The organism is Paenibacillus sp. SYP-B3998 (assembly GCF_010820665.1).
Lineage (GTDB): Bacteria > Bacillota > Bacilli > Paenibacillales > NBRC-103111 > Paenibacillus_E.
On the sequence record NZ_JAAIKC010000001.1, the window covers coordinates 1,573,516 to 1,631,186 of the forward strand.

Here is a 57,671-nt window from a genome sequence, read left to right on the forward strand (position 1 = left end):
AATACGGGCACATGCCTCCTTGGCTCGCGAACCATGTTGTGGAAATTCAAACGATGTCTACGATAATACCAGAAAAGCCTACGGACACTGTCAAGCGACTGCTTGGTAGAGAGCCCCGCACGCTAGATGTTTTTCTGAATGAGAATGCCGAAAATTTCCGGTAGAAGCGGATTCCACCTTTTTATAAATATGTATTGTTAGACAGCAGTGTAAATGGGGAGTATTACCTTGTAAATTTCTTGGAACGCATTGAGTTAACGTAGAAGCAAGGAATCTCAGCACTTACGGACGAACTTGGCTAATCCATGAAAACATCAGTAAGGAGTAAAACGGGGCTAGTGATGCTAGCCCACTTTCACTCTCATATAGTTAGGTAGCTAATTATATTCGCTGAAATATTAAAAAAGAAGAAAGGAGTAACTAAATGAACAAGATGAATTACCCGAATCAGACAGACGGTACTTACGGGATCAAGTCTGCTGTTTCCAAGGCAAATGAATTTGCATTGTGGCGTGTAGTTGTAATGGCCTATGCAGCCCCTGCGATTATGGCAGGTATCGGGGGATTGGTCACTGCCGACAAAGGCCTTCAATTAGGTGCATTGACCACAATTGGTGGAACATCGGGCTTGATAGCTTTGATGCTTGGCCATTGGTTGCAAAGCCGAGAAGGCCGTAATCGGTGGCTCATCGACACACCTCACTTAGTTGTGGTAGCAATGTTCGCATTGGCAGGGGCTTTGTTCGGCCTATTCGCCGCATGGGTGACATCTGATTTACTCGGAGATATGATTCCGGTTAATTATTTGGACTTGGTCGGTGGTGTCTGGATCGATTTCCCGTTATCTGGATTTATAGCAAGCACGATAGTGACATGGCGGTGGCGACTTGCCGTTACAACAAAGTTTCCATTCAAAGGAGACGGTAAAAGATGATAGTTATTATTGGAGCAACAGGTACAATCGGTAGTGCGCTTTTGAAACGTTTGGTGGATCTTGGAGTCCCAGCCCGGGCACTGAGCAGAGAGCCTGAGAAGTTGCGTAATCAGATTGGGGATAAAGGTCGGTCTACGATTGAGGTCGCATCGGCTGATGCTTCCGATCCTGAATCGCTGCGTCGTGCATTTGCAGGAGCTAGCCAACTTTTCCTTGCAATGTCCAACAGCCCAAGACAAATCGAGTTGGAAACTTCAATCATTCACATTGCCATCGAAGCTGGCATCAAGCACATTGTAAAAATATCCAGTCCTGCCTTTGAGAAGATTGCTCCCGTCGCAGTGGCAGGCTGGCATCACGAAATTGAGAAAACCTTAAGCGAGTCTGGAATCACACACACTGTTCTGCGTCCTTATGCGTTTATGCAAAACTTACTGCGTCTTGCACCAACGGTCACTACACAAGATGTTTTCTTCGGCTCCATGGGCGATTCACCATGTAACTTCATTGATTGTCGCGATATCGCGGATGTTGCCGCAGAAGTTCTGACTAACCGAGAGGCATCAGGCCACATCTATACGCTTACCGGTTCGGAGATTTTCAGCTATCCTCAAATTGCGAGTAAACTATCCAGTCTACTTGCTCGGCCGATACGCTACATCAACATGGAGCCCCAAGTACTGTTACATAATCTAATCGAATACGGGCACATGCCTCCTTGGCTCGCGAACCATGTTGTGGAAATTCAAACGATGTCTACGATAATACCAGAAAAGCCTACGGACACTGTCAAGCGACTGCTTGGTAGAGAGCCCCGCACGCTAGACGTTTTTCTGAATGAGAATGCCGAAAATTTCCGATAGAAGCAAATTCCACCTATTTAGAAATTGTGTGTATCTAACAGAATAGTATGTCACCAAAAAAGAAAAACGCTTGATCCTTATATACTCAGGGATTAAGCGTTTTTTATTGGAATTTAGATGAATATCCACTAAAGCAGTTTATGAGGCTGCATGTATCAGCTCTTTGTTGCTACGCTAACGAGAATTAAATATAAAAACGTTTATATAATATTAACCTAATTAAGAGCTATTTAAGGTATAATTAACCATATATAACAATTAGATATGCATATGCATTTACCAATGACTCTTACACTTGGCGAACAGGTAGAATGGAGGAAGATAGGGATGGCATTTGAGAAGGAGTCCATGTTTTGGAACGAAAAATTTGATGGTGAAGAAACACTTACGATACTTCCATATAGCAAAGCTCTAAATCATGTTGAGGTTAGGGTTAAAGCTATTTCCAGTGAGTTAACTCCCGATGTGTCTGAGAGAATTCTTCAGATGTCTGGAAGATCTCACCTCGCTGCATACATGATTTTATTAGCAGGTGTACAATGCTTACTTTATAAATACACGGGTGAAGAGAACATCTTGGTTGGGATGCCAGCTGTCAAAAATCCAGATCATTGTTGGCTGCCTATCGATGATGTTATTGTTCTTAAAGAGCAGATCAGTAAGGAGAGTACCTTTAAATCTTTACTGAACGTATTGAAGGGTTCACTCCTTGAAGTGCTGAATCATCAAAGCATACCATTTCGCAGAATGATAGAACATTTGCAACTACAGGATATTCAAGGTATTCCGGTTGTGCATACACTTGTTTCTTTGAAAGAGCTGCATATCATTGATACGAGCCAAAGTGTTGTTTACGATGTGTTTTTTCAATTTGAAATCAATAATAATCGGATCCATTTAAATATGTTATACAATGAGCATTTGTACAGTCCAGCATTTATTACGCAGGTAGCAGATCACTTAAATCAATTGTTTACTATTGTGCTGTTTCAGTTGGAGCTTAGGATAGAAGACGCGGTGTTTTTAACGGAAGACGAGCAGTATCAACTGCTGCACACGTTTAATGATACGGCAGCAGCGTATCCGCGTGAGCAGACGATTCATCATCAATTTGAGAGGCAAGCGGAGCGAAACCCGGATGCGGTGGCGGTAGTGTTTGGCGACAATCGGTTAACGTATGCGGAATTGAATGTTGCAGCGGGTAAGGTCGCTTGCCGTTTGGAGGATCTAGGTGTAAGTGCAGGTACGGTCGTCGGTTTATTTGTAGAAAGGTCCTTGGAGATGATGATCGGACTCTTAGGAATACTTAAAGCTGGAGGCGTTTATGTTCCTATTGATCCGTCCTATCCACAGGTGCGGATAACAGCGATGCTCGAAGATACGGGGATCCAGGTCGTATTAACCCAAGCCCATCTTCAGGGAAGCTTGCCTGATAAGCTTGAATCTGTCGTGTTAGATACGGTGGCAGCGTGGCCGGAGGTCCATGCAAGCAGGCTGATTTCGTCTAATCAGGCTGCAGCGGACGATTTGGCATATATCATCTATACTTCTGGCTCAACCGGAATTCCGAAAGGGGTATGTGTGACGCATCGCGGGGTAGTGCGACTTGTCTCCTCCGCGAACTATGTAAACATTAGGCAGAGCGATGTATTTTTACAGGGCTCGACGGTGTCCTTCGATGCAGCTACGTTTGAAATTTGGGGAAGCTTGCTGAATGGGGCTACGCTCGTTATTTTGCCACCTGGCAATCTATCGCTTACGGATTGGGCACAAGCCATTGAGCAGCATCAGGTGACGATTTTGTGGTTAACGGCGGGACTGTTTCATGTGATGGTGGAGAACCAGCTCCAAGCGCTGCAAGGCGTCCAGCAATTGTTGGTCGGTGGAGATGTTGTGTCCAAGTCCCACGCGAAAAAAGTGCTGGAGCAGTATCGTGAACTGCGGCTGATTAACGGTTACGGTCCGACGGAAAATACAACGTTCACTTGCTGCCGCGAGATCCAATTAGCAGATGTAGAACGTACGTCGATTCCAATTGGCCGTCCGATTAGCAACACGCGTGTGTATGTGCTAGATAAATCTAGGAAGATTTTGCCGATCGGTGTGGTTGGGGAGCTGTTCACAGGAGGAGACGGGCTGGCACGCGGCTATTTCAACCGCCCAGAGCTAACGGCTGAAAAGTTCGTGGACAATCCGTTTGTTCCGGGGGAACAGCTGTACCGGACAGGGGACTTAGCAAGATGGCTGCCGGATGGAGCCATAGAGTATATAGGTCGTAATGATGAGCAGGTCAAGATTCGCGGATTTCGAATCGAGTTGGGTGAAGTCGAAGCGCAGTTGTTGAAAGTGACATCGCTCAGGGAAGCAACCGTCATCGCTAGAGAAGACGGAAGCGGTCAAAAGATAATGTGTGCGTATTTTGTAGCCGAAAAAGAACTTGTTGGGAGCGAATTAAGGAGCGTATTGTCACAAGATTTGCCAGCATTTATGATGCCATCGTATTTTGTGCAGTTGGATCGCTTACCACTGACGCCGAATGGGAAGATTGATCGTAATGCGCTGCCAGCGCCGGAAGGTGAACTGCAAACTGGGGTAGCGTATGTGGCGCCTCGTACACGGCAGGAAGAGCAGCTTGCGCAAATTTGGCAAGAGGTGCTGGGGCTTGAGAAGATTGGCATCAAAGACAGCTTCTTTGACCTTGGCGGTCACTCGCTAAAAGCGCTGCTCTTAATGTCGAGCATGGGAAAAGCGGGGTTTCATGTGACATTGACGGATATCTACCACTATAAGTCTATTCATGCGATTGCAGATTATCTTCAAGCTGCTGGTGAGAAACCGGATCTTATTACAATGAAGGATGAAATGATTTCAAATTTGCATCGTGAAACGGGAGCTGTATACGACTGGGCTTCGTATCGAGTCAAGAGCTTCGAGCAAAAAATGGTGTATATCCATGTGCTGTACACCGATAAGATTGATCAGCATCATATTGAGAAAATCGTGCAGGTTTTACGCGGTAAAGTTGCCAAGAGCCTTGCTCCTCATTATATCGTACCTTTACATCAAAAAATCGAGATTGATTGTCACAAGGAAATGGATGAAGAGGAGTTTCGCAGATGCTTAGGATTAGAAAAAATGGAAGCAGCTGAGGTTGCCATCGTTCGCGAGCGAATCCAGAGCGACTACGAGAAAAGAGATCATTGGGTTCAAATGGGGCAGCTGACGCTAGAGTATCCGTTAGGACCGATACAGCAAATGCAAATTTCATTTCAGACACCGTCCACCATGTATGTTATCAGGTTGGACGAATATGTGGACTACACACATATGGATCAGGCATATATCCAACTCGTGAAAGATCAAGGCTTGCTGAGAAGTGTTCCTATTAATAAGGAAGGATCAACTTTCTGGAAAGAGCATGCCTTTCATTTGGTTCAACCACCCTCACTGCTTGTAGTTGACGTGTCGAATAGCAATCCGTCAGGCGCTTTTATGGAAATGGTAGAAATGTTTATCACAAACACGATATTCAGCGGAGAACATATTTTGTATCAAATGATCCTTGTCAAATGGAACCTGCGAGAGCACTACGTCCTCACACTATTCAACCATACGATATGTGACCGGGTTACAATGGAAACGTTTGAGAGACAGCTGATGACACACTATAGAAGCTTATGCGATGGCAAAACGTCACCATCCAGCGAAGTTAAGCCTTATGCTGCGTATGTAAGGCAAATACAAAACGGTTTGCAAGGAATCACTGAGTGTGAATTGATCTCAGCGTTTGAACTCGAAGTTTTTCATCAAGGCAAGAAGGACATTTTGCAGAGGCTAGACGATAGAAAGAGTAAAGAATCGTATTTGTTTCACATCTATGTACCGACGAAGGATCATTCGTTGGAGTCGGCTCTTTCTTTATATACCAAGGGATTACAAAAATATTTGGGGCTGGACAAGCTGCCGATCCTATTCGTTTATGAGGGAAGAACGTATGAATCCATAACTTACTACGACACTATTGGGGAGTTTATTGATATGGTGCCGCTTGTCATTGACGCAGCTTTGCAGCCTGAAGAAATGCTGCGATCGGTAAAAGCGAGACTGGATATCCTTAGGCAGCGAAACGTTAATTTTATGCATTTGCTTCATGATCCATCCACGGATAACCCCAAGTTCAAGATAAGGGAGCACATGTATGGTGGAGATCAGTACGAATATCTCGATATGTTCATGTTCAATTATTTGGGCAACAGCAGTGAGGGGAGGTTGGCGAAGGACGATTATGACGTCTCTTTCATTAAGCAACCCAACCTACTACCGATTTATTCGCTTTTCAATTGTATTGCTAAATCGTATGCGGATGGACTTATCTTTACGATGCGCTGCAGTTATCGAATCGATGTTCACGAAGTTAGAGATGCTTTTGCAGAGGCTGCATTCGCGGTAAGTACAGGGAGGTAAATGAAGGCTATGGATACGTTAACCTATCATGTCTATGACAATTTGAAAGTAAGCAGACATTATCTGCCGTTGCCTTCTCTTAAAGAGAGTAGGAGTAGCAAAGAGATGAACAGCGCTTTTGTGCAAGTTTCTTTTGAGCCCAGCCATTACAGGTCAATGCTTGATTTTACAGATCAAGTATGTATACCTTCTTTGCTCACAGTTGCATGGTCGGTATTGCTATCCCACTACGCCAACCAGTACAAAGTGCCTGTCTTGTATACCGTGCTGCCTCCAATCAAGCAACAGGATCTACCCATTACGCGCTTCCCACTCGAAATGGATATTCACTCTGAAGACGATCTTATCACTGTTACTAATAAGATCAAGATACTTTTGGATGAAGGTAAACAGGACGGCGACAACAGGGATAACGTATGGTCAAGTCGTGACCAAGGTTACAGGCTAGAGATAGAGATAGAGAAAGAGAAAGCTGATTTCTTCAATATTGGCGTTTTTGAAGCGCATGACAAGGAATGGCTGCTGACTGTGGATGCTTCGTGCGAGTACGTGAACAGCACAGATTTCTATCAGCCAGATATCGCATTCTGGTTTCATTACGACGTGAATACGTTGGAAGGCATTGTACAATATGACAGCAATCACTTCGAGGAATCATGGATTAACCAACTCGTGGGGCATTTCCGTGTCGTATTGGCTAACGTTCTGAAGTATCCGCAAAAACCTGTGCTGATGCATCCACTTGTTACCGAAGCGGAATTGGAGCCAACCACGATGAGATGGCAGGATACCGAAGAACCATACTCAGCGATTAAACCCTTCTATCAAATGGTAGAAGAACAGGCAGAGCGAACGCCGGCTGCGATTGCTTTGGAGTTTCAGCAGCAAAAGATAACTTATTGTGAATTAAACCATCGAGCGAACCTCGTAGGTCGTAACGTTCTTGAGACTTATCGGTCAACCGAGGATGTTGATGTAAAACCGAACACAATCATTGCGATTGTTATGGAAAGAAGCGCTGATGTATTGCCGTCCATATTAGGGGTTATGAAAGCAGGAGCGGCCTACCTCCCGGTTGATCCCCGTTATCCAGATGAACGAATCCGGTTTATTCTGGAAGATGCGCAAGCTGGACTTATTATTACACAAAGTAAACTACTCGAGAAATTGTATCGTATTGCTCCTCACATTCCTAGACAGTCAATCCTTTGTGTCGATGACATGTTTGCACAACCAAGTGGTATGATTGAGAATTTGGGTATTTACGCAAAACCAAACGATTTGGCTTATGTGATCTATACATCAGGCTCTACGGGGAAACCGAAGGGAGTCCTCATTGAACATGTCGGAGTTACAGCTTTGATTCCTTATTTGGTCAAGAAATTCAGGATTACTGCGGAATCAAGGGTCATGCAGTTTGCTTCAATCAGTTTCGATGCTTCCGTTTTAGAATGGATTGCTACCTTGGCGGTGGGTGGTATTGTCGTCGTACTTTCAGATGAGGAACATCCCCCTCATATGGATGTTTCGGATGTGATTTTGGAGAAAAATATTCATATTGCTGTACTGCTCCCGTCGATTCTTCGGACAATGAATAAACAAAAGCTTCCTAGTTTGCAAACGATTATTTGCTGCGGGGAGGCTTGCACCTCGGATATTGTCAGTCGTTGGGGAGCGGATTATCGTTTGCTGAACGCATATGGTCCGACTGAAGTGACAATCATTTGTTCTGTGGGTCACTGCCAACCTGGAAAGAGGGTTACAATCGGAAGTCCTGTCGATTATAAACAGTTATTTGTATTAAATCCATTTGGCAATCCCGCTCCTATTGGTGTTCCGGGCGAATTGTGGGTGGGAGGTATAGGCCTTGCCAGAGGATATCTGAATCGTGGGGAGCTGACGAAGGAACGATTCGTGGATCGTGACATCGTCATGAAAGAAGGCCATCCACCACAGACGATCCGGCTTTATAGGACGGGGGATATAGTGAAGTGGACGCCGAGTAAGGAATTAGCGTTTATTGGCCGAAACGACGATCAGATCAAGATCAGGGGCTTCCGCATCGAATATGGTGAAATCGAACACTGTCTCCATCAATATCCGGGTATTGTACAGTGCATGGTGAGGGCATGGCAGGATGGAGCCTTTCAGAAATTGGTCGCTTATTATACCGCCAGAGAGGAATTGGCATCTGCCAATCTAGCGCATCACTTGTCGTCCGTTCTGCCTGATTATATGATTCCGTCCTTCTATATCCAGATGGATATTCTTCCTTTAAATACAAACGGCAAAGTGGATCGGCACGCCCTACCGCTGCCCAATCAAATAGGCTCTGACAAAATCACCTTCGTGAGCAAGCGCGAGCAAGGTGAGGGTACAGAGGAACATGATGCTGAAAGTAAGCTGCTTCGTATTTGGCGCGATATGTTAAAGCAGGAGCATATAGGGGTCAACGACCACTTCTTTGCAGCTGGAGGCGATTCGATCCTCGCTATTCAGATGGTATCTTTGGCTCGGGAGCAGGGACTGGCTGTGACACCAAGATTGGTTGCGGAATACCCAACTGTAAAAAAACTATCCGCAGTGGTCATTTGGGAAGAACGGAAAGATAAGCATGAGGAAGCCATCGACATGGTGGGCGAGTTCGGACTAACGCCGATTCAGCACTGGTTTTTTGAACAGCGTTTCCAAGCATCAAACTATTTTAACCAATCTCAATTGATCTCGCTTCACCCTTGTGATATCGACAGACTGGAGGTTGCTTTTGAGCGGTTGCTACAGCTCCATCCTGAACTGACCATGGAAGTGATACCGCGCGATATGTCCTATGTCCAAAGGTATCGTATGAATGTTGTGGAAGCCCGTATTGCAACTTACACGCTCCATGGGGTGGAGGAACCCGAACAGGAGATACGTAAGATATGTGGAAAGTGGCATAGCGCGTTAAACTATGAAGCCGGGGAAATGCTATATGCGGGTGTAATCAAAGGACATCCCGACGGCAAAGACCGTCTGTTTGTCGCCATTCACCATTTGGTCATAGACGGGGTCTCATGGCGAATTTTACTTAAAGATTTATATCAGTTGTATTGCGGAGTTGAACCTCCCCCTGTATCAAGTTCCTACAAGAAGTGGCAAGCCGCTCTGATGATCTATGCACAGCAGGAGAGAGCATTAGAACATAGGGACTACTGGATCGAAAAGCAAACTAAATCCACCTCATTCGTTCTGCCAGTAGATGCTTACTTGAACAAGCTTAGCGACAATGCCTATGAACAGCATGTCGCTAAGCTTTCCCGGAACGACACACAACGGCTCTTAAAGCAGTGTGCCCGCGCTTATCATACACAAATTAACGACCTGCTTCTTACGGCATGGTCGCTGGCTTTATCCAAGTGGTCCGGACAAAGCACGGTCGCTTTCCGGCTGGAGGGACATGGACGTGAACACGTTGTGGCCGATATGGATCTGACGAGAACAGTGGGCTGGTTCACGTCTATGTATCCCGTATGTATAGAGATTGCTGAGCAAGGCACGTTGGGAGAGACGATCCAATCTGTCAAAGAGCAGCTGCGCGCCATTCCGGATCGCGGCATATCTTATGGCGCACTTCGGTATTGCCATCCCGATGAAGCGATCCGAAGTACATTGACCGGATCTTATCCTCAGGCCGTTTTCAACTATTTGGGCCAATTTGAGAATCAGGAAGAAGCGAGTGAACGGGACAGCTGGACTAGCTTTACTCGTGAGACTGCGCAGGATGATATTTCACCTCTGAATCATGCAACGAGCCTTTTGGAACTCAACAGCTCCGTCGTTCATGAAGAGCTTCATTTATTCATGAAATACAGCAGCCAGCATTATGAAGAATCGACAATTGCTCATTTTATGGGTCTATTCTTTTCACATCTTCAACAGATCATTGATCATTGTAGCCAGAAAGTAGATGAAACATTTACGCCGAGTGATTTCCCAATGGCTTCACTTGTACAAAAACAGTTAGATCGAATCCTACCTATGTATCACACTCGGTATGGTTTGGAAAGCATCCTTCCGCTAAGCCCGCTGCAAAGAGGACTACTATTTCATCATCTCGACAATCCGTCATCCGATCAATATTTCGTGCAAGTAAGCTGGACATATCGCAGTTATTCCGGTTTGGATCTGAAGCGTTATCGGGAAGCATGGGGCAAGCTCATTCAAGAAAATGACTGTTTGCGGACTTGCTATGTTTGGGAAAATGCTGAAGCACCCATACAGTTTGTTGTCCAAAGGACGGAGCTGGATTGGACGGAGCTGGATTGGTCTGCATTATCCAAGGATCAGCAGAAGGACCGGATCAACCAGTGGTTCATCCAGGATCGTGCCCGCTGCTTTGATCTTGCTAAGCCGAATCCTTACAGGCTGGCTTTTATTCGGATTAGCTCGGAAGCATGGAGGGTGGTGTGGAGCTACCATCATATCCTATTGGATGGCTGGAGCATGCCTCTGCTGCTTAATCGACTTCATGACATCTACTGTGGCTCTCGAGGATATACGCCTCCTTACCATCAGCTGCAGTCCTTCCAGACCTATATCCAGTGGCTACAGCTTAAAGATCGGACAGACGCGGAGTCATTTTGGAAGTCGTATCTGGCTGATGTGACAGAGCCAACCCCAGTGCCAATGGAGATCATCGCGGCAAACCCTGAAGCGCATAAAGCGATCGTAAGTCAGCAATCAGAAACCCTTTTCATCGAGCAAAGCACGGCGCGGATCATGAAAGCATGGGTGAAACGAAAGGGAATTACCCTTAACACGTTAGTACAGTTTGCTTGGGGAAAGCTTTTACAAACGTATCAGGATACCGATATAACCGTATTCGGTATGGTTGTTTCCGGGAGAGGGACTGATCTATTGCAGGCAGACCGCATCACAGGATTGCTGATTAATACGCTTCCTTTGGTTATGCGCTGGGACTCGGAGAGAACCATCGTCGAATATCTGGAGGAACTGCATGTTACTATTCATCAGCTGAATGATTATTGTCATGTGGGTTTGAGCGAGCTTCGCAATTGGAGTTCGGTGCAAGGAAATACCTTATTTCATAGTATCGTTGCGTTTGAAAATTATTTGAGCGATTATCGCCAGCCTTCGGGCGAACTTGAATTTATCGATGTAGAGGAGTACGAGAAAACAAATTATCCGGTAACGATCACTATTTCTGATGAAGAGGATGGAATAACGATTAAGTTTATCTACGATGCCGATCGATTGGAGCCAGACACGATTGGTCGGTTAGCGCAGCAGTTGCAGAATGTTATGCATTTTGCGATGGAGAACCCGGAACGTTCGATTCGAGACGTTGTGGTACTGCATGGAGACGAAAGCGATAAGCTTGTCTATGATTGGAACCGCACGTTCACAAGCTATCCGAGGAACAGCTCCATTCCGGATTTGTTTGAGGAACAAGTCAATCTTCAGCCTGATCGTACTGCGTTAGTTGGATATGACCGGACGTTATCTTATAGCGAGCTGGATCAAATTTCTCAGCATATTGCCCATCTGCTGGTGGAGCTAGGGGTGTTCCGGGAGAAGCTGATCGGCGTATATTTGCCGAGGTCGCTGGAATTTATTACTGCTATTTTAGGCGTTGTAAAAGCGGGATGCGCTTATGTACCGATAGACCCTGATTATCCAATGGAAAGAGTCGCTGAAATCTTACGGGATGCCGCTCTAGACACGGTCATCACCTCGCGCTTGTGTGCAGATGATAACATAAAAGCGTTGGATGGGATGAATCTGATTGTTGTGGAAGACGACAATGTGCGGGAGATGAGAAAAGGAGCAGCGGGCAACTTTTTACCTCCAGTCTGCGATCAATTGGCCTATGTTATGTATACATCGGGTTCGACCGGTAAACCGAAAGGCGTCATGGTTGAACATCGCAATGTCGTTCGTTTGGTCAAGAACACCAATTACTTCCCATTTAATCCGAAAATCAGGATGTTATATACGGGTTCTCCAGTTTTTGACGCTTCCACGTTTGAAATTTGGGGGACTTTGTTAAACGGAGGCAGCTTATATATCGTTCCAAAAGATGAGCTTCTCACTGTTAATTTGTTAGCGCAGCGAATGAACAAGTGGGAGATTAATTCATTATGGCTCAGTTCTTCCTTATGCAATCAGTGGATTGAAGCAAGTGAGAGTCTATTTGCCAAACTCCATTGGCTGTTGGTTGGCGGGGATGTGTTATCGACAAAGCATATAAACCGCATAAAGCAAGTTAACCCTTGCTTGTCCATAGTGAACGGATACGGACCTACCGAAAACACAACATTTTCGACAAGCTATCAGGTTGAAGATACTTTACAGAATGCCATTCCCATTGGCAAACCGATTAGCAATTCGACTTGTTACATTTTGGACAAGTGGGGGCGTGTCCAGCCTATAGGAGCAGTAGGGGAGTTGTATGTAGGCGGTGATGGCGTCGCACGGGGCTATTGGTTGCAAGACGACATGACACGGGAAAAATTTATTCAGAATGTATATGCTTCCGACGAAGATCGTGAAAAAGGTAGAAATCAGGTTTTGTATCGCACTGGGGACCGAGCGAAGTGGCTTCAAGATGGAAACATCGCATTCATCGGACGAGTCGACGATCAGTTGAAAATTCGCGGTTACCGGATCGAGCCTCGAGAAATTGAGCTTCATCTTAAGGCCTACCTCACGATTAAGGAATGCCTGGTTCTTGTGCGGAACCTTCATGATGACAAGCAGTTAGTTGCTTATTATACGTCCGACCAGATTGAGTCGGAAGAGCAACTTCGCGCTCATATGACTAGCAGCGTTCCTGCTTATATGGTCCCTTCCCGTTTTGTAAGACTGGCGTCGTTTCCGTTAACGATTAACGGGAAAATTGACCGTAAGAGATTGCCGCTTCCGCTCCAAAGGCAGCGGGAAAGGGATTCAGATTCAAGAACGAAAACCGTATTGGAACAAACAATTGAGACTTTATGGTGTGATGTGTTGAAGATTCCGCACATCCGAATGGATGAGGGTTTTTATACATTAGGAGGGAACTCTCTTCATGCCCTTCGGATTGCAAGCCTTCTCCACAAGAGCGGTTATCCTGTAACTGTGAACCAAATTTTCCGAGAACAAACAATTGAGAATTTAGCGCGCGCAATAAGTGGAAATGCTTATCCTTCTCTCACTACAGTTCAGCCAGAAGCTTGCAGCGAGGCGCTGCTTCCAACTTATCCATATGATGGATTTCCGCTGTCAGCCGTGCAAAAACGATTTTTCAAAAGGGATTTACTTAACCGAAATAGGTTTAATGTCCCTTACATCGGACTTTTGAAGGCGTTTATTACGCAGCGTGCAATGAAGCAAGGATTGACGGCCCTGATCAACAAACATGCAGCGCTACGGTTAACGTTTGCTGAGCTCAAGAACAGCGAGTGGTATCAATATGAGCAAGAAGTTGATTTGGAGCGAGTTTTTGCCTACATCCATCTGGAGGAAGTCAAGGAGCAGCATGACACATTTATTTCTAATTACTGCGCGGAGCTGCAAGATGAATTTGACATTCGTAAAGGCCCTTTATGGAAAGCTGTGCTGATAGACGGCTATCTTGGCAGGAGGCAGCAAGTACTCCTGGTCTTGTTCCATCATTTGATCTTTGATGGCATCTCCATGAACATCTTTTTGGATGATTTAAAAAAGCTTCTCCTGCAGAGAAATGAAACAGATTTGGCGTTGGATGGCGGAAAAGAAAGCAGCTATAGAGACTGGTGCCAAGCTTTAACCCAATACGCAATGAAGGGAGTTACGGCAAAGTCATCAGACTACTGGCGAGAGGTTGTAGAAGAAGACAGGTCGTTACAGGTAGATATGATGTCAGATATTCGACCTACCCACCGACACATGGTAACTTCGTCAGGTGATCTCCTTGAAGGAGAGGCCAGCATGAGTTTTCTACATACCTATGCCGCTGAGCAGCATACGACACCGCTTGCTTTATTGCTCGTTGCGCTGTCCATGACGTGCTATGATTTGAAAAATCAAACGGGTCTGTTGATGCACTTGATGTCTCATCAACGTGAATCTTTTTTACCGAATATCTCGATTGATCGGACGATCGGTTTTTTCGCCGGGGCATATCCGGTGCGAATTTATGCTGGGGAACAAGATTTTATAAACAGGCATTACGGTAGCCTACTGGAAAATGTCAAACAGACTCTGCAACACATTCCGATGGAAGGGATGGATTATTTCGTATTACAGCACATGCTTCCGGAGTTCCATGACGGCAGTGAATCGCTCGAAGATGCCAGTCATATGCTGTTTCACTATATGTCCCAAGAAACAAATAGACTAAGCGACCCTTTCTACCAGCCTCTGTCTGTCCACTATGGAGACACCAATTCGCCAGACAACCCGTCCGCTTATTGGTTAAACATGACGGTAACTTTGAACCCCGACCGATTGCAATTGACCTGCTACTTCAGCTCATTGCATTATGAAGTGGATACGATCGCCAAGCTGATGCGATTGTTTTCCCAGCATTTGCACCGTCTCATCCGTTTTCATGAATGTACTTTTGCAACCGAAGGGAGCTTACAGGTATGAAAATATACGAATTTTGTCCTTTTTTTAATGAAAATCGGGTAGCAGATATTAAAGTGCGGGAAAATGCTTCGTGGATAGATGAACTCCATGTCGTTGAAGCGAATAAAACGTTTAGTTATGCGGATAAACCCTACAACTTTAACCAGGCGCATGTCGGACCGAAGGTCATTTATCATCCTATCCAAGCAGATCATTTATTTCATAAACCGAATAAGCACCAATTATACTTTAATCCTCTAACGTGCAAGGAAGTAAATTTCGAACGTTGGTATTGGCGATTACTTAGTTACAATAGTGCGTTTCATAACGAGGCGTATCAACGAAATATGTGCACATTGCTTTTGCGTGAACGGGTAGCGGATAACGACGTGATTATTTTGGCGGATTTTGATGAGATCATTGACAGCCGATGGGTAGATCGTATTGTTACAGAGGTAAAGAGACGCCAGATTATTACGGTAAAGATGCACTATTCGGCGTTTTTCTTGAATCTGTTTTGCAGTTCCAATCATGGTGCCCCTCATTGGAGCTATAGGGTTTTCGCCATGACTGGCCGCTATTTCAAAAGCATGCCTTTCTCATCGGATTATTTAAGGAAGAAAGGGATTGCAGAAGCGCTGCGTCATGAGATTTATTGTTTGGATGAACCGGCCGGTTTCCATCACTCATGGCTTGACTATCAAAAAAATGCGTTGCCCAAGCTACAAGCTTTTGCAGCTAATGTGAAAGACAAGAGCATGGTTCATGCCGATTATATTCAGCAATGCTTAAATGATAAAAAACTATACTATTTGGATAGCGAATTATATGTGGATGATCAGAAACCGTTCCTGAATGCTCTGCAGCATGTGCAAGTTGAAGACCTATGGTACAAAATCGATACCATAGTCAAAGCTACATAGATTCAGCGTTTTCTTCTTCCAGTTTCCGAAGCTATTTGGAATAGCATTTTTTGCGAACGTTAGCTGCGTATTTAAATAATCGTTTTTTACCAAGCGAGTTTTTAATTATTTGTAAGGATTGGCGAATAGGGTCCACTCGCCAATCCTATGCCTTTTCAGATAAATATGTAGGTATGTCGCAACAGTACTTGCGGGGAGTGTGACATTATTCACTTACAGACCAAGTTATTTTGTCTAAAGTGGAACTATACATAAATTTGAAAAGGAGAAGTGATCGTCATGCTTTCAGGAGTTATTTTGGCAGGAGGAGAAAATCGTCGAATGAAGGGAGAACTGAAGGCATTACTTCCATTTGGCGGAAAGCCTTTAATTGCTCGGCAAATTGATCGTATGAAAGAATTATGCGATGAGTTGATTGTTGTCACTAATGATCCTAAACCCTATTTAAATATAGTCGATCGTTCAGTTCGCATAATAAGTGATTTTTTTGAGGATCATGGCCCACTTGGAGGGATGCATGCAGCATTGTCTCTGGCGAAGCATACATCCGTATGGGTAGTCGGATGCGATATGCCTTTTATATCCAGTACAGCCGCTAGGTTATTGCTGAACAGAAAGTTGGATGGCTTTGAAGCGGTTGTACCTTTGGTGGCTGGCGAGATTCATCCATTACACGGCATCTATGATCGAGCATGCGCGTCACACATCGTACCACTTTTAAAACAAGGGGAGACTCACGTTTCGGCTTTGCTTAAGGTTGCCTTCTGGAGTGAACTTGGTGATCAATTCTTATCTGACAACGGTGTGGATTTGAGTTTTGTTTCCAGTATCAAGTCGTTGGAGGATTATGAGGCTATGCTTCTTAGAGAAGATTTGCCAAAATAACGTATGTAAAGAGAGTGGGGGTAAAAGCCACCTAGCGAACACTATCACCTAATTGGTGACAATGGCTGAAGCCAAACCAACATACTTGGATCGTTGGCGTATGTGGTTTGGCCTGTCGGTGCTACTCAAGTTTTTCGCTTATACGATCCCCTTGATGGATAGGATTACGAGTCCAGCCTGGGTACGAAAGGGTTCATTGCTTGGTAGTTTGCTTGTTAGAGAAATAAAATGGTGGCAGGTTGTATGAACTTAAAACTGCCACCTAAATTACAAGATAATATGTGAATTAATTCACAAACTGTTCAAGTTACAAATTTCCTATTGTGATTTACATCATAGTTAAGGGTTCTAATTAAGCCTAATCTTAAAGTAGAACAAACGACACAAACGGTTGGAAATTACTAGAGATAAAAGGAGTGGATGGAGCATGACAACGAAGGAAGCGAAGGTGACCGAACATATTTCGGCCCAAGATGAGGTCAATCAACTGATGGCTAGAGCCAAGCAAGCTCAGCAGCAATTTCTGAAGCTGGATCAAGCACAGGTTGATCATATTGTGCAGTACATGGCTCTTGCTGGCATCGATAAGCACATGGTGCTTGCCAAATTAGCTGTAGAGGAGACCGGGCGCGGCGTCTACGAGGATAAAATCACGAAGAATCTATTCGCTACGGAATACATCTACCACAGTATTAAGAACCACAAAACGGTGGGTGTTATTGAGGAAAACCCATATGAGAACTATCAGATGGTAGCTGAACCGGTTGGTATTATCGCTGGCGTTACGCCAGTCACGAATCCGACTTCAACTACGATGTTCAAATCGTTAATCGCGATAAAAACCCGCAACCCGATCATCTTCGCCTTCCATCCATCTGCTCAACAATCAAGTGCCGCTGCAGCTGCAACGTTACTTGAAGCGGCTGTGAAGGCGGGAGCGCCTGAGCACTGTATTCAATGGGTGAAGCACCCATCCGTGGAAGCAACCCAGCTGCTGATGAATAATCCGGACGTCGCGCTTGTACTTGCTACAGGAGGTTCTTCGATGGTAAAAGCAGCCTACAGTACAGGGAAACCAGCATTGGGCGTTGGACCCGGCAACGTGCCCTGTTTCATTGAAAAAACAGCGAATTTACAGCAGGCTGTCAACGATTTGATTTTATCCAAGACGTTCGACAATGGCATGATTTGTGCCTCCGAGCAAGCCGTCATCATTGAGGAAGCCGTCTACGCGGAAACAAGAAGATTGATGGCTGATCAAGGCTGCTACTTCCTGAATAAAGAAGAAACGGCAGCCGTCTCCAAGCTTGTGATCAACGCCGAAAAATGTGCGGTGAATGCTGCTATTGTCGGTCAGTCTGCTGCGAAAATCGCCGAAATGGCGGGCATCAAGGTTCCGGCGGTAACGAAAATTTTGGTCGCGGAATTAACTGGAGTTGGCGAGGCCTTCCCCTTATCAGCTGAAAAATTAAGCCCTGTACTCGCTTGCTACAAAGTAAAAAATGCTGAACAAGGGATAGACCGGGCTGTGGAAGTCGTCAAATTCGGCGGCATGGGCCATTCGTCCGTTATCCACTCGCATAATGCGGAGGTCACTCAAGCCTTCTCCAATAAGCTGCAAACGGGACGCGTTATTGTCAATTCACCTTCCACGCACGGCGCGATCGGTGATATTTATAACACCAACCTGCCATCCCTGACGCTGGGCTGTGGCTCCTATGGTCATAATTCTACGACCTCCAACGTGAGCGCGGTCAATTTGATCAATGTCAAGCGGGTAGCTTACCGGACCGTCAATATGCAATGGTTCAAAATACCGCCGAAGATTTACTTTGAAAAAGGCGCCACGCAGTACTTGGAGAAAATGCCTGAGATTACACGGGTGATGATCGTTACGGACCCTATAATGGTAAAGCTCGGTTACGTAGAGCGAGTGGAATATTATCTCCGTAAGCGCCAGCTTCCCGTTTGTATTGAGGTGTTCTCCGACGTGGAGCCAGATCCGTCGGTTGAAACGGTAGAACGCGGCCGGGCTCAAATGGTCAGCTTCCAGCCAGACTGCATTATCGCATTAGGTGGAGGCTCTCCGATGGACGCGGCCAAGGCGATGTGGCTGTTCTATGAATATCCTGATACTAGCTTTGATGCGCTCAAGCAGAAATTCATGGATATCCGCAAACGGGTTTACAAATATCCGCGTCTGGGACGCAAAGCGAAATTTGTCGCCATTCCAACGACTTCAGGCACAGGCTCGGAAGTAACTTCTTTCGCCGTGATCACAGATAAGGAAAAAGGCAATACCAAGTATCCGCTTGCTGATTATGAGCTGACACCGGATGTAGCCATCATTGATCCTGACTATGTGTACAGCTTACCGAAAACAGCAGTTGCCGACACGGGCATGGACGTCCTAACCCATGCGATTGAAGCCTATGTTTCCGTCATGGCGAACGATTACTCCGATGGCTTGGCGATGAAGGCAATTCAGCTGGTGTTCCATAATTTGGTGAAATCCTTTGAAACGGGGGATCCAGTTGCGCGTGAGAAAATGCATAATGCTTCAACCATTGCCGGAATGGCTTTTGCCAATGCCTTCCTTGGCATTAACCATAGCTTGGCACATAAATGGGGAGGGGAATATCATACGGCGCATGGACGCACCAATGCGATTCTGATGCCGCATGTGATCCGGTACAATGCCCAGAAGCCGACGAAGTTTACTTCGTTCCCGAAATATGATCACTTCATCGCTGATCAGCGTTATGCAGAGATTGCACGCATGCTTGGGCTTCCTGCCAAGACTACGGAAGAAGGCGTGGGCAGCCTTATCGAGGCGATTCGTAAGCTGAACATAACACTTGGCATTCCGGAGAAGTTTCTGGATCTTGGTTTCAACGCTGAACAATTCGAGAAACGCGTAGATTACTTGGCAGATCGGGCGTTTGAAGATCAATGTACAACCGCGAATCCGCGGATGCCGTTAGTTACAGAATTGGCGGACGTTTACCGAAACGCTTTTTACGGAAAGTTCGAGTAAGATCAATAAGGAGGTGCCGTTATGGCGATACAAGAATCGGATTTAAAAGCAGGCAGCTGGAGAGGATTTATGCGAGGTAAGTGGGCCAACAGCATCGATGTGAAGGATTTTATCGATAAAAATATGACTGTTTATAAAGGTGATCAATCTTTCCTTGCAGGTCCTACGGAAGCAACGGTAGAGCTGTGGCGCATGTTAAGCGACCTTACCCGTAAGGAGAGGGAAAATGGTGGGGTATTGGACGTCGATGTCCATACCGTGTCGACGATTACCTCGCACGCGCCAGGCTACATTGAACAAAAGAAAGAGAAAATCGTAGGCTTACAAACCGATGCGCCGCTGAAGCGTTCTGTTCAGCCCTTTGGTGGTATTCGCATGGTGATGGATGCTTGCGAGGCTTATGGTTATAAGCTTCCGCAGGAAATTGTTCAGTTATTTACGGACATTCGCAAAACGCACAATCAAGGTGTGTTTGACGCCTATACCTCGGAAATGAAGACAGCGCGTAAAGCTGCGATCATTACGGGGTTACCGGATGCTTACGGTCGTGGTCGCATTATTGGCGACTACAGGCGCGTTGCCCTCTATGGCGTAGACCGCCTGATGTTGGAAAAGAAGGGCGATCTCCTGCAGTTAGAGGTCGATTCGATCACAGAGGATATCATCCAGCTACGCGAAGAAATATCCGAGCAAATCCACAGCTTGAGCGAGTTGAAGCAGATGGCAAGCGCCTACGGCTACGATATTTCAGAGCCAGCTTCGAATGCCGCTGAAGCCGTTCAATGGCTGTACTTCGCTTATTTGGGCGCCATTAAGGAGCAAAATGGTGCTGCGATGAGTCTTGGTCGTGTATCGAGCTTCCTCGATATTTATATCGAACGAGATTTGAGCGATGGAATTTTAACAGAAGAGGCGGCGCAGGAGCTGATTGACCATTTTGTCATGAAGCTGCGTATTGTTAAATTCTTGCGTACGCCTGACTATAATGAGCTCTTCAGTGGAGATCCCACCTGGGTAACTGAGTCGATTGGCGGTATGGGGCTAGACGGACGAGCGCGCGTTACGAAAAATTCGTTCCGCTTCCTGCATACCTTGTACAATTTGGGACCTGCCCCTGAGCCAAACTTGACGGTACTGTGGTCCACACAGCTGCCAGGTGGCTTCAAAGCATACTGTGCTAAGGTATCGGCCGAGACCAGCTCGATCCAATACGAAAATGACGATTTGATGCGCCCTTATTTTGGCGATGATTACGGCATCGCTTGCTGCGTATCCGCTATGCGAATCGGCAAGCAGATGCAGTTTTTTGGCGCCCGCGCCAATTTGGCCAAAGCGCTGCTCTATGCGATTAATGGCGGGGTGGATGAGAAGCTGGGTATACAGGTTGGACCAGAATTGGCTCCTTTGACTTCCGAAGTGCTGGTTTATGAAGAAGTCGCGGAGAAATTCGACACCGTGATGGAGTGGTTGGCAAAATTGTATGTCAATACGCTTAACGTCATTCACTATATGCACGATAAGTACTGCTACGAACGGCTGGAAATGGCGCTTCACGACCGTGAAATCGTTCGCACCATGGCTACGGGAATCGCGGGTCTATCTGTCGTCGCCGATTCGCTGAGTGCGATCAAGTATGCGAAGGTCCGTCCGATCCGCAACGAACAGGGGATCGCGTTTGATTTTGCAATCGAGGGTGAATACCCACAATACGGCAACAATGATGAGCGTGTAGACGCGATCGCCGTTCAATTGACTGAAACGTTTATGACTAAGATTCGGAAGCATCAAACGTATCGGGGTGCAGTGCCTACGATGTCCGTACTGACGATTACTTCCAATGTCGTATATGGCAAAAAGACTGGCAGCACACCGGATGGCCGCAAAGCCGGAGAGCCCTTTGCACCGGGTGCTAACCCGATGCACGGGCGTGATCGGAAGGGCGCATTGGCATCGCTCGCTTCCGTAGCAAAGATCCCTTATGAGCATTGCCAAGACGGCATATCCAACACGTTTTCCATCGTACCGAAGGCTCTTGGTCGTGAAGAAGAGACTCGCATAGAGAATCTGGTTTCGTTGCTGGATGGCTATATGGCGAATCAAGGCCATCATTTGAATATTAATGTGTTCGACCGCGCGCAACTTCTGGATGCGATGGAGCATCCAGAACAGTATCCGCAGCTGACGATTCGCGTATCCGGTTATGCAGTAAACTTCATCAAGCTGACGCGTGAACAGCAGCTTGATGTGATCCATCGTACATTCCATGGCACGATGTAAGATGAGAGGAGCGCAGACCGATGAAAGGACGCATACATTCCTTCGACACCTTCGGCACCGTTGACGGTCCGGGCATTCGCTTTGTGCTCTTCATGCAGGGCTGTGCACTGCAGTGCCAATACTGCCATAATCCGGATTCATGGGAGATGAATGCCGGCAGACAAATGGACGTAGAGGAAATAATGAACGAGATTGAGCCGTACCTGGCGTACTACCAGCACTCAGGCGGAGGTATAACCGTCACGGGTGGGGAGCCCACTTTGCAGGCTCCCTTCCTGGCGCGCCTGTTTGCCGAGTGCAAACGACGATGGGGACTGCATACCGTACTCGATACTAATGGATTTTGTGAGCCAAACCATGCTCAGGAACTTTTACATGTAACCGACTTGGTACTGCTAGATTTGAAGCAAATGAATTCGGATAAGCATATCACGTTAACAGCTCAACCGAATGATCGGATTAAACGGTTTGCTTATCATCTAAATGAGATCAACAAACCTTTGTGGATTCGTCACGTCTTAGTTCCAGGCTGGACAGACGATTACAAGGATTTGTTAGAACTTGGCATGTTCATTGGATCATTAGATCATGTAGAGAAACTTGAGTTGCTGCCGTACCACCGCATGGGTGTCTATAAATGGCAGCAGATGGGCAAGGTTTACCCCCTTGAAAACTGCCCCACCCCAACTGAACAAGAGGTGGTAAGAGCTAGAAGTATTATTGAACTCGGTATTCAAACTTATCAACCTGATGGTGTTGGACTAGAAGATTAGCCAACGAACAGCCCAAGGCTCTTTGCTAAATGGTGTGATCCAATATCGTTCGCGAATCAGGTTTAGGCGGGGATCATGCACATGTTAATAGAGCAATCGGAATGCCGGGGCTTGGCTCAAAAAGGTATCAGTAAATGAGCGAGTCCCAAATAATGTAAAAAACGTCTTCAACACCACGAAGCAAGTGGGGCTGGAGGCGTTTTTTTGTAAGATAATTTACGTCAGAGCGGGGGTTCGGAAATCCGGAAATGATTTTTGAGTCAGCCCCATTTTGTTACAATACCTGGCACTATCGAAAGTATCAGAGCATTAAATTGATGTAGATGTGATCAATATCACATCTGTATGAGGCATAAGGTTTTATGATTCTATTATTATGGGACGAAGGAAAGGACTACTCAGGATGATCAATAGGAGTCAGAGGTTTGCTCGCAGAGCAGTCAAGGTCGAACATGCCCAGAGCATGATCATGCAGCATGTGCAGCAAATGGACAGCGAGCATGTATCCATTGATTCATGTTTACATCGAAGGATTTCGGAACCGCTGTTCTCGAAAGAGTGCATGCCTCATTTTCGTCGATCCGGTTTGGACGGGTATGCGGTTTTGAGTGAAGAAGCTTCATTCGCGACGCCACAGAACCCCACTCGTCTCAAAGTGGTTGACGAGGTGCCTGCAGGAAGCATATCGAGTAAACAGGTTGTACCCGGAACAGCGATTCGCGTCATGACAGGATCAGCCATTCCAGAGGGATCGAATGCTGTCGTCATGTTCGAACAGACGGAAGAAATCCAGGAGGACGGACAAGTTTTCATTCACGTTAAACATAAGGTAGCTTATGGTCAGAACATTGCAGGCGTAGGGGATGAGATCACAACTGGGCAGTTGCTAATGGGCGTTGGCACTCGGATAGGACCAGGTCAAATCGCGCTGCTCGCGTCATTAGGCTTTGATAAAGTTCCTGTTGTCCGTCGCCCAGTAGTAGGCATATTAACGACTGGAAATGAACTTATTGCTGCTGGAGAACCTCTTCTACCTGGGAAAATCCGTAATAGTAATGCTTACATGCTTGCAGCGCAAGTCGAGCAATATGGCGGGCTCGCGGTCAAGTATGGAACGGTTCCTGATGACATGGATGAAGTCGCTCGGACGATTCGAACGGCGATAGAAGAATGCGACATACTCCTTGTTAGCGGGGGTGTGTCCGTCGGGGATTATGATGTTATGGCAGATTTCTTTTCTACGATGAAGGGGAACGGTATGGAACTGCTCTTCAATAAAATAGCTATGCGACCAGGCAGCCCGACTAGCGCCGCAATCATCAACAAAAAACTATTGTTCGGTCTGTCTGGCAACCCCGGCGCTTGCTTTGTTGGTTTTGAGCTGCTAGTCCGGCCTGTGCTGCTTACTATGCAAGGAACTGTAGACCCGTTCAATCAAGCTTCCAAAGCGGTGATGGCGGATGATTTTGGTAAAGGATGTCCGCACGATCGATATATCAGAGGACATATGACCTACTCCAATCAGCAAATGAGCGTAAGTGTGTTGAATAAAAACAGTTCTAGTATGCTGGTTTCAATACAACATGCAAATTGTCTCATCCTGATACCTTCTGGTTCGAAAGGAATTGCTGCAGGTCAGCAAGCTGAGGTTATTCCTCTTCCTTATGAAATTACTTTGTACGGAAAGTGAGAGACGAATAATGGGAAATCGCGATAAGCAAGTTCCTCAAATCACAGATGCTTTTGGCAGACCGCTTCGGGATTTACGTATATCCGTTACAGATCGCTGCAATTTCAGATGCAGATATTGTATGCCCGAAGAAGTATTTGGCCCCGATTTTCGCTTTCTTCCGCAAGAAAAGCTGCTCAGCCTTCCAGAATTGGAAAGGTTAACGCGGTTATTTGTATCGCTTGGTGTTGAGAAAATACGGATTACTGGCGGCGAGCCGCTGTTAAAAAAAAATATTGGTGAAATCATTACGCTGATCCGCGATATTAAGGGCGTTAGGGATATTGCCGTTACGACCAATGGATCACTGCTGAAACAAAAGGCAAGGGAGTTAAGAGACGCCGGATTAGCGCGCATCACCGTCAGTCTGGATAGTCTGAATGATGAGCGATTTGGCAGCATGAACGGGAGAGGATTTCCGGTAAATGGCGTGCTGGAAGGTATCGATGCTGCGGCTTCCACAGGATTATCCGTGAAGGTGAATATGGTTGTCCAAAAGGGAGTTAACGATCAGGATATTGTTCCCATGGCCAAATATTTCCGCGAGCGTGGTCATACTTTAAGATTCGTCGAATTTATGGATGTTGGGAATAGTAACGGATGGAATTTGAAGCACGTTCTGCCAAGTAAACAGATACTTGAAATCATTCATAAAGAGATGCCACTGGAACCAGTGGAACCGAATTATTTTGGCGAGGTTGCAACGCGTTATCGTTATCAGGGCTCCAATGATGAAATCGGCTTGATTTCCTCTGTAACCCAGGCTTTTTGCGGAAGCTGCACGCGAGCCCGGATATCTGCAGAAGGGCATCTGTATACTTGTTTGTTTGCTTCAAATAAGACAGATCTGCTGCGTATAATTAGAGCAGGTGCGAGTGACGACGAACTTAAAGCATTCATTGCTGCGGTTTGGGGGAAACGTCAGGATCGTTATTCTGAAACGAGATTAGAGCAAATGATACCTGTGCCGAAGGTTGAAATGTCTCATATTGGCGGTTAGTGTGATGTATCGCACAGCGACAGCCTGAATGCAGAGCTATACTAAACATATAAAGCAAAACGAATGAGAACTTGGGAGGGTTACGGAATGGAGGTAAATGACTTAAGCTACTGTACAGGGCTTGCTTCTTCAGATCCGGCTGCACTTGCTTTTGCAACAGACCGTTTAAAGGAAGAGCATGAACAATTACGAAGCCAATTAAGGATTCTCGAGTCGAATGCCAAAGAAGTCATCTTGATCGATGATACGGCAAAAGGGTTGCAAGTTCTTCAGCAACTGAGGACACAGACAGCTCAATTTGAGAACGAACTGGAGCAGCATTCCGAATGGGAAGAACAGGAATTGTTCCCTTTCCTTTTGACATATTTTCACCGTCAAATGGCTCCATCTATCATGCCTTCCTTCTGGGTTCTGGAAAAGGATCACCAGTTAGGGGTATCGTTTATTCAATCGTTCAACGAAGCCATTATCGAAGCACCCCCTTTAATCGTCAAAAAACGGCTAGTGGAAGCGGCCTCTAATCTCGTACAGGCATGCTTAATATTGAATGACCATTTCACGATGGAAGAGCAGCTTATATTACCCTTAACCGACAAAGTGCTTACGGACTTGGAATACTTTTTCTCATAGGAAATGTATGAAATAAGATTTTCGCATAAACGGCAATCTACCCGGTTTTCACCCGGCGATAGGTTGTCGTTTTTTTGCAAGATTGCTGAGTAGCAAGCTCGCGAAATTTTTTTTAATCACCAACCTATTGTGATCTTTCTCACTTCGCGCAAGCTTCACTCGCTTTATGATGAGAATATACCATTTCAATCTTTGTATAGTTGGATCTGTGAGGAGGAAGAAACGATGGCTATGAATGTAACGAATCGAGAGAAGCTAGTGCTTATAGGCAACGGCATGGCGGGAATAAATACAATTGAGCAAATGCTGAAGCTTGCGCCAGACAAGTATGAGATTACTGTGATTGGCAAGGAGCCATACCCCAATTATAACCGTATTCAATTGTCATATTTGTTGGAAGGGAGCAAGACATTCAAAGACACTATTCTGAACGATTATCCTTGGTACGAGCAAAACGGAATTCAATTGCTGACTGGGGTAGAGGCAACACGGATTGATCTTTCTACCAAGCGAGTGCAAATGAGTGATGGGCAGTTCAGGCCCTACGATAAGCTTATTATCGCGACCGGCTCCAATCCTGCTATGCTGCCAATACCCGGTGTCGATAAAGACGGAATTGTCAGCTTCCGCGATATGCAGGATTGCCAGCGAATGACTGATGCTGCGTGTACGTTCATGAGAGCGGCTGTGATCGGAGGCGGTTTGCTTGGACTTGAGGCTGCTAAAGGACTCCTGAAATTAGGCATGCAGGTTACTGTTGTTCATTTATGCCCGGACTTAATGGAAAGACAACTGGACTCAGCTGCGTCTGCCATGCTAAAGGCGGAATTGGAAGAGCAAGGAATTCAATTCCTATTGAACAAAAAGACTGTGGAGATACTTGGCGATAACCGTGTTAAGAGCTTGCAGTTCGAAGACGGTTCTAAGCTCGAAACGGATTTCGTCGTCATGGCAGTTGGCATTGTTCCTCTGACTACGCTAGCTCGTGATTGCGGATTAGAGGTAGGAAGAGGCATTATTGTCGATGATTATATGCAGACAAGTGCGCCTGACGTATATGCTGTCGGTGAGTGCAACCAACATCGTGGTATTAGTTATGGCTTAATCGCTCCGTTGTTTGAGCAAGGCGCCGTGCTAGCCAAGCATCTATGCGGGCTGTCTGCCCAGCCTTATCAAGGCTCGATTGTATCAACCAAGCTGAAAATATCTGGGGTAGATGTATTTTCCGCAGGAGAGTTTCAAGACGAACCTGGGCTGGACGTTATACGGATGCAGGACAACTGGAAAAAAACGTACAAAAAGGTGCTTCTTCGAGAAAATCGCATCGTGGGCGGCGTCTTGTTCGGTGACGTCAGCGACTCGGCGCAGCTGTTCAAATGGGTGAAGGCGCAGGAGACTATGACACGGGAAATTCATGAGCAACTCGTGGGTACGTCTCATATGGAGGGAGCCGATCCATTGGCCTTTGTAACTGCGATGCCGTCCGATGAGATCGTATGTGGCTGCAATGGGGTAACGAAAGGCATGATTATGCACGCGATAACGGAACAGGGGCTCAGCACCGTAGACGAAATAAAAACGTGTACTGGCGCAAGCCGGTCATGCGGAGGCTGCAAGCCAATGGTGGAGCAAATTCTTGCTATGACATTGGGAGATCGCTATGAGGGCAGTCATACTGTTGTCGAATCGCTTTGCGGCTGCACGACACATAATCGAGAAGACGTCATTTCAGCGATCCGTGATAATCGATTGACTCACGTTCGCGAAGTGATGCATGTGCTAGATTGGCATAACCTGGAAGGATGCACGAAATGCAGACCGGCTATCAACTATTATATCGGTATGGTATGGCCGGAAGCCTTCGAGGACGAGAAGGATTCTAGATTTGTCAACGAAAGGCTGCATGCGAATATCCAAAAGGACGGCACTTATACAGTTGTTCCTCGTATGTATGGCGGGGTTACGACGCCGGAGCAACTGCGTAAAATCGCAGATGTCGCTGACAAGTATGACGTGAAGATGGTCAAGGTTACGGGTGGACAACGTCTGATTCTCTTGGGCGTGAAAAAGGCGGATCTCCCTCATATATGGGAGGAACTCGGCATGCCTTCAGGGTATGCGTACGCTAAGGCGCTTCGAACGGTGAAAACATGCGTCGGATCTACATTTTGTAGATTTGGAACTCAGGATTCCATCGGCATGGGGATTGTGCTGGAGAAGAAGTTCGAACGGCTATGGATGCCTGCCAAGTTCAAAATGGCAGTTAACGGCTGTCCTCGTAACTGTGCCGAGGCGGAGATTAAGGACTTCGGCATCATTGGCAATGAGGGGGGCTGGGAGATCTATGTCGGTGGTAACGGCGGCGTGAAGTTAAGAGCCGCAGATCTCTTATGCAAGGTGAAAACGGACGAAGAGCTGATCGAGCTTGCGGGAGCCTTCATTCAATTTTATCGAGAGACTGGGAAGTACGGGGAGCGGACATCGGATTGGATCGAAAGGCTCGGTCTTCCTGCCATTGCCCAGGAGATTGTCGAGAATAAAGAGCGCCGGAAAGAGCTTGTGGCCAGGATTGAACTGGCGCTGCAAGGACTTCACGATCCTTGGAGGGAAGTTGTGGAGAACGAAGGGCTGCGGCACCAATTATATGAAAACATTCATGTGAAATGAGGAGGAGAAGTATGGAAGCAGTAAAGATTAGTGGTAATGTGAGCTATTACTCGGTGGGTAGTCTAGAAGATTTCCCTTTGCATCTGGGGAAGGCCGTTGGAATCGGAGAAACGGAGATCGCCGTGTTCCGTTTGTCCGAAAGTATCTTGTATGCCCTGGAGAATAGAACCGGGCATAAGAAGGGAGGCCCTCTGGCGGAGGGTCTCATCAGCGGCGAATATGTGTACTGTCCGCTACGCGATTGTAAAATAAGTCTAATGACGGGGGAAGTTCAGTCTCCTGACACAGGACAAGTAAGAACATTCCCTATTTGCATAGAAGGCAATACCGTTCTTATCGGCATTGAGTAGAACGTTTCGATGCCACTTAACATCGTCAATAGCGGTAAAGCGGGGGACTTCGCAATCAAATGAACCTGCAGGCCACCTACTCCTTTCGCAATGCTCTAGTTTGGTGTTTTGTCGTACAATGCCAAACAACTCTCACTTGTCCGGCATTGATCTCATGATCTTTATTCTACGGTTACTCACCCTTTCATATTTTCTTTTACTCACTGTGATTTATATTACAGTCGGATTTCTAACCACTTGTTATACTCTATTTACACTAGAAGGAGGTTAATACTATGGCTAAAATTAAAGAATGGAATCCGGAAGACCCTCAATTTTGGAAAAACGAAGGAAAGCGACATGCTACAAGAAATTTGTGGATATCTGTGCCTTCTCTCATGCTTGCATTTATCGTATGGCAGATTTGGTCCGTTGTTGCCGTTCGTCTAAATGATATCGGATTTCATTTTACTCAAGATCAATTGTTTACCTTGGCTGCTATTCCGGGGCTTGTTGGCGCAACTTTACGATTCGTCTACACCTTTGCAGTTGGGAAATTTGGTGGGCGTAACTGGACCGTGATATCAACAGGACTACTTGTTATCCCTGCAGTAGGAATAGGAGTGGCTGTGCAGGATCCAACAACCTCATTTTCCGTAATGCTGCTATTGGCTGCTCTGTGCGGCTTGGGTGGAGGAAATTTCTCATCGTCTTTGTCCAACATCAGTTTCTTTTATCCGAAAAAGGAAAAAGGTACCGCTCTAGGCATTAATGGCGGACTTGGTAATATGGGCGTATCTGTTGTCCAATTTGTAACTCCTCTAATCATTACAGCCAGTACTTTCGCATTGGTTGGTGGAGAAGGACAATTGTTAAAGAACGGGCAGACTGTATGGCTTCAGAACGCAGCATTTATTTGGGTAATTCCGATTCTTGTAATGACTGTAGTTGCTTTTTTTGGAATGAATAATTTGCCAGGAACCAAACAATCGTTCTCCGAACAATTTGTCATCGTCAAGCGTAAGCATACCTGGATTATGACATGGCTTTATGTAGCAACTTTCGGATCGTTCATTGGATATTCAGCAGCGTTTCCATTACTTTTGAAATCTCAATTCCCTGAGCATGTATCATTGGCCTTTTTGGGTGCATTTGTCGCTGCTGCAGCACGGCCTGTAGGCGGATGGCTGGGGGATAAATTTGGCGGTTCCCTTGTTACTGCAGTCGTACTTGTCACTATGGGGCTTGGAGCCGTAGGTGTTATTTACTTTATTAATCTTCATCAGTTTGGCGGATTTTTAGCAGCGTTCCTTATCCTCTTTTTGGCTGCTGGAACGGGTTCTGGTTCTACCTTCCAAATGATACCTTACATTTTCCCAGCTAAAGAAGCAGCGCCTGTTTTAGGCTTCACAGCTGCCTTTGCAGCTTACGGTTCATTCTTCATCCCTAAGCTTTTCGGTTGGGCAACTAAATCGACCGGCAGTCCGGTTACAGCCTTCTACTTCTTTATCGGTTTCTATTTGATCTCGATGATCTTAAATTGGCATTTCTATCAAAGCAAAAAGGCTGAAATTACATCCTTTGTAATGCCCAAAACGAAAAAGGCTTAGTTGATTACCTAGCAACGCATGCAGAACCATTCATCCAAAACATGCTTAAAAACCTCTATAAGCAGAAGGGCCGTTCAACCGAACGGTCTTTTTTTTGTTTTGACGCTCAAGGCTGTGGAAATACACTCTGTAAGCAGGGTTGTAGAGAGGGAAACAGAAGAACGCTGTTCGCTTGCGCGATATGTCGAATTATGTCGATATTTGTTTTGATGACTTGTCACGAGTATTTCGATATTAAATCGGGCTCACAGTGATTTTTCTCACAGAGCGCAACGGTTAATTCATGCTTTAATACAAGTGAGGAGATCAACAAGTGAAGGGGAAATGATAAACATGAATCGAGCATTTGCGTCAAAATTCGCCAAAAGTGTCTTTCTTGTAATTTGCGGTTTGGTGATTCTTATGGGAATTGGATCGAGGCTTTTTACACACATTGACTTGGCTTTATACGGTTATATGATAGGCACCGTCGTTTTTATCTGCGGCTTCTTTTATCGCTTTATTGCTTGGGGGGAGCGGCCGCCTGCCAAAATTATTCTAAAAAAAGGCATCAAGCTGTTGTTTCGAAAAAGTACGCCAAAGACAGCCACGGAGCATCTCGTCACTCATCGCTTTATTTGGAATCGCGGGTGGTACCGCTGGACACAGCACGTTCTTCTTGGTTGGGGCTGCATTCTATCAGCCTTTGTAACTTTCCCCCTCGTGTTCGGCTGGATGTACTTCACGATGGGTGAGAATGGCACTTACACAGTCGTAGGCTTCGGCATCGATATCATGCGGATTAAAGCGGATGGACTTCTGGGGTTTCTGTTCTATAACGCATTAAATATTACAGCCTTCATGGTTATCGGCGGCGTATGCATGGCGTTATACCGCAGACTTAAAAATATGCAGGCAATTGCTGAACAAACGCTGATCTATGATTTTCTGCCACTCTATATGCTACTACTCGTAAGCATAACAGGACTGATGCTTACCTTCTGTAATATATTCCTTCACGGCTATGGACACCCGGTTATCACTTTAATCCACCAATGGTCCGTGATTGTAACATTGATCTATGTTCCTTTCGGTAAATTGGCCCATATCCCGTTCCGTCCGATGAGCGTGTTTGCCAGAAATTATCGAGAACATTACGCAGAGCAAGCGACGAAAAACTGCAAGGTTTGCGGAAATGGCTTCGTATCTGTTGAGCAATCCAATGACGTTATCGCCGTACTGAAAGTAAACGAGATTGAATTCAAAACGGAAGAGGGCTATCACTTGGCTGAGCTCTGCCTGCCATGCCGCCGGAAATACAGAATGTCACGCTTCACAGGAATACCGACCCATCAGATTCGCGTGAAGGAGGCCAACCAGAATGCTAAAGGATAAGTTCTTTAAAGAGATCAATAACAAAATACATCCGAACGAAACATTAGTGGCGACCCATTGTTGCTATTGCGCTATGCAGTGCGGCATGAATCTGCGCGTAAATACCGATACCAATAAAATTATCGGTGTAGAACCAAGATATGACTGGCCGGTGAACCTCGGGAAAATGTGTCCCAAAGGAGTAACGGCTTACCAGCAAACTAATCATGATGATCGTCTGCTGCGGCCGTTGATTCGTGACGATGCTTCGAAAAAAGGCACGAAGGAAGGATTTCGCGAAGCCTCATGGGACGAAGCGTACGACCTGATTGTGCGAAAAGTTAAAGAGATGCAGGCCAACTACGGCAAAGATTCGGTAGCGGTGTACGGCGGCGTTTCGATGACCAATGAAAAATGCTACTTGAATGGAAAATTTGCCCGGGTTGCTCTGCAAACGCGCTATATCGACTACAATGGCAGATTCTGTATGGCAAGTGCGGCATCGGGCCTAAATCGTTCCCTTGGTGTAGACCGTGGTTCGACGGTGCCATGGACGGATGTACACCAAACCGACTGCCTGTTTCTTGCCGGCAGTAATGCGTCGGAATGCCATCCCACTATGATGTTCCGGGTATGGGAAGTACAGGATCGGGGCGGCTATCTGATCGTGGCCGACCCACGGGAGACTGCGCTCGCCAGAAGAGCGGACGTCCACCTTGACCTGCGGCCCGGTACCGACCTTGCACTGGCCAACTGCATGATAAATCTGCTGAATCAAAACGGCCATATAGACAAGGAATTTATACGTAATCACACGAATGGATTTGAAGAAACACTGGAGGTTGTCAAACAATTCACCCCTGAATATACAAGCGAAATTACTGGCGTTGCGCCAGAAAAACTGATCCGCGCTGCGGAGATTTACGGCAAAGCGCCAAACGCGATCGTCATGTTTTGCCGCGGTATCGAGCAGCAGGAAAAAGGCACGGACAATGTTAGTGCGTATATCAATATGGCGTTGGTGACCGGTAAAATAGGCCGCCCGAAATCGGGTGTCGCCACAATAACCGGTCAGGGAAATGGTCAGGGAGGCCGCGAACACGGGCAGAAGGCGGATGCGTTGCCAGGTTACCGGAAAATTACGAATCCCAAGCATGTTGAAGAGGTATGCAAAGTCTGGGGAATTAAACCGGAAGAGATGCCGCTGCCTGGCGTTTCGGCTTATGAAATGTTTGAATTAATGGAGAATAAAACGATCCGGGCTCTTTTCCTGCTTTGCTCCAATCCGGCCGTGTCGGCTCCCAACCTAAATTATGTTCGCAAAGTATTGAAAGAAGACCTGGAATTTATGGTGGTCAACGATATGTTCTTATCGGAATCGTGCGAATTCGCTGACGTCGTTCTTCCGACCACAACCTGGTCTGAAGATGAGGGTACGACGACCAATCTTGAAGGCCGAATTATCAAAATCAATAGAGCCCAGGAGCCGGTCGGCGAGTCGAAACCAGACTGGCTGATCCAGGTGGAGCTTGCTGAGCGTCTTGGCCGCGGCGATTACTTCCGTCATCTGAAAACGGCCAAAGATGTGTACGATGAGTTGAGACTGGCTTCCAAAGGAGGTTACGCCGATTACTACGGCGCCACCTGGGAGAAAATTGAAAAGCAAAAAGGCGTATTTTGGCCCTGCAAAGATGAAGCCGATCCGGGTACACCATACATGTTTTTAGATCAAAAATATTATTATCTGGATGGAAAGGCAAAAATTTGTGCGCTCCCTTACAGACCGCCTGCTGAGGAACCTTGCGAACAATATCCGCTTCGTATGACCAATGGTCGAGTCGTGTATCACTACTTATCCGGGAATCAAACAAGAAGAATTCCGTTTCTCAGAGACATGTGCCCAGAGCCTTTTGTAGAGGTTCATCCTGAAACTGCAGAGCAATATGGAATATCGCATGACGAAGTAGTTAGGCTATTTACACGACGCGGAGAAGCCTTTTATAAAGTGAAAATTACTGAAGCGATTCGTAAAGATACGGTCTTTGTTCCTTACCACTGGGGGCATGAACAATCTATTAATCTATTAACGATCCCGGCGTTAGACCCGATTTCAAGAATGCCAGAATTTAAGGCCTGTGCAGCCCAGATCGAAAAGCAACCAGAGAGGGTGAACATCCGATGAAACAGCATCTATATATTGAAATGGATAACTGCATCGGCTGTCGAAGCTGTTTGGCTGCCTGTACGCAATGCGGAGGACACGATGAAAGAAACCGCAACTACGTTTACGATGTTAATCCGCTTGTAACGCGGCAAACGATTCCTTTAATGTGTCTGCACTGTGTAAATCCAGCCTGTGCCAGAAGCTGTCCAGCACAGGCCATTCAAATCACAGAAGAGGGCGCGGTACTCTCAGCTCTGGTTGAGAAATGCATCGGCTGTCAGAACTGCACCATCGCTTGCCCATACGGAATCCCTAAATTCGATGAAGAGCAGAACCTGATGTATAAATGCGATCTTTGTTATGACCGTACCAAAGAGGGCATTCCGCCAATGTGCGCTTCTGTTTGTCCTACCAATACCCTCCAATGGGTAACAGAGGAAGAACTGGCGGCGAAGAAGGCCCAGCATAAATTAGGGAAATGGACGGCTAGTTATCAACCTTTCGAACCGCTTGAAGGGGACACGAATGTAAAGATTAGCCTTCCGGGCATTCTGCAAGGTAAGCAAAAATTGTTCTAATCTACTTGTGATGGGGTGAGCCTGCATGGAACAGGACAACAAGCGCGACAATAATCATAGTCCATTTAATGAAGACAATTATACGCATAATATAAGGAAAAATAATGAAAGAAAACTGGATCGTCGAGGCTTTATGAAGACGTTGGTCGGGGCCGCGGGCGTCTTCGCCGTATCTACACTCCCTTGGGGAGCGTTGGCAGCCAAAGAACTGACTAGCTTGAAGAAGAAGGCGTATCCGGAGCTTAAAATCACTGATATCAGCTCGCTGAAGGTCGGAGACTCGGTTGAATTCGCTTATCCAGGTGAGCATGATTCGGCGCTCTTGATTCGACTTGGCGAGGATGAATACAAAGCCTATCAGAATGCATGTACGCACCTCAAATGCCCCGTTTTCTGGAGCAGTGAAAAGGATGAGATGATATGCCCTTGCCATCATGGTATTTTCGATGCCAGAACAGGAGCGCCAACTGCTGGCCCTCCGAGAAGGCCCTTGCCAGAGGTACTGCTGAAGAAGGAACAGGGCGCGATTTACGCGACGGGAGTGAAGCGCTATGAAACGTAGCTATTTAGGCGTTGTCTTACTTTGTATTATGTTGTTTCTGAACATTCTTTGTACACAGAAAGCAGTGAATGCGTACTTTTTCGATCAGTATCGTTCCGTTATTCTCTACGCGATCTGCAATATTTTGTTATTTCCAGCCGCTATATGGATCTATCGCCGTGAGCGTGATGTTAAGTGAATATCAAGAACATGTAATTGCTAAGGGATGCCGTTTACAATGCCGGATTGTTTACACAAAAATGGCTTAAAGCAGGAAGGAAAATGGACGATGCCTTGTGAGTTTGCTTTAGATCTTTGCTTTATTCGTGAACACACACAATCTCCCTTACAGACAGTCATCGATCAGCAATTGCATGGACTTTTTGTCGGTAAAGGAACCTGGTACATTGACCATCGGGAAGAGGAAGGACTCGACATTGTTGTCGCCGAAGTCAAAGGCTTGGCGACATGGGAGACCGAAGACGATATCCTTCGGTATATCGAAGAGTCTGTTGAGACGGATGTAGCTTCTGAATCGGATTGCTGGGACTATCTACTGGCGTATCAGGTGAAAGTATCTCCTAAATTAGATGCGGGCTGCTGCCGCATAAAAACGAGGTGAACGTTATGAAGTGGGAAGATAAACTGTCGCGTTGGCTTGGCACTCAGATCGAGGTGAATATCGAAGATCAGGCAGGTCTGGATCCCGTAGCACCACCTAAAAAAATGACCCTTGAAAAAATAAGTATTACTGATAACCAGGAATATATGCAAATCTATATGAATGAACATCAATTTATAGCAATTCCCTTAAGGGGAGATGAATTTACAAGCTTAGTATGCTCAGATGAAGGATCGGTGCTTCGCTCATCGGACATATCAGCACAGCTAGTGTATAAAGTTCATTTTGGTTTATAACCCGTAAAATAAGTTATTCAAATATGTAATGATAGGTGCCTAACTTCCAGGGTTGTTGACAAACACGCGTTATAGAGAGAGTTAAGAAGAACCGTATAGAATTAAAATCTATGAAAAACCAATGTTTGGGTGCAGCCCATCATTGGTTTTTCATTTGTCGCCTCACATGGGCGGCATCTAGGATGCAAGTCCCGAATGCTGATCAACACTGCAAGCAATGGGGAAAGCAGGATAATCCTTACCGCAGATGGAAAAGAGATATACTCACTTGGTTTATCAGCAGAAAGAGGTGAGAATCAGCTTTTGTCTTTTGAAGCTGACTTAAACGGAGCTAATGAACTTACCATAAAAATGATCAATGATGATCCAAATTCGAGTACAAATGCCATCATGTGGGACATTACTCTTACAGAAGTAAACACGGGACAAAAAAATTAAGGCTCTGTTTTCGTTTATTGTTGATTTCCGAACAAAAGAAAACCGCGCACTGAAAAGGCGGTTAATTTAACTCGTGTCCCATTAGCTTATGATGATTACTTATAAAGGAGCAATGACTGAAGCATCACGTTACGGAACTACAATGACCTGAGACGATTTGCCATTTCCCAATCCGATACTGCCAAACACGAGTGTAACAGAACTCGCCTTCAAATGGAGTTCCGAAAGTACCCGTTAAAGTCACTCGTGTAACGGTTACGGCTAACATATCCAAGAGCCTAATTCTTTGGTCTAAAATATCAATTCCAGTAATTTTCAAGTTGCCTGAACGGTGGGCTTCAATATCAGTTTCTTTTGATAAAATTTGTCCGAAATGATTGACGAAGATAAGGTCCTCAGCAATCAGTTCATCTAACACTTCCACATTGCTGGATAGCATTGCTGTCCGAAGACGTTCTTCAAAAGCAATGATTTTGGTTTCATCCACAAAAAAACCTCCTTTTAATATCTGTCTAACATACCCTACTGCCCAAGATTTTTGACGATGAAGATTGGTGTTTGTCTCATTTACAGTAAACAGGCAAGAGGAGACCAGCATATTTTTCTTATTCGACGTTGTGTTCTCATATTTCTTGCTGTCAAAGTAACGGAACCAAGCCAGATAATGTTGCAAATACTTGGTTGCTAAGCCATTAAAGCGGTCAATCCAACGTTTCAAACGACTATGATAGTTGTTTACATTCTGAATGTGGTAAACGCCTTTAACTCGCTGTTTCCAATCCGACTTGAATCGGTAATGGGCTAAGCCTTTCGAATTAGCATAGGAACTAAATGCCCTCCCGAGCGACATGGCTGCACGGATCAATAACAACAGCCTCAAGCACGACACAACGGTTATGAGCGATGATCTACTAGACGAACTGCGGCTATACCGAAACCAGCTCTTTTACATAAGATTTGCTTGCGGTAAGAATTTTAGCGCTTAATTCAGGGTCATTAACTGAACGGGCTAAAAGAAGTGAACCGATCATCGTGCTGATTAAAGCCATACTTTTTTGATCGTTGTTTCCTAGCAGTCCCGAAATAAAAGAAAAGAATCGCGTGATTTCTTCCGTAAACACTTGTCTTACTTCTCCCGAAGAACGTGAAATTTCAACGGATAAAGTGGGAATGATACAGCTTTCTTCCAGTTTATCCCGATGGACTGTACTTAGGTAGTGTTCGATAACCGTTTGAATTTTCTCGTTCTCTGGCGATTTGTCCGCAGAGTTTCGCAGTAGGGTGATGGTTTCTTCAATTGCATTCCGGCATGCTTCGGCAACGAGTTGATCCTTGCTCTCGAAGTGGGCGTAGAATCCACCGTGAGTTAAACCAGCTCCCTTCATGATTTGTGGCACGCTCACCTCTTTAATGCCGCTTATCCGAAATGCCTGGGTAGCGCTTTTCAATATTTTCCTACGGACTTCCATTTTATGTGTCTTTGTGTAAGGCAAATCCATCACTCCCAATAGCCATTTTGATCTGTATAAATATTATAGTTATCATATATTGGAGTGTCAAATGGGGTAAGACAACACGCCTTTTATCTAAAGATTGCAGCGGTGCCCTAATTCGGCAGTAATTCCATTAAATATACCAAGCTCACTATTGATTGTCTTCGTGGATTTCCAGCGCGCGACAATGGATCCTTGACTGGTTTTAAATATGATGCATATAATATATATTATTATAATCATAAATAAAGCGCAGCGAAACACTGCTCTGTATTTTCGAAGTGATTACATAGATTCATACACTAGGAGGAAACGACATGAATGTGAAGAAAAAAGATAACTTAATGGACAATACGATTCTAATGAAAGATCAAAGCAACATGAGTGAGTTCACCGCTGAGACGGCGGATACCCTCTATCTGGAGGCGGAAGGTGTGCGGTTCGCGTACCGGTCGTTCGGTGAGCAATCGGACGTTCCTCTCGTATGCTGCCAACGCTTCCGAGGTACTATGGATGATTGGGATCCGGCGGTGATCAACGGCTTGGCCCGCGAACGCCGTATCATCCTGTTCGACAACGCAGGTGTGGGATTATCTTCGGGTGAGTCGCCAAACAGTATGGTCGGCATGGCGAATAATGCGATCTCATTCCTGGAGGCGCTCGGTCTTACGCAAGTCGATCTCCTCGGATTCTCAATGGGCGGTTCCGTCGCCCAAGCGATGACGCTACTACGTCCAGAACTTGTTCGACGACTTATTCTCGCCGGAACGGGGCCTGGTGCAGGAGATGGCATACAAGGAGGAAAGCCCGAGGTATTCCAAGTCGCCGGCAAACCGATTAATGATTCCGAAGATTTTATGTATCTCTTTTTCGAGCCCACCGAGACTAGCCTTGCGGCGGGACGTGCCTATCTGAAGCGACTCGAAGGACGACAAAGTCCCCGCGAACCCCTTGTCAAACCTGAAACCGTGAAAGCACAATTATTGGCCATCGTCGCTTGGGCAACGGGCGAGGGATCCTACACACGACTAAGTGAGATCAAGCAACCGGTCCTTGTAGCGAATGGACAAAATGATATCATGGTGCCCACGGTTAATTCGTTCATTATGTCGCAGCGGTTGCCGAATGCACAACTGATCGTCTATCCGGATTCCGGACACGGGTTCCTCTTCCAGTATCCAGACCTTTTCGTCGAGCATGCACTGCTGTTCATAAGGTAATAACGCGCCCAATGCGTAAGTTAGGAAATAACTTCACCCCCAAGAGCGATTTCCGTTCTTGGAGCAGACCTGTAAACGAAGCAAAATGGAGAACAGCTTAACAACAGTTACATTGGTCCATTAAAATAAACTTTAATTGAATCTTTTTTTATACCAAATTTATCAATATGATTTACTAGTTGAGTTACGAGTATATCAATAATTCTAATAACAGAGTAACTAGTCCCCATGGAAAGGAGAAAGAAATATGAATAAGGATGTTATTGTTTATCTTGATCGTATGGATTACAGTAACCGAAGATGTTTACCTTCATCTCGATCCTAATAGCGCTTTTTGGTGCGTTGCTGGTCATAACTAATGGTGAATTCTCCATGCTTACTCAAGCTAGCGAGCATTTATTTGCAGATTTATTGATTTTGCTTGGGGCCTTATGTTGGGTCATCTACACTTTGGGTGGCAATCAATTTACAGGCTGGTCTCCTTTGCGCTACACGACCCTCACAACATGCTTTGGATCTATGGTTAACATTACGATCGTGGTTATGGCAACGGCTTTCGGAGAACTGACTGTGCCAAGCGAAAATACGATTCGCATAGTTGGACCTGAACTGCTGTATATGATTTTGATTGCAGGTGTGCTTGCTGTGTTTACTTGGAACGTCGGGAATAAATCCCTCAAACCAGCTAACGGAGTGCTTTTCATGAATATCGTTCCTGTAACGACAGTAACGATTAGTACAATGCAGGGTGTTGAAATCGGTAGGGCACAGTTGGTAGGGATCATTATCATTATTGGTGCTTTAGTGATGAACAACCTGTTGCAAAGATGGACGTCAAAAATAATCATTCCCTCAAGTATCAGCACAATGGGGAAAGATGATAAAGTAACAGGATCTTGACTGTACGATTCCATTAAACAATTCGATCACATCCGCTTTCATCCAAGCTTAATGTATAATAGAGTAGGGATTTTTTAAATCTATTAGAGGAGGAGTAATCATGCCATATATCAATCTTCAAATAACCAAAGGGGCTACTCGCGAACAGAAAGCCCAAATTGTAAGAGAGTTTACAGAGACTCTCGTAAGTATACTTGGCAAGAAGCCAGAACATACTCACATTGTGATAGAAGAAATCGATGATGAAAATTGGGGATTCTCGGGAGTATTAACTGACGAATTCCGTAAACAGTAGCCCTGATCTTGACGTAAAGGCGAAGCTCAATGTCAATTTGCAACGGCCCATCAAACAGGCTTACATTCATCAAACAACCTCAATCAGTAAGTGCTGATTGAGGTTGCGATTGCATTATTTGGTGAGACTATCCTTTTGACCTAGAGCCACCGGGACTGGTAGGTAACATGTATCGCTCGTCAACGACCTTCCCTCGCTTGAGTTTATGGAGTAAAGTAGACATTTTCATTAGATGCCCCGTAAACAAGACCGCCTCCAATTAATACTTCATAAGTACCATAAGGCAAGTTAGGTAAACTGAAGAAAATCGAATTGTTGACGCCACTGTAGCCCATTTCTTGATAACCGCCTACTCGTTCGTAGTTGCCATTCGTCACTTTGTAGACACTTAAATAAAATTCCGGTCGATAACCATAAGCGTTACCTCCACGATAGTTTCCTTTAACAACTAATTTCCCTTGGCCGGTGTATGTGCCAAAGGAAGTGCCACCTAACCCACTAACAGGACCACTATCTCCGGGTAAAATAACATTGGTCGATTGTAATTGAGCGATTTCTTGTTTGGCGCTGACTGCCGTGGAGAACGTAAGCAACATGGCCAAGGAAACGAGCATAGCTAGCACTTTTCTTTTCATTATTCATCATCCTTTCGATCCTATAATTATCGGGGAGAATTGTCGGAACAAAAGATGTGAGCTGGCCAGCTTTTTCATTGGCATCTCCTTCATTTAGGTTAATATAAATCCCATATAATGTAAACGTTTTTTTGGACATTCACCTTAACATTCAACACAACTTCAAGCGTTGGAAAGTTGTTGATGGAATTGGATATCGAACAAGGAAGGAGGTTGTTACTGCGTCGTTGGACAACACTCTTTTCTATGTCCACTTATCCATTTATTTCTGAAAGAGAATATTACTTCGCTATGGGAACGGAATGAGTTCAACACAGCAAATCGGCAGAAAGTTGTATTTCTCTGCTATTCTTTGATAAAATATAGAATGAACGTTCAGTATTTTTTGAGATTGGGAGTGGAACGAGAAGCATCTACAAAGCGGGCAAACCAAAAAATCGAGTTGCTGACGCATTGCATCAGTGGAGAATACAAGAAGAGTAAGAACTTGGAGGATTTTTTATGTCATTATTATTAAGAAATAGGGGAGCCATACTCATTCTCATCCTCAATATATTTCTGGTGTTTACAGGAATCGGTCTCGTCGTACCTATTATGCCGAACTACATGTCAGAGCTTCATATAAACGGAAGTGTTGTCGGACTGTTATTTGCTGCTTTTTCGCTAACTCAGCTATTGTTGTCACCTTTGGCTGGAAGGTTGTCTGATTCGTTTGGACGAAAAAATAACATTGTTTTAGGTATGATTATTTTTGCCTTTTCTGAGTGGCTTTTTGGCTTCGTAACCACGCCTTATCTTCTATTTGCTTCGAGAATGTTAGGGGGAATCGGTGCTGCGCTGATCATGCCTTCCATTATGGCGTACACAGCTGACGTTACGTCTAGCGAAGAGAGAGCCCGGGGGATGGGGTATATCAATGCTGCCATAACGACGGGATTTATTTTTGGCCCTGGCATCGGAGGATATATAGCTGAGTATGGAATACGCGTTCCTTTTTATGCTGCTGCGGCAGCAGGTGTTGTTGCCACAGTGATTACGCTATTTCTTTTACCTGAATCATTACCAGCCAATAAACGTACAATCTTTAAATCTGTTCAGACAGACAAACAAACGCTTTGGAGTCAACTGCTGCAATCTTTCCGAGCATCCTACTTTATGAGTTTATTGATTGTGTTTGTTCTATCTTTTGGCTTAGCCAACTATGAGAGCATTTTCGGACTGTTTGTTGACCATAAATATGGCTTTACGCCAAAAGACATTGCATTCATCATTACCTTTGGTTCGATAGCTGGCGCTGTTGTGCAAATAACGATATTTGGATGGTTATTGAACCGGTTTGGAGAGAATAAAGTCATCTCTCTTTGCTTAGTTATTGCAGGCTTGTTTGTATTATTGACACTTTTTGTGAGCAGTTACTGGATGATACTCGCGGTCACATTTATCGTCTTTTTGTCAATTGACATCTTACGCCCAGCGATCGGTACGCAGATGTCCAAGATCGCCGAAGAGCAGCAAGGCTATATCGCGGGGCTGAACTCGGCCTATACAAGTCTGGGTAATATTGCTGGCCCTATAGTTGCAGGATTTCTTTTTGATATCAACATTAATTACCCTTATTTATCGGCTGCCCTTGTTCTGTTTCTATGTTTTGTTTTAACTATGAGAAGCAAAAAAGGGCGGATGACTTCTTCCGCGGATTGAATTTCGAGACTGCTGATACTGGGGAATTAGGAAGGACTTCGGAGGCGCTCCTTGATGGGCGTCTTTATTCATTTCATTGAGTCATGTAGAAAAAATAGTAGTATACTAATAAAATGAAATACTCATAGATGAAGATTGGCGTGTCTGTAAAAAACTACGATATGCAAACATTATCGAATACATAAACCACTGGTTAAACGAAATTCATTAAATAAGACGTTACAGCAAATCAACGCAAAGATTTTAAGATAATCAATGATAGAGCTGACTGACATGAACCCAATATGGATATTCCCGATTTCAATCACATAACCGTTTCCGCGATAATATTCTTCAGAAACGGATCACGATGCTTGATTTGTTAGAAAAATATGTTGCATGCGAAATGCCATTCGAACGTTTTGTGGAGCTCTCGCTTCCTCTTAAAGTAAGATATTATTCGATTTCCGGTTCTCCTCTCGTACAGCCGAAACAGGTCAGTATGACAGTTGGTGTTGTACACGAAGCTGCCTGGAATCGCAAAGATGAATACCGAGGAGTCACTTCCAACTATCTTGCTGAGATGCAGGGAGGAGATACAATCGCGATGTTCATTCGCACACCAGAGCCCGGCTTCCAGGTTGTATGTGTGCGGCGACGGAAGAAGGATGGCTTCGGATGTAGAGGCAACCCTGCAAAGATCTTATCAAGGGGTTCACGGCGTTAGCGAAACGGAAGCGAAAAAATGGCTGGATCGTCTCATGGTCGAAGGACATTATGTCAAAGACGTTTGGATGGGAGTTTAAAGCATGGCTCTTTGAGTAACTGAGGATGTTCAGCCCTCAGTTACTCGACAATAATAAGACACACCTATCAGGTCTCGGCTATAGGCAGTTGAATCTTCTTCAAACTATGATTGCACCTTTGATACAGAACAAATATCAAATATCAACCGGATATGATAATATGCCAGTCATGCTGGTTTTACTCGAGCGGATAGTCATAGCGAATGAAACCTTTGTGATTCGCAATCTTGTCATAAAGAGCGCGAGCGGTGGTATTGTCTTGGCGAGTGTGCCAGTAGAACCGAGAAGCGTTATGTTCGCGCGCTGATTGAGCTACCCGCTCAATCAGCGCGCGAGCCACCCCATGCCCTCGGACAGCTTCGTCGACGAAGAGGTCTTGTAGGTAGCAAGCTTCTTCCATCCAGATAGTACGATGAAACAGGTAGTGAGCTATACCGACCAAGTTTCCTTGAAGGTGCGCGCCGAAACCGAAAATACCATCAGCGATCAGCAAGCGGTGCCAAACCTCATCGTATTTGGAGTCGGGGAGCTCAGTCTCGTAAAAGGTCTTATAACTTCGGGCCAAGACGTTCCAGCGTTTACGGTCAACAGGTCTAAGTGGCACTATGTCAAGCACGATTTGTTCGTTCGATCTTCCTTCCATCTGGTAATCATCCTCCCAATTGCAGTAATAGTATTAAAGGTTAGTTTTAATAAATCATAATGGCCTATGGGTATAAGATAAAGATCCAATTCCAAAAATTATTATTAGTCCAATTTAATTACTGAACTACGGTTCCAACAAGAATGGTTGGTCATTATCAGTACGGACTTAATGGTAAGTGAGGACGAAATCGTTCTTCCAATTAAGGATATTATTTTGCAGTGTTCAAAAACAGCATAACAAATTATCTCTCTTCTTCAACGTACAAGGGTTGACAAACTATTCATGGTAAACTTTACTATATAATTTATTTACCATACAATGTAATTGTCATTGAAGATCAGGGGATGAATGAGATGAAATATCTGTTTAAAGATCTTTTTCTAATTACAGCAAAGGTAAACCTTTTGTTCATTTGTCTATTTGGCCTCACATATTTCTTAGCTGCGATCACCTACAACATGATTTTCAGCGTTCCTTACGATCAATCTAAAGTGATATCACCTTTGTATTACGGATTGCTATTTAGTACTATCCCATACTTTACTATTGGTTACTGGACTGCTAAAGAATCAAAACAGTCGACTGCAATAAAACTTTTCACTTTGATCTATATGATGCTGCTTGATAAACTTCTTATCGTTTATGTATTGGGTATATTCACAAATTTCTTACCAGCACAAGAAAACGGTTTTTTTTCTACTGCTTATTCGTACATGTGCGAAGAACTACCCTTTTACTGCCATCCTCTAGCTTATTATACAATTGGTACAGCAGTAGCCGTTTTGGCGTTCTTTATTGGTATTGGTCTTTACAATAAAAGAAAAACAACTGTTTTTCTGGTTACTCAAGAAGAACAGAATTAAGCTGGAACAGGTAAAAATTAATGTTTGTAATATTGGTTGTGAAAACCTTCAAAGTAACGTTACTTTGAAGGTTTTTTATCGTTATTTGTTCAACCGTAAAATTAACTGGTAATTCGTGTATGTATTTGATGAATTGGAGGAAACTAAGATCATTAAAAACCAAAATAATGAAGATGAGGACTACCATGGAACGTCATCAAAAGCAGGAAAAAAAGCTGATTATTCTGTGTTTCGTCATTGCAGTTATTTTACTATTATCAATTTCTCATCATCTGTTTGAAGGATAGCTGGATAATAACACAACCCCTTCTAGAGGAGCTGTTAAATGAATGTTTGTGAACGATCCGGTTGTTTATAGCCGTGCACTAATGTCTTTGACTTTTGTATTTCATATTATTTTTGCAACCATCGGAGTCGGAATTCCTGTTCTTATTGCTTTGGCAGAATGGATGGGTATACGTCGGAATGATCCCCATTATACCTTAATGGCGCGAAGGTGGACGCGTGGATATGTCATTACAGTAGCTGTGGGAGTTGTATCTGGAACAGCGCTTGGACTACAAATTAACCTACTATGGCCTAATTTTATGAGGATAGCTGGACAAGCTATCGGTTTACCCATGTTTTTAGAAATATTCGCCTTTTTTTTTGAAGCCATTTTTCTTGGCATCTATATGTACACATGGGATCGATTTAAACCCAAGATTCATTTTTTATTTATAATACCTGTAGTCATTGGTGCGTCAAGTTCTGCACTTTTTATTACATTAGTCAACTCTTTTATGAATGCGCCGCAAGGATTTGACATATTAGACGGGATCATAGGTAACGTGCAGCCTCTTAAGGCTATGTTTACCCCAGCAAGCCCTACAAAGGTCTCCCATGTATTAACTTCAGCTTATCTTACCTCAGCTTTTATTTTTGCAGGAATCGCTGCTTACGCCCTATTGAGGGGGAAAAGTCATATTTACTATAAGAAAGTACTAAATATGACACTTTTTGCTGCATTTGTTTTTGCTGTAGCGACATTCTTAATTGGAGATTTGTCGGGGAAATATTTGGCGAAATACCAGCCTGAAAAACTGGCAGCTGGGGAATGGCATTTTGAAACCATGTCACATGCACCATTAATTGTAGGTGGTATTTTAACAGGAAATCACGAGATCAAGTATGGATTAAGGATCCCATTTGCACTCAGTGTGCTTGCTCATGGAAACCCCAATATGGAAGTAAAGGGATTAAACGATTTTCCTTCGGATGAAATCCCACCGCTTTGGATCCATTATACCTTCGATGCTATGGTTGGCATTGGTGGTTATCTGACCATTATTCCTTTATTGTTTATCCTTGCTTCTTGGTTTCGAAAAGGGAATCCCTACAACAAACTGCTGCTTAGGGCAATTGTCGCGGGAGGCCCGTTGGCTATGTTTGCCATCGAGTATGGATGGATTTATGCAGAAGTAGGTAGACAACCCTGGATTTTGCGTGGGTATATGAAGACGCAGCAAGGTGCTACGACATCTGAGCATGTTGGCTTGCTCTTTATCGTATTTCTCGTGCTTTATGTAGTTTTGGGAATTTCCTGTGTACGAGTTTTGATAAAAATGTTTAAGAGCCATTCGCCGGATGATGAGCTTAACCTACAAAACAAGGAGGGGGCTTTCAAGTGAATTTGGAAGTGGTAGGGATTACAGTCTTATGGACTTTTCTGTACGGGTATTTAATTGTAGCTTCCATTGATTTTGGTGCTGGATTTTTTAGTTACTATAGTTACAGAACAAAAAAGGAACACGTGATTCAGAATATCATTAAGCGGTATTTATCACCTGTGTGGGAGGTGACGAATGTCTTTCTCATTTTTTTTGTTGTTGGGATCGTAGGTTTCTTCCCAGATACTGCTTACTACTATGGAACGGCCCTTTTAGTTCCTGGTAGTGTAGCGATTATACTGCTTGCCATACGTGGTTCATACTATGCGTTTAGTACATATGGCACAAAAAATAAAAAAGTTTATGCATTCTTATATGGTGCAACTGGACTTCTGATTCCTGCTTCATTGTCAACAGTGCTTACAATCTCGGAAGGTGGTTTTATTGAATTTAAGAATGGTACAGTTTTTTTTCAATACGATAAGCTTTTTTTTAGTCTTTACTCATGGTCCGTTGTTTTGCTTGCGATTGTTAGTGTGTTGTATATTTCAGCCATGTTTTTAACATTTTACGCGGCCAAAGCAAATGACCTGCCTGCTTTGGAAATTGTGCGTAAGTGGGCACTGATTTGGAGCGCCCCGACAATCGTTTGCAGTTTAATCGTATTTTATTCGATTCACTTACATAACCCAGAACATTTTCAAAAGATGACGGAGTTATCTTGGATGTTTGTATGTTCTTTTCTATTCTTTCTGGCAGCTGTATATTACGTTTGGAGGAAAAAGAATTATGGCATGTCCTTTATTTTCGTAATGGTTCAATTTGGATTCGCTTTCTATGGTTATGGAGCGGCTCACTTGCCTTATTTACTTTACCCGTACTTATCCATGAATGAACATTTCACTAATAAAGCCATGGCTGTAGCCTTAATTATTGCATTTTTGACAGGATTGTTACTCCTAATCCCTTCGCTCTTTCTTTTAATGAGATTGTTTCTGTTTAATATCAGATATGTGCAGGGACAGATGCACCCCAAAGGAGAATAGATGTTGGAATTCATCCTAATTATGATATTGCCGCCAATCATTGTTGTAGCTTCCCTTACTGTCGTATTTGGGTGGGGGTGGATGGGGAAAGAAAGAGTTGAAAGTGATGAGCATCAAGGGGAAAGAGGTGATAAGCAAAAAATGCGTTAGCAAATACTACGTATCCGCCAATTAAGAGAAACACAAGTGTCCATGCAGGAAGATCCCCTAATGCCCCCGCCACGACTCACTTACTTTATTGGTTGGATGATGGGAGCTTGAGCTTTAATTTCTGAGCGTTTTCAATCCTCACTTCGACCTCCACTTTAGCTAGAGAATCCTTCTGCAGCGGAAGCACTCCTTCTTTTGTTAGCTTTTTCCATGCACCAGGATTTTTTCGGTACAAGACCTCCGAAAGATGAAAAATATCCATTTTTCGTTTCAGACCTTTGGCAAAGGTATCCCGGATCTCTTCCGTTATTTTTTGTTCATTCAAATATTAAAAAGTGTAATTGCCTTTGGTTTGTAAGCGTCAAATAACCCACACCTTGTAATCAAGATGTAGGCTATTTGACGCTTACTTTTTGTCCGAGGTACAGGACATACTTGGTTATACGTAGACAAGCTGAATAAGCCACAGCACATTACTGTCCCGTGGCTGGCCGATTTAGTTTAATTCGATGACTTTTGTTGAAATATGAAATCAATTTTTCTACTGTTTCGGTTCCTTTCTAACGAAATGAAAAATCGATCCGTACATCCAAATGAAAATAGGGAATACGAAAGCGCTATATAAACCTGCTATCCCCCACAATTTGCCCATTTGAGTAATTTGGGAAGAAGAAGGGATAAAAAAGAAAGACAATAGGATCCATAGGAACAAGAGTATTCGTAAAGAATTTCGATGATCCTGCTTACCGAATAATTGACTTGCTCCCAACAGAGCCGTGTAAAGGTAAGGAATGGTCGCCATAATTAAAGTAAATAAATAAAAGGAGAGAAAAATGATCTCAAACCGCTCTAAAAAGGGCAATCGGATGTCCTTAAATAAGTTGAGCGTGGGATAAGGGTATTCTGTGATCTCGTTTGGAGCAAACTTGACAAAACTGATTACTGTAACTATTAAATATATAATCATGGAAAAAGAGTTTGCAATAACAATTCCTTTGGACGCTGATTTCTTATCCTTTAGAAACGGATATAGAATGAAAGCCAATTCAAATCCGAGGAAAGAAAAGATTGTTGATTTTACAGTAGACAGAATGGGAAACAAGCCTTCTTTTCCAAGTGGAAGAAGGTACAGCCATTGGCTATCCTTTAGTGCCAATAGCAGCAAGAAAGGCATCCATATAGTCATAAGAAAAACAAATTCAGCAAAGAGTCCGATCACTCTTATTCCATGCTTGGTGATCATATAGATTGGAATGATAAACAGGATCATCAAGATGAAGTTACGTATATCCGGCACGATCCATGTCTTTATGACATGAATCGTTGAAAACATGACAACGCTTGCTGCAAATACTGCGTATAGTATCCAAAGAACAAATAAACTTTTACCCACCCACTTGCCAAAGTATTTAATTAAAAGCTCGAATAACGTATATTCGGGGGTTCTATCCATAATTTTTATGATGACTATGCTGAGAAGAATAGATAGAATCCAACCTAACAAAATGGATATCCATCCATCGGTACCGGCAGTTATAGCTAAATCGTGGGGAAGGGATAGTTCTCCGAGTCCCACTTGGGCTGCAAATATAATTAGAATGTATTGTTTCAAGGAGATTTGATTAAACGAATATTTATTCATGTTTGATCCTGCACTCCCACTGTTATGTATGTCCTGCGTGTCCCATACGTCCATCATCCAAAAGTAAGGTTCACCGAAGATTGCTTCCCCCTAGAGAGTGGGCTCTTTTTCATTTTCCACCCATTTCCTTAATCTCTCTCGAAATGGGGGGAATTATTCTGAATAAATTCAGCTTAGTTTGATAGGCATGTGGTCGGACCCGCAATTCTTCTGCGGTAAGCGTCAAATAGCCCACACCTTGTAATCAAGATGTAGGCTATTACTGCTTTTTAGTCAGCCTTAAACACGCGACAAGTCAGCGGTAGCGACGACGACCAAGGCATCAGGCTATCCAACGCTTCTGGATCTTTGGGATCAGGAAGCTGCGGAAGTTGCTCAAATAGATGCAATAAATATTTGAACGGATTCATGAGGCAAACCTCCTACAATTGATTGCCCTCATTTTCTCATGGATGACAAGAACGTTGAAGGTGGGGAGAGTTTGACGCTTACTTTGGTTTTAATAAAGACGCACATTAGTTTATTGGCTCCTTTCAGCATTATGGGTATATTGTGTTGTTCTTATCGCTGTGTTTAGAACACTTGCTTTGCCATCGCCTGGAGAAATCCTTATGAGTTCAGCAGGACTAATGGTGTATGAAGGCAAGCTAAGTTGACGAAGTTAGATAAGACATCTAAATGGTTCTCTACTTATGGTCTCTCGTTTGGTGGGATTTGGATTAGCCTTCAAATTCTATTACTTGAAATATTTCGATTGCTGCGGCAAACGGATCAACGAGGTAAAACGACTTAAAATTTACTTGCAGTGGTAGATTTATTTTCTATGAGCCGTCTTTTATGTACTGAAAAAAGCCCCTTGGAATAGGGGCTTATACATAACTTATTTAAGAACTCGACGAGCTGTTTTGTAGTTTGTTTTCCACCAGCCAGAATTAATATCAGAGATGGTTACGCCAGGACTTCCATACGTATGAATAATTTTGCCATTCCCTATATAAATACCAACATGATGAATAGGGGAATAGAAGAAGACAAGATCTCCCGGTCTTAATTGATCCTTGGACACATAACTACCTACTTGTGATTGCTGTTTAGATGAACGGGGTAGAGATACGCCATTTTTTCCAAATACATATTGGGTAAAAGAAGAGCAGTCAAATGCATTGGTAAAACCAGATGGAGCACCAAATTTATATCGTACACCCATGTAATGTTTACCTAATGAGATAATGCTATTCGCTTGTGATGTTGACGTTGCTGTTGCAACGGGGATGCTCGCCGCGTGAGCGGATTGTGGTGTTGCTAATAGACTTCCCGATGAAAAGATCGAGAAACAAAGTGTAATCCCTATTAACGATTTGCTCAGGCGGTTCTTTTTCATGTTGTTATTAATGATCTTCATGATAACTCCTCCTATAGAATCGTATATGTGGTGGCCACCTGAAATAACCTTAACACATAATAAATCCCCTAATGATTACCAAGGAAGATGGAATCCCTGTTACTTACAGGCCTTAACGAACATTCTAAGAATATCATGAGAATTCTATGAGTAATTAAACCTTGACATTATGCCATGGAATCATTCAGGACCATTGTGAAACCCATATTGTGTTTATAATCAGTCGCTTTTTATCCGAAAGGGAGACTTACTTTACTTGAGGATTGAGCATGAGGCGTAGAACCCAACTAATAAAAATGAAAGCAGTACAAATTAACAATCCAAAGTATTTTCTAAAAATTGAAGGGAATAGTATGGAAGATACTGCTTCAGATTACTTATTACTAATGGGGGACTACAGAATCTTGAAGAAAAAAATGGCTATCTTAAGCGGCAAAACTTTCGGTAAATTAAGTCGACTTTTAGGAAATCAAGGTTCATCCTTGCCTGGAGCTGTAGCTTTGAAAATCGATCCAGATATTCTTACGAAATTATCTAAACAAATCAATCAGTTTATATTTATTACAGGTACGAATGGTAAAACGACAACGTCCAATTTATTAGCTCACCTATTAAGGTCAACAGGAAAGAAAATTTTAAATAATTCAGAAGGATCCAATATGATGTCAGGGATAACGGCATGTTTAATCAATCAATCATCTCTATTCGGCAATCTAAAGTATGATTATGCTGTTCTTGAAGTCGATGAGGCCAGTATGCCTGCCATTATAAAACAAGTTGCTCCACAAATGGTCGTCATCACTAATTTTTTTCGTGATCAATTAGACCGGTATGGGGAAATAGACATTCTGATTAAAGATATAAAAAACGCTATTGATCCTATTGATACAAAATTAGTTTTAAATGCAGATGATCCCTTGGTAGTTCGACTAAGTTTGGTTGGCAAGGATAGAGTCTTCTATGGACTAAATAAAGGTGCGTATCACTTTGGCGATTATGGGATGAGTGATTCCAAATATTGCGCAACATGCGGAGAAGAATTACAGTATGATCACATTCACTTTAGTCAACTCGGGGTTTATAACTGTTCCTGTGGGTTTAAGCGTCCAATTCCACATTACGAAATCGATTACATTCAAAGTAACCCCTTGTCTTTTAAATTGAGAGATGAAATTTATCATATGAATATATCGGGTGCTTATAATGCTTATAATGCGTTAGCCGCCATTTCTTGTGCTGCAGAAATAGGCATTCAATCTTTGGAGATAAAAGAATTCTTAAATAAGTATGAATCCGATAACGGGCGAATGCAGCTGTATGATCACAAAGGATATCCATATATCGTAAATCTCAATAAAAATCCTTCGGGAACCAATGTCTCATTGTCGGAAATACTTTCAACTCAACATAACAAGCAAATCGTTTTCTTTATTAATGATTATATTGCTGATGGTGAGGATGTATCATGGATTTGGGACGTTGATTTTGAATGCCTACAAAGAGAAGACATCACAAGAATAATTTGTTCTGGCCGACGTGCAGCAGACATCGCATTACGACTTAAATATGCTTGTGTTGATCACAACAAAGTAATAAAAATACCATCCATAGAAAAAGCCATTCAATATACATTTGACCATCCGATGCCAACCTATCTGTTACCGACTTATACAGCTTTACAACAGGTGAAGCATTATATGAATGGGAGTGTAGACAAAAATGATGAATTTATTACTTTATAACTTTTTCCCTGATCGGCTAAATCTATATGGAGACAGAGGAAATGTGATTGCTTTCCAAAAACGCTGCGAGTGGAGGGGCATTCAGCTAGAAGTTGTAAATATTAAATCAACGAATTCAATTAACTTGTCTCAAGTTGATCTATTATTCATTGGCGGGGGGAGTGACCGTGAACAAGGTCTGGTTACTCATGAATTACTTAAAATAAAAAAGGAATTTAAATCATGTATTGAAGATGGTGTAGGCTGCCTTGCTATATGCGGTGGTTATCAACTTTTAGGCAATTATTACGTGACTTCAGAAGGTAACAAGTATATGGGATTGGATATTTGCGATTTTTACTCAGTTGGACAAAAAAATCGCATGGTTGGAAATATTGCGATTGAATCAAAGGACTTTGGAAATATATTAGGCTTTGAGAATCATTCTGGAAGAACCTATCATCCGTATGAATCTTTAGGAAAAGTCATAAAAGGTTTTGGTAATAACGGAAATGACGGTACGGAAGGTCTTTACTATAAGAATGTAATTGGAACTTACCTTCATGGCCCTCTTTTGCCTAAAAATCCAGCTCTTGCCGATCAAATAATTTCATCTGCAATAGAAAGGAAATATGGCAGAAAGGAAATGATTCAACTTGATGATACGCTAGAAAATGAGACGAAACATATTCTAGAAAAAATTTGTCTTAAACATTGAAGACAGATGTATGAAAGAAACTTCGTTACTTACTTTTTGCTTAAAGGCCGATCATAGTTCTTATAATCGTAACCTTTTTTATAGTTATGGAGAAGTGAGAAGTAGAGTAAGGACAGCTGTCCTGTTTGTTTCACGTAGAATCGATACAATCTATTGCCGATCGGGAGGTTCTGCCACTCGAATACCTGTTGTTAGCTGATTAACGGCGGGAGATGTTGGTGCTGAGAAACATATTCTATAGTTCATCTACAATGGGTGAACAGCCTCCTCTTGAATAGCTGCAATCTAGCATTTCCCCTTGGATCATCCCTTTATACGGTTTGATGCTTACATAGTAGCAAAATGATGTGTGGATTTTTTACTAATTGAAGAGCGCTTGGTCGTTAAGCCGTCTCGTACAACAAAGATTTCACATACTTTATAGCATCTTATGTGAGATCATATAATCGGTAAACGGGGATGGTAGGGTATGAAGATTTTAATGGTAGTTTCACGGCTAAATATAGGAGGAACCGAAAAATACATTCTATCTATATCCCGATATTTAATATCGAAGGGAGTTCAAGTTGGCATTGCCACTATGGGAGGACCACTTGCAAAATCAAGTAAAAAAAGGGTGGCAGTGCATCTGCTCCCCATGCGTTCTCAAAACAGAATTTCCTCGCTTTCCTCCATAATTTCCAAAAACAAATACAACCTTATACACGTTCATGATTCAATGTCATTTCATGTGGCAGCGTCCTTACATCGACAGCATAGAATACCCTTGATTGCTACTGTACATGGTACGTATCATAATCGTAAATCCTTATCGGGGATGTCCAAAGTTGCTAAAACCATTATTTCCGTTTCTCCGCAATTATCAAAATGGATGATTGAACACAAAATACCTGCGAAAAAAATAAAAATGATTCCTAATGGAATTGATACATTAGAATTCAGTCCGATATCTAACAAAACCAAATGGAGGAGGGTACTCAACTTACCTCAAACAGCGCAAATACTTGTTCATGCTGGGAGATTTTCCTTTGACAAATATCCTATAGCTAGAAAAGTAATTATGGCAGCAGAGATCATTGCTAAAAACAACCCTAATTTTGTAGCCGTTTTATTTGGTCCAGGAGATTACCGATCAAAGCTCATTCAACATGCTGCCAAAGTCAATCGTGGTCTTGGTAGGCAAGCCATATTAATACGTTCTCCTCTATCAAAAATACAGTATGCCTATTATGCAGCGGATGTCGTCATTGGCACGGGACGGGTTGCACTTGAAGCGATGGCATGTGGAAGACCAGTTGTAGCGGCGGGAGTTAAAGGATACTGTGGTATAGTAGGACCTGAAAATATAAATAAAATCATTCAACATCACTTCGGTGATCATGGAACCATTACGCCCATAACTGTTGAAAAGCTTTCAAGAGACATCAAAAGCATTTTGAATAACTCAAACAGGGCAAGAATGTTAAGTAGATTTGGTGCTGAAACAGTGAAAAATAAATTTTCCATTAAACGAGTTGGCTCCCAACTTCTTGCGGTATACAAGAAATATTAATACAACAATCCTTTGTCACGAACTGTGCTTTGGATTGATGTATTTACATACATTGGTAGAAAATCTGGACTTATGAGTTTCTGATCAAGATCACTTCGAAGAAGTGGAGCGAGCCAATGATACTGAGGCTGTTTGTTCGATTCCTATCAGACCAACTAAACAAGTGGTCTACCGAGATGGAGTACCTGAGCACAGACGGACACTTTGTAAAATAGGCTTATATGAAGATCAATTACCGTCCTTCCTGAGTAAAATGCAATATGAAGGGGAATGATCGGTTTGAATGGCGAACAACGATTCCTGGTTACTATCTTCTTGTCACAAAAAGACTTTTTTGAAGATTCGCGGCAAAACTTTAAAAATCGAACATTGATTATAAAAAGCTCGCTGCAATATATATCAAACAATACCTAAGTTTTCGATCCATCAATCGCCTTTTCAACGACTCTCCGTTCATAACTCTTTGATATACTTTCCAAAGAAAGTCGAGGCAAATTGTCTGGATCAAAAATACTAGAAATGCGGGGGTTCATTATGCTGACAATGGCTGAATTTAATCGGCAATAGTATTAAATTCACGTCGGACGGCGGAATGATCCAAATCGGTATCTGTCACAATTCAAATGAGGTTGAAGTATCCATAACCGATACGGGGATCGGTATTTCACCAGAAGAACTTAATCCCATTTTCGAACGATTCTATAAAACAGACAAGTCGCGAAATCGTAGCAACAACGGCAACGGTTTGGGACTTGCCATCGTCAAGAAAATGGTCTCTCTTCATTATGGAAGCATTCAAGTGAAAAGCACGCTTGGGCAGGGCACAACGATAATCGATAAGCTGCCGATTGTTCCGCCTGTCGGTAGATGAATCAGTAACAGAAAAGGGCAGGCCGAATGACAATCATTCGTCTGCCCTGGTTGCTGTTTCAATCTCTGTACGCTTATGGAGTGATGCTCTTTTTATACCAGTTGTTGACTTCCTGCATGATTTGATCGACTCCGGAGGATGTCCATTTCTGCAAGAAATCAAATCCTCGAATGCATTAATGGTTCTTTGTCGTTAACGATTTTGGAGTATATTTCGTTCTCCATTTTATTGCGTGCATACAGCTGGGCACCCATCGCAAAATAACTCAATGCGCTGATGAGTTTTCAGTTGCAGGCTATCACATCTGTACTCTTCGTAGATACAGTTGATCACAGAAAGAATCGTCTTCAACCAGCAAGCATTACTTAACTGAAGTGAGTGTAACCTGCAAAACTGGTATTAAAAAACAAATGTCATTGTAATAATAACCAATAAAATAAAGAGAACTAAAACTGCTGCTGAACTTGTTGAACCGCTATATCCTACTCCTGTTGATCCTACAGTAACTCCCATAATTCATATACCTCTTTTCTTTTAAATTGATTTCGTCAGATATAAGTTCTTTTAAAAGAAAATTGGGCGTCTGAAGAAGAATGGAGACTCAGAAATTGCCAGCAAATCAAAAAGTACAAGTGGAGTAACTGGGTTGAAAAATGGGTTGAAGAAAGGGCTAAAAGCACTTGTTTTTACTGTTTTATCATTTGAACGAAGATAAATTTTATCACCAACGATTTTGTTTAAAATGCCATCTACAATTTGACCTTGGCGAGTCATAACGTAGACTTGTTTGCCAATGAGGGAATTTAGCTTATCACTATTGATAGACATTCACAGCACCTCCATTTGGTATCAATCATTTTTACAAACAGAATGTCGTTAGAACGATGACCAACAAGATGAAAAGAACAAGGATAGTTGCTGTCGACGTATACCCTCCGCCATAATTTCCACCAGTTGAACAAGTAGCGTAACCCATAATAATTACCTCCTTTTGGGATTGTTTGTGACGACTATATACAATACGAAACAGTTAAAACAACTGCTTGGACGTAATAATCAGATACTTTTACCTAATTGTAGTATTGAATAACTTCAAGCTCCGAAGGTGGGAAAGTTGATCCCGCCAGATTGTAATTTGTGGTTTTTATTCGGCTAACGACTGATAAAAAGCGAGAAGAAGCGTTGCGTTTTGATGAACGTTTAGGATTTAAAACAATTCATGAATGTCTAAAAATGAATCTATGATTCAACCATCGGGACACTATAGCTGAACAAAAAAGGTCGGTTTGCCGTGGCAAACTGACCTTTTTTAATATGCTTATTCTTTATTATAGTTTTGCGAAGATAGGTCTTGAAGTCTATTCAGTAGTTACACTTCGCTCTCAGTGATGCTCGATCCTTTTCTTTCAATCGTGGGCAAGAATAACAGTATCCGAATCCAGTATCCAAGCGATAAGCAAGACAGCAAGCTGTTTTTACTAACATCTTTTGATCAGGGTTACTCGGGTTTTCAATGAATTTCAGCTTAATATCAAACGGGTTTTTGCGGAGCCCGAACGCACCTGCATCGACACCATGAGTAAGGATTTTATAATGATAAAGGATGCTCTTCTTACTTTCCTCATCTGAAGCCTCGGCCAGTTCTTCTTCCATTTGAGCATATAACGTATTGATGAT

At 43.7% G+C, this 57,671-nt stretch carries 46 protein-coding genes and 4 pseudogenes (1 of these 50 running past the window's edge); 37 read left to right on the plus strand and 13 right to left on the minus strand.

Annotation, left to right across the window (positions count from 1 at the left end; translation table 11 throughout):
* The 24 genes and pseudogenes from GK047_RS29505 to GK047_RS07355 form a co-directional block, all read left to right on the plus strand.
* Positions 1-164: pseudogene (locus GK047_RS29505) on the plus strand (SDR family NAD(P)-dependent oxidoreductase); the annotation flags it as partial.
* A gap of 260 nt (positions 165-424) precedes the next feature.
* Positions 425-934 carry a hypothetical protein gene (locus GK047_RS07245; RefSeq protein ID WP_205516336.1) on the plus strand — a complete coding sequence of 170 codons (510 nt, stop codon included), beginning with the start codon at positions 425-427 and terminating at the stop codon, positions 932-934.
* Positions 931-1,797 (plus strand): SDR family oxidoreductase, encoded by an 867-nt coding sequence (locus GK047_RS07250; protein WP_163943172.1) that lies wholly within the window; start codon positions 931-933, stop codon positions 1,795-1,797. Before GK047_RS07245 ends, GK047_RS07250 begins: the two co-directional genes overlap by 4 nt.
* A 327-nt stretch (positions 1,798-2,124) precedes the next feature.
* On the plus strand, positions 2,125-6,261 hold the full coding sequence (locus GK047_RS07255; RefSeq protein ID WP_163943174.1) for a non-ribosomal peptide synthetase: 4,137 nt from the start codon (positions 2,125-2,127) through the stop codon (positions 6,259-6,261).
* Between the two features lie 9 nt (positions 6,262-6,270).
* A complete protein-coding gene (locus GK047_RS07260; RefSeq protein ID WP_240343782.1) occupies positions 6,271-14,874 on the plus strand; it encodes a non-ribosomal peptide synthetase in 8,604 nt (2,867 codons plus the stop codon).
* Positions 14,871-15,776, plus strand: a complete 906-nt coding sequence (locus GK047_RS07265; RefSeq protein ID WP_163943178.1) for a glycosyltransferase family 17 protein — start codon at positions 14,871-14,873, stop codon at positions 15,774-15,776. The genes GK047_RS07260 and GK047_RS07265 overlap by 4 nt, the downstream gene beginning before the upstream one ends.
* Positions 15,777-16,055: 279 nt before the next feature.
* Entirely contained in the window at positions 16,056-16,661 is a 606-nt protein-coding gene (mobA, locus tag GK047_RS07270) for a molybdenum cofactor guanylyltransferase (RefSeq protein WP_163943181.1), read from the plus strand.
* A gap of 427 nt (positions 16,662-17,088) precedes the next feature.
* On the plus strand, positions 17,089-19,698 hold the full coding sequence (gene adhE, locus GK047_RS07275; protein WP_163943184.1) for a bifunctional acetaldehyde-CoA/alcohol dehydrogenase: 2,610 nt from the start codon (positions 17,089-17,091) through the stop codon (positions 19,696-19,698).
* A gap of 21 nt (positions 19,699-19,719) precedes the next feature.
* Entirely contained in the window at positions 19,720-21,975 is a 2,256-nt protein-coding gene (gene pflB, locus GK047_RS07280) for a formate C-acetyltransferase (RefSeq protein ID WP_163943187.1), read from the plus strand.
* A gap of 20 nt (positions 21,976-21,995) precedes the next feature.
* The gene (gene pflA / locus GK047_RS07285) at positions 21,996-22,748 is read left to right on the plus strand and encodes a pyruvate formate-lyase-activating protein (protein ID WP_163943190.1); all 753 of its coding nucleotides are present in this window, start codon (positions 21,996-21,998) and stop codon (positions 22,746-22,748) included.
* A 403-nt stretch (positions 22,749-23,151) separates the two neighbouring features.
* On the plus strand, positions 23,152-24,438 hold the full coding sequence (locus tag GK047_RS07290) for a molybdopterin molybdotransferase MoeA (RefSeq protein WP_163943192.1): 1,287 nt from the start codon (positions 23,152-23,154) through the stop codon (positions 24,436-24,438).
* Positions 24,439-24,448: 10 nt separating this feature from the next.
* Positions 24,449-25,477 (plus strand): GTP 3',8-cyclase MoaA, encoded by a 1,029-nt coding sequence (gene moaA / locus GK047_RS07295; protein ID WP_163943195.1) that lies wholly within the window; start codon positions 24,449-24,451, stop codon positions 25,475-25,477.
* An 87-nt stretch (positions 25,478-25,564) separates the two neighbouring features.
* A complete protein-coding gene (locus tag GK047_RS07300) occupies positions 25,565-26,107 on the plus strand; it encodes a hemerythrin domain-containing protein (protein ID WP_163943198.1) in 543 nt (180 codons plus the stop codon).
* A 225-nt stretch (positions 26,108-26,332) separates the two neighbouring features.
* Positions 26,333-28,774, plus strand: coding sequence for a nitrite reductase large subunit NirB (gene nirB / locus GK047_RS07305; protein WP_481855935.1), 2,442 nt, complete (start codon positions 26,333-26,335; stop codon positions 28,772-28,774).
* An 11-nt stretch (positions 28,775-28,785) separates the two neighbouring features.
* Positions 28,786-29,124, plus strand: a complete 339-nt coding sequence (nirD, locus tag GK047_RS07310; RefSeq protein ID WP_163943202.1) for a nitrite reductase small subunit NirD — start codon at positions 28,786-28,788, stop codon at positions 29,122-29,124.
* A 275-nt stretch (positions 29,125-29,399) separates the two neighbouring features.
* A complete protein-coding gene (locus tag GK047_RS07315) occupies positions 29,400-30,713 on the plus strand; it encodes an MFS transporter (protein ID WP_163943205.1) in 1,314 nt (437 codons plus the stop codon).
* 333 nt (positions 30,714-31,046) lie between these two features.
* Positions 31,047-32,087, plus strand: coding sequence for a hypothetical protein (locus GK047_RS07320; RefSeq protein ID WP_163943207.1), 1,041 nt, complete (start codon positions 31,047-31,049; stop codon positions 32,085-32,087).
* A complete protein-coding gene (locus GK047_RS07325) occupies positions 32,074-34,248 on the plus strand; it encodes a molybdopterin oxidoreductase family protein (protein WP_163943211.1) in 2,175 nt (724 codons plus the stop codon). The genes GK047_RS07320 and GK047_RS07325 overlap by 14 nt, the downstream gene beginning before the upstream one ends.
* Positions 34,245-34,808 (plus strand): 4Fe-4S dicluster domain-containing protein, encoded by a 564-nt coding sequence (locus GK047_RS07330; RefSeq protein WP_163943214.1) that lies wholly within the window; start codon positions 34,245-34,247, stop codon positions 34,806-34,808. Before GK047_RS07325 ends, GK047_RS07330 begins: the two co-directional genes overlap by 4 nt.
* A 25-nt stretch (positions 34,809-34,833) precedes the next feature.
* Positions 34,834-35,370 (plus strand): Rieske 2Fe-2S domain-containing protein, encoded by a 537-nt coding sequence (locus GK047_RS07335; RefSeq protein WP_163943217.1) that lies wholly within the window; start codon positions 34,834-34,836, stop codon positions 35,368-35,370.
* Positions 35,360-35,548 carry a hypothetical protein gene (locus tag GK047_RS07340; protein WP_163943219.1) on the plus strand — a complete coding sequence of 63 codons (189 nt, stop codon included), beginning with the start codon at positions 35,360-35,362 and terminating at the stop codon, positions 35,546-35,548. The genes GK047_RS07335 and GK047_RS07340 overlap by 11 nt, the downstream gene beginning before the upstream one ends.
* A gap of 39 nt (positions 35,549-35,587) precedes the next feature.
* Positions 35,588-35,971 carry a hypothetical protein gene (locus tag GK047_RS07345; RefSeq protein WP_163943222.1) on the plus strand — a complete coding sequence of 128 codons (384 nt, stop codon included), beginning with the start codon at positions 35,588-35,590 and terminating at the stop codon, positions 35,969-35,971.
* 5 nt (positions 35,972-35,976) lie between these two features.
* Positions 35,977-36,267: a hypothetical protein gene (locus GK047_RS07350; protein WP_163943224.1), complete on the plus strand. Its 291-nt coding sequence runs from the start codon at positions 35,977-35,979 to the stop codon at positions 36,265-36,267.
* 195 nt (positions 36,268-36,462) lie between these two features.
* Complete coding sequence (locus GK047_RS07355) at positions 36,463-36,705, plus strand: hypothetical protein (protein WP_163943227.1); 243 nt, start codon at positions 36,463-36,465, stop codon at positions 36,703-36,705.
* Between the two features lie 124 nt (positions 36,706-36,829).
* Here GK047_RS07355 and GK047_RS07360 read toward each other — a convergent pair whose 3' ends face one another.
* The 3 genes and pseudogenes from GK047_RS07360 to GK047_RS07370 all read right to left on the minus strand — a co-directional run bounded on the left by GK047_RS07360 (position 36,830) and on the right by GK047_RS07370 (position 38,198).
* A complete protein-coding gene (locus GK047_RS07360; RefSeq protein ID WP_163943786.1) occupies positions 36,830-37,192 on the minus strand; it encodes a DUF4440 domain-containing protein in 363 nt (120 codons plus the stop codon).
* A gap of 60 nt (positions 37,193-37,252) precedes the next feature.
* Positions 37,253-37,543: pseudogene (locus tag GK047_RS29510) on the minus strand (IS1595 family transposase); the annotation flags it as partial.
* 88 nt (positions 37,544-37,631) lie between these two features.
* Entirely contained in the window at positions 37,632-38,198 is a 567-nt protein-coding gene (locus GK047_RS07370) for a TetR/AcrR family transcriptional regulator (RefSeq protein ID WP_163943230.1), read from the minus strand.
* Between the two features lie 317 nt (positions 38,199-38,515).
* Between GK047_RS07370 and GK047_RS07375 the strand changes: the two genes are divergently transcribed.
* From GK047_RS07375 to GK047_RS07385, 3 genes are all read left to right on the plus strand, one after another.
* Complete coding sequence (locus tag GK047_RS07375; protein WP_240343783.1) at positions 38,516-39,418, plus strand: alpha/beta fold hydrolase; 903 nt, start codon at positions 38,516-38,518, stop codon at positions 39,416-39,418.
* Positions 39,419-39,790: 372 nt separating this feature from the next.
* Positions 39,791-40,318, plus strand: a complete 528-nt coding sequence (locus GK047_RS07380) for a DMT family transporter (RefSeq protein ID WP_240343784.1) — start codon at positions 39,791-39,793, stop codon at positions 40,316-40,318.
* 100 nt (positions 40,319-40,418) lie between these two features.
* Positions 40,419-40,613 (plus strand): tautomerase family protein, encoded by a 195-nt coding sequence (locus GK047_RS07385; protein WP_163943235.1) that lies wholly within the window; start codon positions 40,419-40,421, stop codon positions 40,611-40,613.
* Between the two features lie 203 nt (positions 40,614-40,816).
* On the opposite strand, the gene GK047_RS07390 is transcribed toward GK047_RS07385, so the two are convergent.
* Positions 40,817-41,248, minus strand: a complete 432-nt coding sequence (locus GK047_RS07390) for a hypothetical protein (RefSeq protein WP_163943238.1) — start codon at positions 41,246-41,248, stop codon at positions 40,817-40,819.
* Between the two features lie 501 nt (positions 41,249-41,749).
* On the opposite strand from GK047_RS07390, the gene GK047_RS07395 reads away from it, so the two are divergent.
* The gene (locus GK047_RS07395) at positions 41,750-42,949 is read left to right on the plus strand and encodes an MFS transporter (RefSeq protein ID WP_163943241.1); all 1,200 of its coding nucleotides are present in this window, start codon (positions 41,750-41,752) and stop codon (positions 42,947-42,949) included.
* A 316-nt stretch (positions 42,950-43,265) separates the two neighbouring features.
* Positions 43,266-43,734 (plus strand): annotated as a pseudogene (locus GK047_RS07400) (hypothetical protein); the annotation flags it as partial.
* 178 nt (positions 43,735-43,912) lie between these two features.
* On the opposite strand, the gene GK047_RS07405 reads toward GK047_RS07400, so the two are convergent.
* A complete protein-coding gene (locus GK047_RS07405; protein WP_163943244.1) occupies positions 43,913-44,377 on the minus strand; it encodes a GNAT family N-acetyltransferase in 465 nt (154 codons plus the stop codon).
* Between the two features lie 356 nt (positions 44,378-44,733).
* Here GK047_RS07405 and GK047_RS07410 point away from each other — a divergent pair, with 356 nt between their 5' ends.
* The 4 genes from GK047_RS07410 to cydS all read left to right on the plus strand — a co-directional run bounded on the left by GK047_RS07410 (position 44,734) and on the right by cydS (position 48,088).
* Positions 44,734-45,243, plus strand: a complete 510-nt coding sequence (locus tag GK047_RS07410; RefSeq protein WP_163943247.1) for a hypothetical protein — start codon at positions 44,734-44,736, stop codon at positions 45,241-45,243.
* 329 nt (positions 45,244-45,572) lie between these two features.
* Positions 45,573-46,913, plus strand: coding sequence for a cytochrome ubiquinol oxidase subunit I (locus GK047_RS07415; protein WP_163943251.1), 1,341 nt, complete (start codon positions 45,573-45,575; stop codon positions 46,911-46,913).
* Positions 46,910-47,938, plus strand: coding sequence for a cytochrome d ubiquinol oxidase subunit II (locus tag GK047_RS07420; RefSeq protein ID WP_163943254.1), 1,029 nt, complete (start codon positions 46,910-46,912; stop codon positions 47,936-47,938). Before GK047_RS07415 ends, GK047_RS07420 begins: the two co-directional genes overlap by 4 nt.
* Positions 47,939-48,088 carry a cytochrome bd oxidase small subunit CydS family protein gene (gene cydS / locus GK047_RS07425; protein WP_163943256.1) on the plus strand — a complete coding sequence of 50 codons (150 nt, stop codon included), beginning with the start codon at positions 47,939-47,941 and terminating at the stop codon, positions 48,086-48,088.
* A gap of 85 nt (positions 48,089-48,173) precedes the next feature.
* Here cydS and GK047_RS07430 read toward each other — a convergent pair whose 3' ends face one another.
* The 4 genes and pseudogenes from GK047_RS07430 to GK047_RS07445 all read right to left on the minus strand — a co-directional run bounded on the left by GK047_RS07430 (position 48,174) and on the right by GK047_RS07445 (position 51,111).
* Positions 48,174-48,413 carry a Ger(x)C family spore germination C-terminal domain-containing protein gene (locus GK047_RS07430; RefSeq protein ID WP_163943259.1) on the minus strand — a complete coding sequence of 80 codons (240 nt, stop codon included), beginning with the start codon at positions 48,411-48,413 and terminating at the stop codon, positions 48,174-48,176.
* Between the two features lie 216 nt (positions 48,414-48,629).
* On the minus strand, positions 48,630-49,787 hold the full coding sequence (locus tag GK047_RS07435; protein WP_205516337.1) for a GerAB/ArcD/ProY family transporter: 1,158 nt from the start codon (positions 49,785-49,787) through the stop codon (positions 48,630-48,632).
* A 212-nt stretch (positions 49,788-49,999) separates the two neighbouring features.
* Positions 50,000-50,140 (minus strand): annotated as a pseudogene (locus GK047_RS07440) (transposase domain-containing protein); the annotation flags it as partial.
* Between the two features lie 470 nt (positions 50,141-50,610).
* On the minus strand, positions 50,611-51,111 hold the full coding sequence (locus GK047_RS07445) for a C40 family peptidase (RefSeq protein ID WP_163943791.1): 501 nt from the start codon (positions 51,109-51,111) through the stop codon (positions 50,611-50,613).
* A 317-nt stretch (positions 51,112-51,428) separates the two neighbouring features.
* On the opposite strand from GK047_RS07445, the gene GK047_RS07450 reads away from it, so the two are divergent.
* The 4 genes from GK047_RS07450 (at position 51,429) to GK047_RS07465 (ending at position 55,994) form a co-directional block, all read left to right on the plus strand.
* Complete coding sequence (locus GK047_RS07450) at positions 51,429-52,874, plus strand: MurT ligase domain-containing protein (RefSeq protein WP_163943264.1); 1,446 nt, start codon at positions 51,429-51,431, stop codon at positions 52,872-52,874.
* The gene (locus GK047_RS07455; RefSeq protein ID WP_346010291.1) at positions 52,852-53,571 is read left to right on the plus strand and encodes a type 1 glutamine amidotransferase; all 720 of its coding nucleotides are present in this window, start codon (positions 52,852-52,854) and stop codon (positions 53,569-53,571) included. The genes GK047_RS07450 and GK047_RS07455 overlap by 23 nt, the downstream gene beginning before the upstream one ends.
* Positions 53,572-54,040: 469 nt before the next feature.
* Positions 54,041-55,123, plus strand: a complete 1,083-nt coding sequence (locus GK047_RS07460; protein WP_163943268.1) for a glycosyltransferase — start codon at positions 54,041-54,043, stop codon at positions 55,121-55,123.
* 556 nt (positions 55,124-55,679) lie between these two features.
* Entirely contained in the window at positions 55,680-55,994 is a 315-nt protein-coding gene (locus GK047_RS07465) for a sensor histidine kinase (protein ID WP_346010303.1), read from the plus strand.
* Positions 55,995-56,393: 399 nt separating this feature from the next.
* Here GK047_RS07465 and GK047_RS07470 read toward each other — a convergent pair whose 3' ends face one another.
* The 4 genes from GK047_RS07470 to GK047_RS07485 all read right to left on the minus strand — a co-directional run.
* Positions 56,394-56,507 (minus strand): sporulation protein YjcZ, encoded by a 114-nt coding sequence (locus GK047_RS07470; protein WP_163943275.1) that lies wholly within the window; start codon positions 56,505-56,507, stop codon positions 56,394-56,396.
* Positions 56,508-56,558: 51 nt separating this feature from the next.
* On the minus strand, positions 56,559-56,822 hold the full coding sequence (locus GK047_RS07475; protein ID WP_163943277.1) for a DUF2642 domain-containing protein: 264 nt from the start codon (positions 56,820-56,822) through the stop codon (positions 56,559-56,561).
* Between the two features lie 31 nt (positions 56,823-56,853).
* Positions 56,854-56,970: a YjcZ family sporulation protein gene (locus tag GK047_RS07480; RefSeq protein WP_163943280.1), complete on the minus strand. Its 117-nt coding sequence runs from the start codon at positions 56,968-56,970 to the stop codon at positions 56,854-56,856.
* 386 nt (positions 56,971-57,356) lie between these two features.
* Positions 57,357-57,671, minus strand: partial view of a hypothetical protein gene (locus GK047_RS07485; protein WP_163943283.1) — the 3' end only. 474 nt of this gene lie beyond the right edge of the window; the window shows 315 of its 789 coding nt (coding positions 475-789); the start codon falls outside the window, past its right edge; the stop codon is at positions 57,357-57,359.

What these genes read in the sequence shown, in the direction of transcription:
- GK047_RS07245 (WP_205516336.1), top strand. Translation starts at nt 425, where the DNA reads ATGAACAAGATGAATTACCCGAATCAGACAGACGGTACTTACGGGATC.
- GK047_RS07250 (WP_163943172.1), top strand. Translation starts at nt 931, where the DNA reads ATGATAGTTATTATTGGAGCAACAGGTACAATCGGTAGTGCGCTTTTG.
- GK047_RS07255 (WP_163943174.1), top strand. Translation starts at nt 2,125, where the DNA reads ATGGCATTTGAGAAGGAGTCCATGTTTTGGAACGAAAAATTTGATGGT.
- GK047_RS07260 (WP_240343782.1), top strand. Translation starts at nt 6,271, where the DNA reads ATGGATACGTTAACCTATCATGTCTATGACAATTTGAAAGTAAGCAGA.
- GK047_RS07265 (WP_163943178.1), top strand. Translation starts at nt 14,871, where the DNA reads ATGAAAATATACGAATTTTGTCCTTTTTTTAATGAAAATCGGGTAGCA.
- mobA (WP_163943181.1), top strand. Translation starts at nt 16,056, where the DNA reads ATGCTTTCAGGAGTTATTTTGGCAGGAGGAGAAAATCGTCGAATGAAG.
- adhE (WP_163943184.1), top strand. Translation starts at nt 17,089, where the DNA reads ATGACAACGAAGGAAGCGAAGGTGACCGAACATATTTCGGCCCAAGAT.
- pflB (WP_163943187.1), top strand. Translation starts at nt 19,720, where the DNA reads ATGGCGATACAAGAATCGGATTTAAAAGCAGGCAGCTGGAGAGGATTT.
- pflA (WP_163943190.1), top strand. Translation starts at nt 21,996, where the DNA reads ATGAAAGGACGCATACATTCCTTCGACACCTTCGGCACCGTTGACGGT.
- GK047_RS07290 (WP_163943192.1), top strand. Translation starts at nt 23,152, where the DNA reads ATGATCAATAGGAGTCAGAGGTTTGCTCGCAGAGCAGTCAAGGTCGAA.
- moaA (WP_163943195.1), top strand. Translation starts at nt 24,449, where the DNA reads ATGGGAAATCGCGATAAGCAAGTTCCTCAAATCACAGATGCTTTTGGC.
- GK047_RS07300 (WP_163943198.1), top strand. Translation starts at nt 25,565, where the DNA reads ATGGAGGTAAATGACTTAAGCTACTGTACAGGGCTTGCTTCTTCAGAT.
- nirB (WP_481855935.1), top strand. Translation starts at nt 26,333, where the DNA reads ATGGCTATGAATGTAACGAATCGAGAGAAGCTAGTGCTTATAGGCAAC.
- nirD (WP_163943202.1), top strand. Translation starts at nt 28,786, where the DNA reads ATGGAAGCAGTAAAGATTAGTGGTAATGTGAGCTATTACTCGGTGGGT.
- GK047_RS07315 (WP_163943205.1), top strand. Translation starts at nt 29,400, where the DNA reads ATGGCTAAAATTAAAGAATGGAATCCGGAAGACCCTCAATTTTGGAAA.
- GK047_RS07320 (WP_163943207.1), top strand. Translation starts at nt 31,047, where the DNA reads ATGAATCGAGCATTTGCGTCAAAATTCGCCAAAAGTGTCTTTCTTGTA.
- GK047_RS07325 (WP_163943211.1), top strand. Translation starts at nt 32,074, where the DNA reads ATGCTAAAGGATAAGTTCTTTAAAGAGATCAATAACAAAATACATCCG.
- GK047_RS07330 (WP_163943214.1), top strand. Translation starts at nt 34,245, where the DNA reads ATGAAACAGCATCTATATATTGAAATGGATAACTGCATCGGCTGTCGA.
- GK047_RS07335 (WP_163943217.1), top strand. Translation starts at nt 34,834, where the DNA reads ATGGAACAGGACAACAAGCGCGACAATAATCATAGTCCATTTAATGAA.
- GK047_RS07340 (WP_163943219.1), top strand. Translation starts at nt 35,360, where the DNA reads ATGAAACGTAGCTATTTAGGCGTTGTCTTACTTTGTATTATGTTGTTT.
- GK047_RS07345 (WP_163943222.1), top strand. Translation starts at nt 35,588, where the DNA reads ATGCCGGATTGTTTACACAAAAATGGCTTAAAGCAGGAAGGAAAATGG.
- GK047_RS07350 (WP_163943224.1), top strand. Translation starts at nt 35,977, where the DNA reads ATGAAGTGGGAAGATAAACTGTCGCGTTGGCTTGGCACTCAGATCGAG.
- GK047_RS07355 (WP_163943227.1), top strand. Translation starts at nt 36,463, where the DNA reads ATGCTGATCAACACTGCAAGCAATGGGGAAAGCAGGATAATCCTTACC.
- GK047_RS07375 (WP_240343783.1), top strand. Translation starts at nt 38,516, where the DNA reads ATGAATGTGAAGAAAAAAGATAACTTAATGGACAATACGATTCTAATG.
- GK047_RS07380 (WP_240343784.1), top strand. Translation starts at nt 39,791, where the DNA reads ATGCTTACTCAAGCTAGCGAGCATTTATTTGCAGATTTATTGATTTTG.
- GK047_RS07385 (WP_163943235.1), top strand. Translation starts at nt 40,419, where the DNA reads ATGCCATATATCAATCTTCAAATAACCAAAGGGGCTACTCGCGAACAG.
- GK047_RS07390 (WP_163943238.1), bottom strand. Translation starts at nt 41,248, where the DNA reads ATGAAAAGAAAAGTGCTAGCTATGCTCGTTTCCTTGGCCATGTTGCTT.
- GK047_RS07395 (WP_163943241.1), top strand. Translation starts at nt 41,750, where the DNA reads ATGTCATTATTATTAAGAAATAGGGGAGCCATACTCATTCTCATCCTC.
- GK047_RS07405 (WP_163943244.1), bottom strand. Translation starts at nt 44,377, where the DNA reads ATGGAAGGAAGATCGAACGAACAAATCGTGCTTGACATAGTGCCACTT.
- GK047_RS07410 (WP_163943247.1), top strand. Translation starts at nt 44,734, where the DNA reads ATGAAATATCTGTTTAAAGATCTTTTTCTAATTACAGCAAAGGTAAAC.
- GK047_RS07415 (WP_163943251.1), top strand. Translation starts at nt 45,573, where the DNA reads ATGTTTGTGAACGATCCGGTTGTTTATAGCCGTGCACTAATGTCTTTG.
- cydS (WP_163943256.1), top strand. Translation starts at nt 47,939, where the DNA reads ATGTTGGAATTCATCCTAATTATGATATTGCCGCCAATCATTGTTGTA.
- GK047_RS07435 (WP_205516337.1), bottom strand. Translation starts at nt 49,787, where the DNA reads ATGATGGACGTATGGGACACGCAGGACATACATAACAGTGGGAGTGCA.
- GK047_RS07445 (WP_163943791.1), bottom strand. Translation starts at nt 51,111, where the DNA reads ATGAAAAAGAACCGCCTGAGCAAATCGTTAATAGGGATTACACTTTGT.
- GK047_RS07450 (WP_163943264.1), top strand. Translation starts at nt 51,429, where the DNA reads ATGAAAGCAGTACAAATTAACAATCCAAAGTATTTTCTAAAAATTGAA.
- GK047_RS07455 (WP_346010291.1), top strand. Translation starts at nt 52,852, where the DNA reads ATGATGAATTTATTACTTTATAACTTTTTCCCTGATCGGCTAAATCTA.
- GK047_RS07460 (WP_163943268.1), top strand. Translation starts at nt 54,041, where the DNA reads ATGAAGATTTTAATGGTAGTTTCACGGCTAAATATAGGAGGAACCGAA.
- GK047_RS07470 (WP_163943275.1), bottom strand. Translation starts at nt 56,507, where the DNA reads ATGGGAGTTACTGTAGGATCAACAGGAGTAGGATATAGCGGTTCAACA.
- GK047_RS07475 (WP_163943277.1), bottom strand. Translation starts at nt 56,822, where the DNA reads ATGTCTATCAATAGTGATAAGCTAAATTCCCTCATTGGCAAACAAGTC.
- GK047_RS07480 (WP_163943280.1), bottom strand. Translation starts at nt 56,970, where the DNA reads ATGGGTTACGCTACTTGTTCAACTGGTGGAAATTATGGCGGAGGGTAT.